The sequence below is a fragment of the [Clostridium] aerotolerans DSM 5434 genome (assembly GCF_000687555.1).
Taxonomy (GTDB): domain Bacteria; phylum Bacillota; class Clostridia; order Lachnospirales; family Lachnospiraceae; genus Lacrimispora; species Lacrimispora aerotolerans.
Genome location: NZ_JHWJ01000020.1, coordinates 1 through 57,671, shown reverse-complemented (window position 1 = coordinate 57,671; position 57,671 = coordinate 1). Strand labels below are relative to the sequence as shown.

General features: G+C 43.9%; 54 protein-coding genes, 1 tRNA gene, 1 pseudogene and 2 other annotated features (1 of these 58 running past the window's edge). Of the genes and pseudogenes, 51 read left to right on the top strand and 5 right to left on the bottom strand.

Annotation, left to right across the window (positions count from 1 at the left end; genetic code table 11):
* Positions 1-1,513, top strand: partial view of a glycoside hydrolase family 38 N-terminal domain-containing protein gene (locus T546_RS0120715; RefSeq protein ID WP_026893266.1) — the 3' portion only. The gene continues 1,199 nt to the left of window position 1, outside the view; the window shows 1,513 of its 2,712 coding nt (coding positions 1,200-2,712); its start codon lies beyond the left edge, outside the window; the stop codon is at positions 1,511-1,513.
* A gap of 285 nt (positions 1,514-1,798) precedes the next feature.
* On the opposite strand, the gene T546_RS0120710 is transcribed toward T546_RS0120715, so the two are convergent.
* Entirely contained in the window at positions 1,799-2,419 is a 621-nt protein-coding gene (locus T546_RS0120710) for a GntR family transcriptional regulator (protein WP_026893265.1), read from the bottom strand.
* Positions 2,420-2,669: 250 nt separating this feature from the next.
* On the opposite strand from T546_RS0120710, the gene T546_RS0120700 reads away from it, so the two are divergent.
* Genes T546_RS0120700 through T546_RS0120685 form a run of 4 tightly spaced genes read left to right on the top strand, consistent with a single transcriptional unit; the run spans position 2,670 to position 6,105 of the window.
* Positions 2,670-3,944: an L-cysteine desulfidase family protein gene (locus tag T546_RS0120700; RefSeq protein ID WP_026893264.1), complete on the top strand. Its 1,275-nt coding sequence runs from the start codon at positions 2,670-2,672 to the stop codon at positions 3,942-3,944.
* A gap of 19 nt (positions 3,945-3,963) precedes the next feature.
* Positions 3,964-4,692 (top strand): gamma-glutamyl-gamma-aminobutyrate hydrolase family protein, encoded by a 729-nt coding sequence (locus T546_RS0120695; RefSeq protein WP_026893263.1) that lies wholly within the window; start codon positions 3,964-3,966, stop codon positions 4,690-4,692.
* Positions 4,693-4,704: 12 nt separating this feature from the next.
* On the top strand, positions 4,705-5,622 hold the full coding sequence (locus T546_RS0120690; protein WP_026893262.1) for an aminoglycoside phosphotransferase family protein: 918 nt from the start codon (positions 4,705-4,707) through the stop codon (positions 5,620-5,622).
* An 18-nt stretch (positions 5,623-5,640) separates the two neighbouring features.
* On the top strand, positions 5,641-6,105 hold the full coding sequence (locus tag T546_RS0120685; RefSeq protein ID WP_026893261.1) for a low molecular weight protein-tyrosine-phosphatase: 465 nt from the start codon (positions 5,641-5,643) through the stop codon (positions 6,103-6,105).
* 85 nt (positions 6,106-6,190) lie between these two features.
* Here T546_RS0120685 and T546_RS0120680 read toward each other — a convergent pair whose 3' ends face one another.
* Positions 6,191-7,273, bottom strand: a complete 1,083-nt coding sequence (locus tag T546_RS0120680) for an HD-GYP domain-containing protein (RefSeq protein ID WP_166429843.1) — start codon at positions 7,271-7,273, stop codon at positions 6,191-6,193.
* A 294-nt stretch (positions 7,274-7,567) separates the two neighbouring features.
* Here T546_RS0120680 and T546_RS0120675 point away from each other — a divergent pair, with 294 nt between their 5' ends.
* The 15 genes from T546_RS0120675 (at position 7,568) to T546_RS0120600 (ending at position 24,831) form a co-directional block, all read left to right on the top strand.
* Positions 7,568-8,446: a helix-turn-helix domain-containing protein gene (locus T546_RS0120675; RefSeq protein WP_026893259.1), complete on the top strand. Its 879-nt coding sequence runs from the start codon at positions 7,568-7,570 to the stop codon at positions 8,444-8,446.
* A 138-nt stretch (positions 8,447-8,584) separates the two neighbouring features.
* Positions 8,585-10,744, top strand: coding sequence for a glycoside hydrolase family 3 C-terminal domain-containing protein (locus T546_RS0120670; RefSeq protein ID WP_026893258.1), 2,160 nt, complete (start codon positions 8,585-8,587; stop codon positions 10,742-10,744).
* Positions 10,745-10,769: 25 nt separating this feature from the next.
* A complete protein-coding gene (locus tag T546_RS0120665; RefSeq protein WP_051630006.1) occupies positions 10,770-12,677 on the top strand; it encodes a sialate O-acetylesterase in 1,908 nt (635 codons plus the stop codon).
* Positions 12,678-12,818: 141 nt separating this feature from the next.
* A complete protein-coding gene (gene spoIIID, locus T546_RS0120660) occupies positions 12,819-13,094 on the top strand; it encodes a sporulation transcriptional regulator SpoIIID (protein WP_024838232.1) in 276 nt (91 codons plus the stop codon).
* A 519-nt stretch (positions 13,095-13,613) separates the two neighbouring features.
* A complete protein-coding gene (locus tag T546_RS0120650; protein ID WP_026893256.1) occupies positions 13,614-15,062 on the top strand; it encodes an aminotransferase class I/II-fold pyridoxal phosphate-dependent enzyme in 1,449 nt (482 codons plus the stop codon).
* A gap of 33 nt (positions 15,063-15,095) precedes the next feature.
* Positions 15,096-15,953: a polyamine aminopropyltransferase gene (gene speE / locus T546_RS0120645; protein ID WP_026893255.1), complete on the top strand. Its 858-nt coding sequence runs from the start codon at positions 15,096-15,098 to the stop codon at positions 15,951-15,953.
* Positions 15,950-17,224: a saccharopine dehydrogenase family protein gene (locus T546_RS0120640; RefSeq protein ID WP_026893254.1), complete on the top strand. Its 1,275-nt coding sequence runs from the start codon at positions 15,950-15,952 to the stop codon at positions 17,222-17,224. Before speE ends, T546_RS0120640 begins: the two co-directional genes overlap by 4 nt.
* Positions 17,225-17,227: 3 nt before the next feature.
* Positions 17,228-18,349, top strand: a complete 1,122-nt coding sequence (gene nspC, locus T546_RS0120635; RefSeq protein ID WP_026893253.1) for a carboxynorspermidine decarboxylase — start codon at positions 17,228-17,230, stop codon at positions 18,347-18,349.
* A gap of 26 nt (positions 18,350-18,375) precedes the next feature.
* Positions 18,376-19,533 (top strand): agmatine deiminase, encoded by a 1,158-nt coding sequence (aguA, locus tag T546_RS24120; RefSeq protein ID WP_051630007.1) that lies wholly within the window; start codon positions 18,376-18,378, stop codon positions 19,531-19,533.
* Positions 19,478-20,356, top strand: coding sequence for an N-carbamoylputrescine amidase (aguB, locus tag T546_RS0120625; RefSeq protein ID WP_026893252.1), 879 nt, complete (start codon positions 19,478-19,480; stop codon positions 20,354-20,356). Before aguA ends, aguB begins: the two co-directional genes overlap by 56 nt.
* 95 nt (positions 20,357-20,451) lie before the next feature.
* A complete protein-coding gene (locus T546_RS0120620) occupies positions 20,452-21,312 on the top strand; it encodes an AraC family transcriptional regulator (RefSeq protein ID WP_026893251.1) in 861 nt (286 codons plus the stop codon).
* A gap of 65 nt (positions 21,313-21,377) precedes the next feature.
* On the top strand, positions 21,378-21,809 hold the full coding sequence (locus tag T546_RS0120615) for a protease complex subunit PrcB family protein (protein WP_026893250.1): 432 nt from the start codon (positions 21,378-21,380) through the stop codon (positions 21,807-21,809).
* 134 nt (positions 21,810-21,943) lie between these two features.
* A complete protein-coding gene (cysE, locus tag T546_RS0120610; protein WP_026893249.1) occupies positions 21,944-22,615 on the top strand; it encodes a serine O-acetyltransferase in 672 nt (223 codons plus the stop codon).
* Positions 22,616-22,708: 93 nt separating this feature from the next.
* Positions 22,709-24,280 carry a DUF3794 and LysM peptidoglycan-binding domain-containing protein gene (locus T546_RS0120605; protein ID WP_034600141.1) on the top strand — a complete coding sequence of 524 codons (1,572 nt, stop codon included), beginning with the start codon at positions 22,709-22,711 and terminating at the stop codon, positions 24,278-24,280.
* 275 nt (positions 24,281-24,555) lie between these two features.
* The gene (locus tag T546_RS0120600) at positions 24,556-24,831 is read left to right on the top strand and encodes a GIY-YIG nuclease family protein (RefSeq protein WP_026893247.1); all 276 of its coding nucleotides are present in this window, start codon (positions 24,556-24,558) and stop codon (positions 24,829-24,831) included.
* Positions 24,832-24,850: 19 nt separating this feature from the next.
* Here T546_RS0120600 and trhA read toward each other — a convergent pair whose 3' ends face one another.
* Complete coding sequence (gene trhA, locus T546_RS0120595; protein WP_026893246.1) at positions 24,851-25,498, bottom strand: PAQR family membrane homeostasis protein TrhA; 648 nt, start codon at positions 25,496-25,498, stop codon at positions 24,851-24,853.
* A 210-nt stretch (positions 25,499-25,708) separates the two neighbouring features.
* Between trhA and T546_RS0120590 the strand changes: the two genes are divergently transcribed.
* The 13 genes from T546_RS0120590 to T546_RS0120530 all read left to right on the top strand — a co-directional run bounded on the left by T546_RS0120590 (position 25,709) and on the right by T546_RS0120530 (position 39,216).
* Positions 25,709-26,446: a nitroreductase family protein gene (locus T546_RS0120590; protein WP_026893245.1), complete on the top strand. Its 738-nt coding sequence runs from the start codon at positions 25,709-25,711 to the stop codon at positions 26,444-26,446.
* A gap of 8 nt (positions 26,447-26,454) precedes the next feature.
* Positions 26,455-27,144 carry an RluA family pseudouridine synthase gene (locus tag T546_RS0120585; RefSeq protein ID WP_034600132.1) on the top strand — a complete coding sequence of 230 codons (690 nt, stop codon included), beginning with the start codon at positions 26,455-26,457 and terminating at the stop codon, positions 27,142-27,144.
* A 113-nt stretch (positions 27,145-27,257) separates the two neighbouring features.
* Complete coding sequence (locus T546_RS0120580; RefSeq protein ID WP_026893243.1) at positions 27,258-28,373, top strand: AI-2E family transporter; 1,116 nt, start codon at positions 27,258-27,260, stop codon at positions 28,371-28,373.
* Positions 28,370-28,942, top strand: coding sequence for an HD domain-containing protein (locus tag T546_RS0120575; protein ID WP_026893242.1), 573 nt, complete (start codon positions 28,370-28,372; stop codon positions 28,940-28,942). Before T546_RS0120580 ends, T546_RS0120575 begins: the two co-directional genes overlap by 4 nt.
* A 53-nt stretch (positions 28,943-28,995) precedes the next feature.
* Positions 28,996-29,206, top strand: a binding site (T-box leader).
* A 52-nt stretch (positions 29,207-29,258) separates the two neighbouring features.
* Positions 29,259-30,692 carry a proline--tRNA ligase gene (gene proS, locus T546_RS0120570; protein WP_026893241.1) on the top strand — a complete coding sequence of 478 codons (1,434 nt, stop codon included), beginning with the start codon at positions 29,259-29,261 and terminating at the stop codon, positions 30,690-30,692.
* Between the two features lie 32 nt (positions 30,693-30,724).
* Positions 30,725-31,927: a CCA tRNA nucleotidyltransferase gene (locus tag T546_RS0120565; RefSeq protein ID WP_026893240.1), complete on the top strand. Its 1,203-nt coding sequence runs from the start codon at positions 30,725-30,727 to the stop codon at positions 31,925-31,927.
* Positions 31,928-32,033: 106 nt separating this feature from the next.
* On the top strand, positions 32,034-33,011 hold the full coding sequence (locus T546_RS0120560) for a protein kinase family protein (protein ID WP_024838251.1): 978 nt from the start codon (positions 32,034-32,036) through the stop codon (positions 33,009-33,011).
* A gap of 76 nt (positions 33,012-33,087) precedes the next feature.
* On the top strand, positions 33,088-34,824 hold the full coding sequence (locus T546_RS0120555; RefSeq protein WP_026893239.1) for a phospho-sugar mutase: 1,737 nt from the start codon (positions 33,088-33,090) through the stop codon (positions 34,822-34,824).
* A gap of 663 nt (positions 34,825-35,487) precedes the next feature.
* Positions 35,488-35,559: transfer RNA gene (locus T546_RS0120550), tRNA-Cys, on the top strand.
* A 70-nt stretch (positions 35,560-35,629) separates the two neighbouring features.
* Entirely contained in the window at positions 35,630-36,517 is an 888-nt protein-coding gene (locus tag T546_RS0120545; RefSeq protein WP_026893238.1) for a transporter substrate-binding domain-containing protein, read from the top strand.
* Positions 36,518-36,537: 20 nt separating this feature from the next.
* Positions 36,538-37,245, top strand: coding sequence for an amino acid ABC transporter permease (locus T546_RS24115; RefSeq protein WP_034600127.1), 708 nt, complete (start codon positions 36,538-36,540; stop codon positions 37,243-37,245).
* 5 nt (positions 37,246-37,250) lie between these two features.
* Complete coding sequence (locus T546_RS0120535; protein WP_026893237.1) at positions 37,251-37,952, top strand: amino acid ABC transporter permease; 702 nt, start codon at positions 37,251-37,253, stop codon at positions 37,950-37,952.
* A gap of 7 nt (positions 37,953-37,959) precedes the next feature.
* Entirely contained in the window at positions 37,960-39,216 is a 1,257-nt protein-coding gene (locus T546_RS0120530) for a metal-dependent hydrolase family protein (RefSeq protein ID WP_026893236.1), read from the top strand.
* A 49-nt stretch (positions 39,217-39,265) separates the two neighbouring features.
* Here the strand turns inward: T546_RS0120530 and T546_RS0120525 are convergent, their stop codons facing one another.
* Positions 39,266-40,120: a putative ABC transporter permease gene (locus T546_RS0120525; protein ID WP_024838253.1), complete on the bottom strand. Its 855-nt coding sequence runs from the start codon at positions 40,118-40,120 to the stop codon at positions 39,266-39,268.
* Between the two features lie 177 nt (positions 40,121-40,297).
* On the opposite strand from T546_RS0120525, the gene T546_RS0120520 reads away from it, so the two are divergent.
* From T546_RS0120520 to T546_RS0120435, 18 genes are all read left to right on the top strand, one after another.
* On the top strand, positions 40,298-41,854 hold the full coding sequence (locus T546_RS0120520; protein WP_026893235.1) for an ABC-F family ATP-binding cassette domain-containing protein: 1,557 nt from the start codon (positions 40,298-40,300) through the stop codon (positions 41,852-41,854).
* A gap of 546 nt (positions 41,855-42,400) precedes the next feature.
* Positions 42,401-43,402: a rod shape-determining protein gene (gene mreB / locus T546_RS0120515; protein WP_330371971.1), complete on the top strand. Its 1,002-nt coding sequence runs from the start codon at positions 42,401-42,403 to the stop codon at positions 43,400-43,402.
* Positions 43,403-43,511: 109 nt separating this feature from the next.
* On the top strand, positions 43,512-45,737 hold the full coding sequence (gene recD2, locus T546_RS0120510) for an SF1B family DNA helicase RecD2 (protein WP_026893234.1): 2,226 nt from the start codon (positions 43,512-43,514) through the stop codon (positions 45,735-45,737).
* 71 nt (positions 45,738-45,808) lie between these two features.
* Entirely contained in the window at positions 45,809-46,519 is a 711-nt protein-coding gene (locus T546_RS0120505) for a ComF family protein (protein ID WP_026893233.1), read from the top strand.
* A gap of 42 nt (positions 46,520-46,561) precedes the next feature.
* A complete protein-coding gene (locus tag T546_RS0120500; protein WP_026893232.1) occupies positions 46,562-47,053 on the top strand; it encodes a GNAT family N-acetyltransferase in 492 nt (163 codons plus the stop codon).
* A gap of 17 nt (positions 47,054-47,070) precedes the next feature.
* A complete protein-coding gene (locus tag T546_RS0120495; protein ID WP_026893231.1) occupies positions 47,071-48,261 on the top strand; it encodes a MerR family transcriptional regulator in 1,191 nt (396 codons plus the stop codon).
* An 87-nt stretch (positions 48,262-48,348) separates the two neighbouring features.
* Entirely contained in the window at positions 48,349-49,233 is an 885-nt protein-coding gene (gene rfbA / locus T546_RS0120490; protein ID WP_026893230.1) for a glucose-1-phosphate thymidylyltransferase RfbA, read from the top strand.
* A gap of 28 nt (positions 49,234-49,261) precedes the next feature.
* Positions 49,262-50,284 (top strand): dTDP-glucose 4,6-dehydratase, encoded by a 1,023-nt coding sequence (rfbB, locus tag T546_RS0120485; protein ID WP_026893229.1) that lies wholly within the window; start codon positions 49,262-49,264, stop codon positions 50,282-50,284.
* Between the two features lie 24 nt (positions 50,285-50,308).
* The gene (rfbD, locus tag T546_RS0120480) at positions 50,309-51,154 is read left to right on the top strand and encodes a dTDP-4-dehydrorhamnose reductase (protein WP_026893228.1); all 846 of its coding nucleotides are present in this window, start codon (positions 50,309-50,311) and stop codon (positions 51,152-51,154) included.
* Positions 51,155-51,386: 232 nt separating this feature from the next.
* The gene (rpmG, locus tag T546_RS0120475; RefSeq protein ID WP_024838263.1) at positions 51,387-51,536 is read left to right on the top strand and encodes a 50S ribosomal protein L33; all 150 of its coding nucleotides are present in this window, start codon (positions 51,387-51,389) and stop codon (positions 51,534-51,536) included.
* A gap of 24 nt (positions 51,537-51,560) precedes the next feature.
* Entirely contained in the window at positions 51,561-51,764 is a 204-nt protein-coding gene (secE, locus tag T546_RS0120470) for a preprotein translocase subunit SecE (protein WP_024838264.1), read from the top strand.
* Between the two features lie 23 nt (positions 51,765-51,787).
* Positions 51,788-52,303, top strand: coding sequence for a transcription termination/antitermination protein NusG (gene nusG, locus T546_RS0120465; protein ID WP_024838265.1), 516 nt, complete (start codon positions 51,788-51,790; stop codon positions 52,301-52,303).
* An 85-nt stretch (positions 52,304-52,388) separates the two neighbouring features.
* Complete coding sequence (gene rplK / locus T546_RS0120460; protein WP_024838266.1) at positions 52,389-52,817, top strand: 50S ribosomal protein L11; 429 nt, start codon at positions 52,389-52,391, stop codon at positions 52,815-52,817.
* 132 nt (positions 52,818-52,949) lie between these two features.
* Positions 52,950-53,645 (top strand): 50S ribosomal protein L1, encoded by a 696-nt coding sequence (gene rplA / locus T546_RS0120455; RefSeq protein WP_024838267.1) that lies wholly within the window; start codon positions 52,950-52,952, stop codon positions 53,643-53,645.
* A 40-nt stretch (positions 53,646-53,685) separates the two neighbouring features.
* Positions 53,686-53,831: a sequence feature (ribosomal protein L10 leader region), on the top strand.
* Positions 53,832-53,891: 60 nt separating this feature from the next.
* Positions 53,892-54,386 carry a 50S ribosomal protein L10 gene (rplJ, locus tag T546_RS0120450; protein WP_024838268.1) on the top strand — a complete coding sequence of 165 codons (495 nt, stop codon included), beginning with the start codon at positions 53,892-53,894 and terminating at the stop codon, positions 54,384-54,386.
* 122 nt (positions 54,387-54,508) lie between these two features.
* The gene (gene rplL, locus T546_RS0120445; protein ID WP_026893227.1) at positions 54,509-54,880 is read left to right on the top strand and encodes a 50S ribosomal protein L7/L12; all 372 of its coding nucleotides are present in this window, start codon (positions 54,509-54,511) and stop codon (positions 54,878-54,880) included.
* A gap of 251 nt (positions 54,881-55,131) precedes the next feature.
* Positions 55,132-55,335 carry a cold-shock protein gene (locus T546_RS0120440; protein ID WP_024838270.1) on the top strand — a complete coding sequence of 68 codons (204 nt, stop codon included), beginning with the start codon at positions 55,132-55,134 and terminating at the stop codon, positions 55,333-55,335.
* A gap of 355 nt (positions 55,336-55,690) precedes the next feature.
* Positions 55,691-56,410, top strand: coding sequence for a polysaccharide deacetylase family protein (locus T546_RS0120435; protein WP_026893226.1), 720 nt, complete (start codon positions 55,691-55,693; stop codon positions 56,408-56,410).
* A gap of 765 nt (positions 56,411-57,175) precedes the next feature.
* Here the strand turns inward: T546_RS0120435 and T546_RS26025 are convergent.
* Positions 57,176-57,671, bottom strand: a pseudogene (locus tag T546_RS26025) (hypothetical protein); the annotation flags it as partial.

The window sequence follows — 57,671 nt, the reverse complement described above, 5'->3', positions numbered from 1 at the left end:
GGCAAAGACATACGTTCCGGGAGGGGATTTTGCCATATTGGATGAAATGGGAAATAAGGTGCCTTATACTCTTGTATCTTCCAGGGATTTAACAGACTATGTTCTTTCTCAGACCATTCGCCTGGATCCGTCCAGAGATTTTTATGTGCCTGAGAAGGTGATGGAGGCAGTGGTGGCTATAAAGACTTCACAGCTTCCGGCACTTGGATATGCGCAGTATACCCTTGACAGGACCAGCTCCAGTGCCATTGCTATGGTGAAAAAAGATGCTCTGGAAAATGAATTTTATTCCATTACCGTAGCGGACAATGGTTCCCTCACTATATTTGATAAAAGGAGTGGAATCCTTTATGAAAATCAGGCGGTATTGGTGGAAAATGGAGATGATGGGGACAGCTTTAATTACTCTCCTCCAAGGCAGGATATGGAGGTATTCTCTACCGACTCTTCTTTTGAGGTAACGATGGAGGGAAGCGGTATTTACGAGAAGGCGGTCATTGTTTATAAAATGAGGGTTCCTGAAAATCTTGAGGCCAGAAGCAAAGGAATTGCTGATACCATTTTGCCGATTACCTTGACTGTAGGCTTAAGACAAGGGGAAAAGGTGATTGATTTTAATGTTCTTGTGGATAACCAGGGACTTTCTCATCGACTTTGTGTAATCTTTGACAGCCAGTTGACCAGCAAATTCAACTATGCGGATCAGCAGTTTGGGCTGATTCAAAGGGAGAATTATCATAAAAAGGAAATGGATCTTTATCTGGAGAGACAAAAGGGTGATACGGGAAAGAAAGCAGGCTTTATAGAGCTTGCCAACTGGGCAAATGATCCGTCTGCCTGGCAGGAGCCTCCTATTTCTATTGAGCCGACCCAATCCTATGTGTCTCTTTCAGATGGAAGCAATGGAATTGGAATCATACCTCAGGGAGTGAGAGAATATGAAGTTCTTGAAGATAGGAAAATACGTCTTACCCTGTTTCGTACTTACGGTTTTATGGGGAAAGAGAACCTGGTTTACCGGCCGGGGAGAGCCAGCGGTGAGCGTATTATAGAAACTCCGGATGCTCAGCTTTTAAAGAAGATGGACTTTTCTTTTGGGTTCACTATTTACCAGGGGAATATAAATGACGCCAATATTGATATTCTGGCGAAAGCTTATAATACGCCGATTCAGGTGTACACCTATGGGGAGTTTTTAAATGGCCGCCTTATTTTCTCTCAGAGGGAAATTGAAGGTACCAGACCTGCTACCAGCTTTTTATTTGAGACAGATGGTAAGCTGGTGGTTTCGGCAGTTAAAAGGGCAGAGAAGGGAAATGGAGTGATAATCCGGCTCTTTAACGGTAAGGATTATAAAGCATTGGATGATGAGTTACGGTTTTTTTATGATATTTCTGAGGCATATTATACGGACCTGAAGGAAGAGAAGAGAGAGGCCATTGAGATTCATAACAATGGGATTAAGGTGAAGGAGCTTTCTCACTGTAAGTTTGTGACTATTTATGTGAGGTAGTTAATAAATATCGGGAACTTGTGACAATATAGATTTTGGTAATCTTACCGCAAGCTGCTGCGAAGTACCGACGCAAATGCGTGCGTATGTCATCGCAGCTTACGGTATCATAGCAGCAGTTTGCATAATATATCAGATAACATGAAAACGCCTTGATACGGAATATTAAAACATTTCCGGTCAAGGCGTTTTTTATTTGGATTTTTATGTAGGATTCTTCCTGAGGGCTGTTTGTTCCAGTCTTCTTTGCTTCGTTAAGAGGGAGTTTTTTCTATAAGTATCCTATCAGGTTCCAAAGTCGTTGAGGTCATTTTCCAGATAAGAGATGGCCTGATCGATGTTCTTTTCTCTTAAGGATTGAATGATTAGATCGTGGTTCTTCATATCATTGAGCATGGAAAAACGATTCCACTTATCCCAATGGAGCTGGGCATAGGCACGACCCAGAACATTCATGCAGTGGCGAAGCTCTTCATATACAAATGGGTTTTTTGCGAAGGAAATAAGGGCAGTGTGAAAGTCTGCATTATTCGTCCAGCGTTCCATCAAATCCTCTGTTTCTTTCCGGCAATGTGCATTCAGTTCTTCCAAAGCTTTTAAGTCCTGGTCTGTGATATTTGGATATCCGAGGCGCAGAAATGAAGTTTCCACCACTTTTCTATAATCCTGTATGTGATAAATATCTTCGGCTGTCAGAGGAACTACCTCATAACCATACCTTGGAATGCTTTTTAAAACTCCTTCGTGGCATAAGGATACCAATGCATCCCGTATAGGAGATTTGCTGTAGCCAAAGCGGTTGATCAGTTCATTTTCTGTTATGATTTTATGAGGATTATATTCTGAGGAATATATACTTTTTAATACTTCGTGGTAAACAATTTCCTTTAAGTTCTGTTTTTCCATGCAGCCTCCTAAGCTTACGTTCATAATCAAATGGATAACAAATCTATTATACGTAATATTAGGAAAATATGTAAGGTCATTTTCATAAATTACCTTATTTTTCTGTTGTTTTCCTGGCTTTATGTTCCAGGGTAAGGAGAAATATAACAGCTTTTATGAAGAAAAGAAAAAAGCAGTGGAAATATGATATTACCAGTGATATTATTAGTAATATAATCAGTAACAATACTAATGAAATGGGAGGAGAACAATGGATCAAAAAATATACGACAGCTTTGTGAGGATTTTAAGGAATGAGCTGATTCCGGCGTTTGGCTGTACGGAGCCCATTGCCCTTGCATATGCTTCTGCAAAAGCCAGGGAGACTCTTGGTGTATTTCCTGAATTTATGGAGGCTCATTGCAGCGGGAATATTATTAAAAACGTAAAGGGAGTGAGAGTACCAAACTCAGGAGGGCTTAAGGGGGTTGAGACCGCAGTGATTTTAGGGGCACTTGCTGGAGATTCTGATAAAAAGCTGGAAATACTGGAATCAATTACAGAGAAAGACAGGCTGGCTGCAAGAGAACTGCTTGACAAGGATTTCTGCCGTTGTATATTAGTAGAAGAGGTTGGTAACTTATTCCTTAAAATAAGGGCGGTTCATAAGGATCAATGGGCGGAAGTGACCGTTGAACACGCCCATACCAATATCACATCCATAAAGAAAAATGGAATGACCTTATATGAACAATCCTATGATGTGAATGATACAAGGATTGATAAATCCCTTCTTAACATAAGGGATATTGTAGCGTTTGCAGATAGGGTCAATATAGATGATGTAAAGGATGTCCTCGATATGCAGATTTCCTATAATTCTGCGATCGCGGAGGAAGGGCTAAAGGGGCAATGGGGAGCTCAGATTGGAAGGATTTTTATGTCAGGCTACCGGCCTGAGGTCCAGTGGCGTGCCATAGCAAAGACTGCGGCCGGATCGGATGCAAGAATGGCAGGATGTCCTTCTCCGGTGGTCATTAATTCTGGTTCTGGTAATCAGGGAATGACCTGTTCCATACCGGTCATTGAGTATGCCAGGGAGCTTGGAAAGACGAAGGAGGAGCTTTACCGTGCTCTTTGCATTTCTAATTTGACGGCTCAGGACCAGAAGCAGTATATCGGGCCTTTATCGGCATACTGCGGAGTGGTATGTGCCGCCGCCAGTGCAGGAGCTGCCATTACCTACCTTTATGGAGGAACCGTGGAGCAGATTGAGTACACCGTGGTCAACACCATTGCCAATGTGGGTGGAATGATCTGTGATGGGGCAAAGGCAAGCTGTGCGGCAAAGGTTTCCTCTGCTCTCCAGGCAGCTATATTGGGGCATCAGATGGCGATGCAGGGCATTACATTTGAACCGGGAGAGGGACTGGTCCAGGACAAGCCGGAGGAGACCATCCGCGCCATCGGCTATATGGGAAAAGAGGGAATGAAGAAGACTGATGTGGAAATATTAAATATCATGATTGGAAACCGGTCTATTTGAGGCAAAAGAAGGAGCTAGGATGAAAAAACCTGTCATAGGAATCGCGGCAAATATATTAATTGTAGAGGGCGGTACAATGCCCGGAATTCACCGTGCATACGTGAACAATGATTATGTGGAGAGCATTGAAATGGGGGGAGGCATCCCGGTTCTGCTTCCTGTTTTAACGAATCAGGAGGAGGGGACCAGGCTTCTGGAGCTGGTGGACGGACTGGTTCTTTCCGGGGGATATGATGTGGCACCAGATTTATATGGAGAGCAGCCTTCCCCTTTACAGGGATTTACCATGCGGGAGGTGGACACCCAGTATATACAGCTGATCAGGGAGGCAGATAGGCGTAAGAAACCGGTTCTTGGAATCTGTAAGGGAGCACAGATGATGAACGTGGCATTTGGGGGAACGCTGTATCAGGATCTTGGCTCCCAACTGCCAGGCTCTTTCCTGCATGTGCAAAAGGCACCGAGAGGTGAGGCGACGCACATGGTAGATACGGAAGAAGAAAGCTTTATAATGAGTATTACTGGTAAGAGGGGCTGGGTCAATTCCTTCCATCATCAGGCCATTAAGGACGTGGCAGAGGGCTTCCTTGTTACAGCCAGAGCCGATGACGGAGTGGTGGAATGCATTGAGCGGCAGGAAGGCAGCTTTATGTGCGGCGTACAATGGCACCCGGAAATGATGGCAAAATTTCAGAATGATACTATGATAAATTTGTTTCGACAGTTTATTCTTAAATGCACGGATTAAGAGGGGGAGATTATGATAAACCATCTATTTCAGTTCGATATTCATGACTGGAACACCTGGGGAGAAGTTTATTGTTCAAAAGAAGAATTTACGCCATTGGTTCAATACATATTTGAACGAGAGGGCTTAGCGTTTCAGCCATTAGAGAATTGTAAACCTGGAACCAACGGAGTTTTCCGGGTGGGAGATTATGTGGCAAAGGTGTTTGTCCCTCTGGAATCGGGGTATGACAGTCTGCCGGATTATAAAGCGGAGCTTTTTGCCATGGAACGAGCGAATGAAATTGGGGTCAGCGTTCCAAAGCTGATCGCAAATGGGCAGGTACAGGATAACTATTTATTCCGATATCTGATTATGGAATGCGTAAAGGGAGATAACTTAGGGGAGATAAAGGATACCTTAGGAAGAGAACAGAAACTTGAAATTGGAAAGAAGCTTCGTGATATCGTAAGGGGCTGGGCGACACCTTGTGAAAACTTTAACGGTATAGATGCCATTGGACGGACTTTAAGAAGTAAACGGTGGGAGGAGGCCCCTGACGAAATAAAGAACGCGCAGAAAAAGTTCCTGGAAGGCTTAAAGAAGGAATCGTTTGTATTTGTTCATGGGGATTTAACAGAAGATAATTTGATGGTGGAACAGAGTGGGAAGCTGACGGTTATTGATTTTGCAGATTCCTTAATTGCACCGGGAATTTATGAAGATATGACACTGATCTGCGACGCATTTACCTTTGACAGAGATTTTTTAGAAGGATATTATGGGAATATCAGTGCGGAAGAGTTAACAGAGAAATGTATCGATGCCATTCTATGTCATGAATATGGTTATCATGTGGTTAAAAGTGTGTTTGGCCCTGTTGCTGATCTAAGGGAATTAAGAGATAAGATAATGGAACAGCTTACTGATTCTGGTATAGAGAGAAGATAAAAAAAGGAGTAAAGATAAATGACTAAAATACTATTCGTCTGTCTGGGCAATATTTGCCGTTCCCCTATGGCGGAATTTGTTATGAAGGATCTTGTGAAAAACAGAAACATGGAAGACTTATTTTCTATCGCTTCTGCGGCCACCAGTAGTGAAGAGATTGGAAACCCGGTGCATCCTGGAACGAGAAAGAAGCTGGGTGAGTTTGGGATTTCCGTAGAGGGAAAGCAGGCAGTGAAACTCACCAGAAATGATTATGACAAGTACGATTATATTGTTGGAATGGAATCACGGAACATAACTAACATGATGAGAATATTCGGCAGTGATCCGGAAGGCAAAGTAAGCCGGCTGCTGGATTACGGGCAAAGGCCAAGAGATATTGCAGATCCGTGGTATACCGGAGATTTTGATACAACCTATGAAGATGTTTTGGAAGGGTGCGAAGCTCTCTTTCTCCATATATGCAATCAGAATGACAGTTAACTTAAAAATGCGTTTTGAAATGGCTTCTTTTTAGCTGGCCATATCAAGACGCATTTTCATTCTCTATAGAGCTATTGATAAACTGCTAATCGTCCTTATCATCAAGAATTGTGAGATTTAATGCTTCTATGGAAAGATCCACCTCTTGTCCGGCTTTTGCAGCAGGAGCGATAAAGCGGATGATAGGCCGCAGAGTAAAGCCTGGGGTATTATCCTTGACGACTGCCGTGCTTCCGTCACTTAGATGGACAACCGTGCCGATCGGGTATGCAGATACACATTGGAGGAAGGCGGTTAAAAGATCCGGGTCAAAATGAGAGCTGCACCGGCTGGTCAAATAATCGAATATTTTTTTGGGAGGCCATGCCTTCCGGTAAGGTCTTGTGGAGCTTAAGGCATCGTAGACATCTGCGATTGCCAGAATCCTGGCATAAAGAGGAATGCTGTCTCCGACTAGGGCAAAGGGATAGCCGGTTCCGTCGTATTTTTCATGATGAGCGCGGATGCCTTGAAGAACCTTCTGAGAAAATAGCTTGCAGCTGCTTAATTTTTCATAGGAAAGATCAGGATGCTTTTTCATGATCTCAAATTCTTCGTCACTTAGCGGGCCGGCCTTGTTGGTGATCTCCAGAGGGATATCGGTTTTCCCTAAGTCATGCATGAGTCCGCACAGCGCCAGGTCGTTAAGCTGGTCCAGGGACAATCCAATAAAACGTCCTAAGAGAACGCTTAATATACCCACATACAGACTGTGAGAGTAGGTATAATTATCGTAATCCCTGATATCAATCATCTGAAACAGGTATTTATCCATATTTAAAATATTCATTACCACTGATTTAGCCACGGAGGTGAGGTCGCGGTAGTTTTGCATACTGGATTGTATGGTCATTTTCTTTAAGCTCTGGTCAAAGGTACTGCGGATGCTGGTCAGCATCTTGGCTTTTAATTCAGGTTCAACAAAATCCACGGGCTCAATTCCTTCTGTCAGTGCCGTATGGATATAGGCACCCTGAACCCCGATATTTTTAAGGCGTATGATGATGCGGTCACTTAGCTGATAACCGGCAACTATAAATGGAAGTATTGAATTTGTCCCAGGGATATTACGGGCTAGTATCATACCTTCGGTCAATTTCTCTATAGGAAGATAAATCAATTCTTTCACCTCAACAGACTAAATGGCAGTCTTTTCTCTATAAATTAAGTAGATTCCTTCTTTTGTCAAATTTGGGAATAATTATGTAACACCACATTAAATTATAGTTGGAATTGACGGATGAGTCAATGGAATTTTGTATGCACCAGTAAGGAATAGAATCGGGAAGAGAGGTCTAAAAGACATGAAAATAGATTGTATTAAAAGAGAAAATCAGATAAAATAAACAATGAGATGAGAAAAAGCATCCTGTTTTGTTCAGAATTTTGCATAAGGACTAAAGGTTAAGACAGAGGGAAAAATATGATCAAAATATTAAATGGAATGCATGAAACCATAAATTATGAGTGTCCCATGGGGCTTCAGCTATACCGGAATGGTAAGCAGGAGGATTATCCAAAACATTGGCATGTGGGGATTGAGATCATTATGCCGTCACAGGGAGACTATGAAGTTACTGTTGGTGAGGAATGTTATTATTTAGAACCTGAGGATATTATTTTGATTCATTCTGGTGTGATCCATTCCTTAAGAGCGCCTTCTAAGGGCGAACGATATATTCTTCAGTTCGATACTACATTGCTTCATAATCTTCGGGAAATGGAAACACTTTTGTTTATGATGCCTCCCGTTATCCTTCTTAAAAAGAAAGTGGGAGATGGACTTCATAGTTTCTTTAAGGAGAAACTGGATAAGATCATTACAGAGTACCGGGATAACAGTACCTTTCGGGAAGCTTCTATATATGCAGCTCTGATTGAGATTTATGTGGAACTGGGAAGAAATGAAGTTTATAAAAACGTTTCTCCCGGAATTCAGGAATCCACCAAGGAGAGGCAGTATCTGGAGGCTGTAATGAGTGCCTGCACTTACATCAACAAGCATTATATGGAAAATCTTAATTTAGAAGAAGTAGCTCAGATCGTAGGATTTTCCAAGTATCATTTTACCAGAATCTTTAAGCAGTATATGAATATGACATTTTATGAATACTTAAATTCCAAACGGGTGAAAAAGGCGGAAGAACTTCTTTATCATACCAAGGAGTTAAGTATTACTGAGGTTGCCATGGGTGCTGGATTTTCATCCATCAGCGCTTTTAACCGCACCTTTAAGATGATTAAGAACTGCTCTCCCAGCGACTATCGTAAGATCCGATATCAGGCCATTGTTAAGAATTAAAAAATAATTAGCAATATGTGCTTAAATCGAAGCAAGAAATGAGATGTCTTGTTTTTTATAGAATGCTATGATGGGATTACAGAAAATGGCTGAATGGCCAGAATCGCATCATTATAAGTAAAGGGAAGGGCATATCTCATGAATAAAGAAAAATTGGAAGAATACCGCAGGAGAGCAAAAGAACTGGTAGCAGAAATGACATTGGAGGAAAAGGTTTCCCAGACAATTCACGGAGCGGCAGCAGTTCCCAGACTGGGGATTAAATCTTATAACTGGTGGAATGAAGGACTTCACGGAGTGGCAAGGGCCGGAGTGGCCACTGTTTTTCCACAGGCCATCGGACTGGCAGCTACCTTTGATGAGGATTTATTAAACCAGGTAGCAGATGTTATTTCCACAGAGGCAAGGGCTAAATTCCATTTGCAGCAAAAATGCGGAGATACGGATATTTACAAAGGACTTACCTTCTGGTCTCCTAACGTTAACATTTTCAGGGATCCGCGCTGGGGAAGGGGACATGAGACCTTTGGGGAGGACCCTTATTTATCCTCCCGTATGGGCGTCCGTTTTATTGAGGGACTTCAGGGAGACGATGATAATTACTTAAAGGTGGCTGCCTGCGGAAAGCATTTTGCGGTTCATTCCGGACCAGAGGAAGAACGCCATTCCTTTGATGCTGTGGTTTCCAAGCAGGATATGTTTGAGACATATCTTCCTGCCTTTGAAGCCTGTGTAAAGGAAGGAAAGGTTGAGGCCATCATGGGCGCCTACAACCGGACCAATGGAGAACCCTGCTGCGGAAGCAAAACTCTGTTAAAAGATATTTTAAGAGATTTCTGGGGCTTTGAGGGCCATGTGGTTTCCGATTGCTGGGCGATTAAGGATTTCCATGAACACCATAAGGTGACTTCATCTGCCGTGGAATCTGTGGCAATGGCTATGGAAAACGGCTGTGATTTAAACTGCGGCAGCTTGTTCCTATACTTAACTGAGGCAGTGAATCGGGGAATGGTTTCAGAGGAGCGGTTAAATGAAGCCGTGGAAAACCTCATGATGACCCGGTTAAAGCTTGGAGTATTTGACGAGCAGGAGAAGATTCCATTTAACAAGATTACATATAAAGATAATGATACCAGAGAGCACAAGGAGCTTAATTTCACTGCATCCAGAAAGTCCTTTGTTCTTCTTAAGAACAAGGATAACCTTCTGCCTCTTGATAAGAACAAGATAAAGACCATTGGCATCATTGGTCCAAACAGCAATAACAGAAAAGCACTGGTGGGTAATTATGAGGGCACTGCTTCCAGATACTATACCATAACAGAAGGCATTCAGGATTATCTGGGTGAGGACGTTCGTGTCATGGTCTCCGAAGGCTGCCATCTTTGCAGGCCCAAGGTCAGCGGTCTTAGCCAGGAAAATGACCGTATTTCCGAAGTAAAGGGAGTCTGTGAAGAGAGCGATGTAATCATTGCCTGCATGGGTCTTGATTCCAGTCTGGAAGGCGAAGAAGGAGATGAGGGCAATGAGTTTGCCAGCGGTGATAAGCCAAATCTTTCACTTCCAGGACTTCAGGAAGAGGTATTAAAGGAAATCTATCAGAGCGGAAAGCCAGTGGTATTAGTGATTTTATCCGGCAGCGCTCTTGCAGTTACCTGGGCAGACGAACATATTCCGGCTATTTTGGAAGGCTGGTATCCGGGAGCACAGGGTGGAAGAGCTTTGGCCTCTGTCTTATTTGGAGAGTATTCACCAGAAGGAAAGCTTCCGGTGACCTTTTATAGGACATCAGAAGAGCTTCCTGATTTCAGGGATTATGATATGAAGGGAAGAACCTACCGTTATATGAAGCAGGATGCCCTCTATCCCTTTGGATACGGCTTATCCTATACTGATATTACAGTAAGCGGCGTGTCACTGAGCCAGAATACGGTAGTGGAAGGAGAAGCCATAACGGTAAAGGCGGTTCTTAAGAACACAGGTACCATGAAAGGGGCTGAGACCTTACAGGTTTACGTAAAGTCCTGTCATCCTGATACTCCAAATGCTCAGCTAAAGGCATTTAAAAAGGTTGAGCTTAATCCTGGGGAAGAAAAAGAGGTGGCACTTACCTTAAGTGACCGTTCCTTTGGACTTAGAGACGAAAAGGGTGATCTGGTTCTTTTCCAGGGAGATTATCTGGTGTATACAGGAACTCAGCAGCCAGATGCACGAAGCATGGAGCTGACAGGTAAGGTTCCGGAATGTATGACAGTGACAGCAGCAGATCAGGTGGTTCTTGAAGCGTGCTGCATTTAACAAAAGAAGGATTTAAGGTGAGAGAATGATAGAAAGAGAAGAATCCTTGAATAGTCAGGCAGAGGGGAGGGGGGCCGTAAGGCCCCTCTGCCTTTCTAAAATATTCAGTGAAGGCTGTGTGCTTCAGCAGGGAAAAAGCACAAGGATATGGGGAAAAACAGCTCCTTTAAAGGGAGTGGCCGTAGAATTCCAGCATAAAACAATCTTTACCAGGGCAGATGATAAGGGGGAGTGGCAGCTTTTATTTTCAGACCTAAACCCGGGAGGCCCCTTTACTCTGACCATCCGGTCTGAAACAGAAGAAATCATACGTCTCAAAGAGGTGTATGTGGGAGAGGTATTTGTTTGCTCTGGTCAGTCCAATATGGAGCTTCCCATGGAACGAGTGAAAGATCAGTATCCGGAGGAATTGAACCGGCCGGAGAGACCTTATATCAGGCTTTATAAGGTAAAGGAGCATTACGACTTTGACGGCCCTTTAGATGACCATAGGGAGGCCTCCTGGTCGGCCTGTTCTCCGGAGACCATCAGAAGCTTTTCGGCGGTTTCCTATTTCTTTGGAAGATATCTTCTGGAGGATAAAAAAGTGCCTGTGGGCCTTATTAACTTAAGTCTGGGCGGAACACCGGCAGAGGCATGGATGGGATTAGAGGCGCTTCAGTCCTATCCTCAGGCCCTTGGTACCTTAAAGAAGTTTCAGGACAAGGAATTTGTGAAAAGCCACATGGCAGAAAATGAAAGACTGCAAAGAGAGTGGCATGAAAACATCGATCAGCATGACAAGGGCTGTGAAGGCAGCTTGGAGCCGTGGAAGGAAATCAATCTCCCAGGCTTTTTAAAGGATGGAGGAATTGAGGATTTCTGTGGAAGCATCTGGCTTCGGAGACGGTTTATGGTTCCTGAGACTATGGCAGGAGAATCAGCCAGACTGTGGCTCGGCACCATGGTGGACAGTGACAGAACCTATATTAACGGAGTCTTAGTAGGTGAAACTGGCTATCAGTATCCTCCAAGAAAATATGAGATTCCAAAGGGCCTTTTAAAAAACGGGGAGAATGAAATCACCATCCGCCTGGTCTGTGACCATGGACAAGGCCGGGTGACTCCGGAAAAAATATACCAGATTTTTACAAAGGATAACAGGATTGATCTGGAAGGGACATGGGAATACCGGATTGGCTTTCGGTGCGGCCCAGCCCCGGAGATGGATTTTATAAACAGAAAGCCTACAGGACTTTTTAATGCCATGGTGGCTCCATGTCTTCCATATACTGTAAAAGGGGTACTCTGGTATCAGGGAGAATCCAATGACAGCAGTCCCGATACCTACGAGGACCTTTTAAGACGCCTGATCTTAAACTGGAGAGAGAATTGGAAGCAGGATAAGCTTCCCTTTGTAGTAGCCCAGCTTCCTGGTTTTTCCATTGATCTTCTGGAGGATTCAGAGGCCTGGCCAAAGCTTAGGCACGCCCAGTCCCAGGCGGCCGGACTGCCCGATGTAGCTGTGACCGTGAATCTTGACCTTGGGGAGTGGAATGACCTTCACCCGTTAAATAAAAAGGAAGTGGCAAGACGACTTTCCCTGGCAGTAAGAGGCATGATCTATGGAGAGCCTGTGGAGTACTTCGGACCAAAAGTACGTTCTTATCAGGTGTCAGAGGGCCGTGTTCTGCTTTCCTTTGAAACTCATGAAGGTAAGGATATGATTGTAAGGAATGGAACTGGTTTAGAAGCATTTTCCCTGGCAGGAGCGGACGGAATCTATTACCCGGCGGAAGGTTACGTAAAAGGAACTTCTGTTACCTTATGGAGCAGGGAAGTGGCAGAGCCTAAAGTCCTTCGTTACGCTTACTCCAATGCTCCCTCGAAAGGACTCTTATTCAGTCAGGGCGGTCTTCCGGCCTCCCCCTTTATTCTTACCCTTAGTATTTAGCTGGAATAAATGGAATTGTATGGAATTTTTTTGAAAGATCTAAAAAGATTTTGATTTGATTTAAGAAATACATCACAACCCATTCATACTTGTTACACAACCTGCATAAGTATGTAAAAACGTCCTAGCAGGGGGATTTTCTTGAAGGAATATATTGAGGAACGCGCGGTTGCGATCGCCAACTACATCATAGACTATCATGCGACCGTGAGGCAGACAGCAAAGAAGTTTGGTATCTCCAAATCAACGGTACATAAAGATGTAACGGACCGCTTAGAACACATCAATCCATCCCTGGCAGCCCGGGCCAGGGTGATCCTGGACATTAACAAGTCCGAGCGCCACATCAGGGGCGGCCTAGCCACCAAGGAAAAGTATCAACATCGTTTGCAGATGTGCAGTAAAAAGAATTCTTGAAAAAATGGGTAGAGGATCAGCCGCTGTCTGAGAAATAGTAGACGTTCTCAGTCAGCGGCTGTTTCCATTCTAAACAAAAATTCATAAAAAATTTGTTGACATGAAACTGCAAAATATGTTATTCTTTTTCCCAGTATGAAGAGACATTATCGTTTTCATGCAAATATCGACCACTTCTTTTGAAGTTAAGCCCAGACGGACAGGCGGGTCGGCTGCCGAGCGTGGGAAACCACATTATTGATTGAGTTAGAAGCTCAAATTTTATAAGTTGATTACTTTATAATCAGTGCAAATGCACATCATCTTGTGAAACGATCAATAATAGCAGGGACAATATATTTGCTATGTAGACTCGAAAACGATAATTGTCATGAAAATATTGGAGGGCTTCATGCCCGTTTCCATAATCATTCATGAGATTTTCAGGCAGGTGATGTACGGTCACCTGCCTTTTTTGTGTGTTAAAACGCCCCAAAAGGCGCTTCCCAAGAATGTGACGAAGGAGAGGTAAATTGCCGTATGAACAAAGAAGATCAAAAAAGAGCGCCGATTTATGAAGCGCTGGAAACATTCAGGAAGAAAAGGGTGGTTCCTTTTGATGTGCCTGGGCATAAAAGGGGAAGGGGAAACCCCGAACTGGCTCAGCTTTTGGGAGAAAAATGTGTAGGGCTTGATGTAAATTCCATGAAGCCCCTTGATAATTTATGTCACCCGGTATCCGTCATCCGTGATGCAGAAGAGCTGGCAGCCGAAGCCTTTGGAGCAGCCGATGCATTTTTAATGGTAGGCGGTACCACTTCAGCGGTTCAGAGCATGATTTTATCTGTCTGTAAGGCAGGAGATAAAATCATACTTCCGAGAAATGTTCACAAAAGTGCCATTAACGCACTTGTTATTTGCGGAGCAATTCCGGTTTATGTAAACCCGGAAGTAAACAGCACCTTAGGCATTTCCCTTGGAATGGAAATCAGCCAGGTGGAGAAGGCTATTATGGAGAATCCGGATGCAGTGGCAGTTCTTGTTAATAATCCCACGTACTACGGAATCTGCTCTGATATGCGTTCCATCGTAACCTTGGCTCATGCCCACGGAATGAAAGTGCTGGCTGATGAGGCCCATGGAACCCATTTATACTTTGGGAAAGGACTTCCTGTATCCGGTATGGCAGCAGGCGCAGATATGGCGGCAGTATCCATGCATAAATCAGGGGGAAGTCTGACACAGAGCTCCATGCTCCTGATCAATGAGGGAGTGAACGGGGATTATGTCCGCCAGATCATTAACTTAACTCAGACCACAAGCGCCTCCTACCTCTTATTATCAAGCCTTGATATCTCAAGAAGGAATTTGGCTCTCCGCGGAGAGGAGTCCTTTCAAAAAGTGGTAGAAATGGCAGAGTATGCCAGGGAAGAGATTAATTCCATCGGCGGATATTATGCGTATGGAAGAGATTTAATCAACGGCACCAGCATCTTTGATTATGATGTGACAAAGCTTTCTGTCTATACCCTTGGCATCGGTCTTGCCGGCATAGAGGTTTATGACCTGCTTCGAGATGAATATGATATTCAGATTGAATTTGGAGATATCTGCAACATTCTGGCTTACATTTCCATCGGGGACAGGATTCAGGATATTGAGCGCCTTGTAGGTGCTCTGGCTGACATTGAACGTCTTTATAAAAAGGACCGGAGCGGAATGCTCTCAGGAGAATACATAGCACCCAAGGTGGAAATTTCTCCTCAGAAGGCATTTTACTCCAGTAAGGTATCGGTGCCTGTAAAAGAAGCCGCAGGGAAAATCAGCGGAGAATTTGTTATGTGCTATCCTCCGGGAATCCCCATCTTAGCACCAGGGGAGAGAATCACAGAGGAAATTGTGGAATATATCATTTACGCAAAAGAAAAGGGATGCTCCATGCAGGGAACGGAAGATCCGGCCGTGGAACATCTGATGGTACTAAAATAATAAAACTTCCATGGAGAGAGGAGAGTGGGAAAGATGGAGATATGGTTTTCTGAACTGCATACTTCAAACGTGAAGCTTTCTGTCCGGATTGACAAGCAGCTTTTTTCCGGAGAAAGTGAATATCAGAGAATCGATGTGTTTGAGTCACAGGAATTTGGAAAATTCGTGGCTTTAGACGGAGACATTGTTTTTTCAGAAAAGGATGAATTTATATACGATGAGATGGTGACCCATGTTCCCATGGCAGTTCACCCATGCGTGAAGCGTGTGCTGATCATCGGTGGAGGAGACGGCGGCGTAGCCAAGGAGCTGTTACAGTATCCTTCCATTGAATCCATAGATGTAGTTGAGACGGATAAGCTGTTTGTAGACGTTTGCAGGGACATCTTTCCTGAGGTGGCATGCGGGCTTGCGGACCCAAGGGTTAAGGTCTATTATGATGATGGTCTGCGATTCTTAAGAAATAAAAAAGAGGAATACGATCTGATTATCAACGATTCCACAGACCCCTTTGGTCATACGGAAGGGCTGTTTACCAAGGAATTTTACGGCAGCTGTTATAAGGCGTTAAAGAGTGATGGAATCATGGTGTATCAGCATGGAAGCCCCTTTTATGATGAAGATGAGGAGGCATGCCGGAGCATGCACCGGAAGGTATACCGTTCCTTCCCCATCAGCCGGGTGTACCAGGCTCATATTCCCACTTGCCCGTCTGGCTACTGGCTCTTTGGTTTTGCATCAAAAAAGTATCACCCAATCAACGATTTTAAACCGGAAAACTGGAAAAAATTAAAAATAGAGACCTGGTATTATACCGCGAATCTTCATATGGGAGCATTCATGCTGCCAAAATATGTGGAAGATTTACTGGAAGAGGAGGAAAAAGAATGAGCAGATTATTAGTTATCGGATGTGGAGGCGTTGCCTCTGTAGCAATTCAGAAATGCTGTCAGAACAGCGAGGTGTTTACAGACATCTGTATCGCAAGCAGAACCAAGGAAAAATGTGATGCCTTAAAGGAAAAGCTGGAAGGAAAGACAAGCACTAAAATAGAGACTGCAAAGGTCGATGCTGACAATGTGGATGAGGTAGTGGAGCTGATCAAATCCTACAATCCGGATGCTGTTTTAAATGTGGCTCTTCCTTATCAGGATTTAACCATCATGGATGCATGCTTAAAGGCAGGAGTCCACTACATCGATACTGCTAACTTTGAGCCGGAAAATACCGATGATCCTCAGTGGCGTGAAATCTATGAGAAACGCTGTAAGGACCTTGGTTTTACCGCTTACTTTGATTATTCCTGGCAGTGGGATTATAAAGAACGCTTTGAACAGGCTGGACTTACCGCTCTTCTTGGAACTGGATTTGACCCAGGCGTTACCAGTGTATATTCCGCTTATGCCTTAAAGCATTATTTTGATGAAATTCATACCATTGATATCTTAGATTGCAACGGCGGCGACCATGGATACCCATTTGCGACCAACTTTAACCCGGAAATCAACTTAAGAGAAGTTTCTGCAAACGGCTCTTACTGGGAGAACGGTCACTGGGTAGAGACGGAGCCCATGGAGTTTAAATCCAAATATAATTTCCCGGAGGTTGGTGAAAAGGATATGTACTTACTCCATCACGAGGAGATCGAATCCCTGGCAAAGAACATCCCTGGAGTAAGGCGGATCCGTTTCTTCATGACCTTTGGACAAAGCTATTTAACACACATGAAATGTCTGGAGAATGTAGGCATGCTTTCTACCTCTCCCATTGAATTTAATGGACAGGAGATCGTTCCCATTCAGTTTTTAAAGGCTCTGTTACCAGATCCAGCGTCTCTGGGACCAAGAACTGTTGGTAAGACAAACATCGGCTGTATTTTCACTGGAGTCAAGGATGGGAAAGAAAAAACCATCTATATCTATAACGTATGTGACCATCAGGAATGTTATAAAGAGGTAGAGTCTCAGGCCATTTCTTATACCACCGGAGTTCCAGCTATGATCGGTTCCATGATGTTAGTGACCGGACAGTGGAGAAAGCCTGGCGTATTCAATGTGGAAGAGTTCGATCCAGATCCATACATGGAGGCATTAAACAAATGGGGCCTCCCATGGGTGGTTTGTGAAGACCCGGAAACGGTTACAGTATGGAAAGCGGAATAAGTGATGAGAATAGAAGATTTAAAGACTCCCTGCTATGTGGTTGATGAAGGGAAACTGGAAGAGAATTTAAAGGTATTAAAGCGGGTGAAGGACAATACCGGCTGTACCATTCTTTTAGCCCAGAAGGCATTTTCCTGCTTTGTGGAATACCCGCTCATTGGGAAATACATCGACGGGACCACGGCCAGTGGACTGTTTGAAGCCAGGCTCGGGAAAGAGGAGATGGGACTGGAAAATCATGTGTTTGCTCCTGCTTATAAGGAAGAGGATTTAAAGGAGCTTGTTAAGATCTGTGACCATATGATATTTAACTCCTTTTCTCAGCTGGAGAAGCACAAGGATTCTTTAGAAGGAGTGAGTGTGGGCATGCGGATCAATCCGGAATGCTCCACTCAGGAAGATCATGCCATCTACGATCCCTGTGCTCCGGGCTCCAGACTTGGAGTTACGGCAGAGAACTTTAAGGAAGAATGGCTGCCTTATCTTTCCGGCCTTCATTTTCATACCTTATGTGAGCAGAACTCTGATGACTTAAAAAAGACATTGGATGCGGTGGAAGAAAAATTTGGGAAATACTTAAAGGGCCTTTCCTGGCTTAACATGGGAGGCGGACACCATATTACCAGAGAGGATTACGATTTAGAGCTTCTGGAATCCTGTATCAGACACATGCAGGAAACGTATGGGGTTAAAGTTTATCTAGAGCCAGGAGAAGCGGTAGCATTGAATGCCGGATATCTGGTAACAGAGGTTATGGATGTGGTAGACAATGGAATAAAGACTTTGATCTTAGATGCTTCTGCCTCCTGCCATATGCCGGATGTGTTGGAAATGCCTTATCGTCCGCCCCTTAAGGACAGCGGACAACCAGGAGAGAAGGCCTACACTTACCGCCTTTCTTCCTGCACCTGTCTGGCTGGAGACGTAATCGGGGATTATTCCTTTGACCAGGAGATGAAACCGGGGGATAAGCTTTATTTTATGGACATGGCCATCTATTCCATGGTGAAAAATAATACCTTTAACGGGATGCCCCTCCCTTCCATTGCTGTTATGGATCAGACTGGGGAATGCCGTGTGGTAAAAGAGTTTGGATACGAAGATTTTAAGAACAGATTGTCTTAAGACCATAAAGTAAGAGGATAAGAATGATGAAACGACTGACAAGTCTTCCGGCAGAGGACGGATTTTATATGCCAGGAGAATTTGAGCCCCATGACGGCTGTATCATGATATGGCCGAAAAGGCCGGGATCCTGGCCCTTTGACGCCAGAGAAGCCAGAAAGGCATTTGTGAAGATTGCAGAGGCCATTGCAGACAGTGAGCATGTGATCATGCTGGCAGAAGAAGAGACAATAGATTCTGCCAGGGAGATGCTCTCTGACCGGATCGAGGTGGTTCTTATGGAGTCTGACGATGCCTGGGCTAGGGATACAGGCCCTACCTTTGTAAAGAATGATGGTGGACAGGTAAGGGGAGTTGACTGGCAGTTTAACGCATGGGGCGGTGAATATGACGGACTTTATGCGGACTGGAAAAAGGATGAGCTTTTAGCAGCCAGATTCCTGGACGTCTATGGCTATGAAACCTACGATGCCAGACATTTTGTTCTGGAGGGAGGCTCCATTCATTCCGATGGGCAGGGAACCATACTGGTTACGGAGCGTTGCCTTTTAAGCCCGGGACGAAATCCTTCCTTAACGAAGCTTGAGATCGAAGAGCAGCTTAAAAATTACCTGGGAGCAGAGAAAATCATCTGGCTTCCATACGGAATTTATCAGGATGAAACCAATGAGCACGTGGACAATGTCTGTGCCTTTGTCCTCCCTGGAGAAGTAATTTTAGCCTGGACCGATGATGAGAGCGATCCTCAGTATGAAATGTCTCTTGCAGATTTAAAGGTATTGAAAGAGGAGACAGACGCGAGAGGAAATCATTTTATCGTCCATAAGCTTCCTATTCCCAAAGAGCCTGTTTGCATCAAACCGGAGGAGCTTTGTGGCTTCACCTTTGAACCGGGAGAGGATACCAGAGAGGCAGGAGAACGTCTGGCCGCCAGCTATGTGAATTTCTACCTTTCAAACGGGGGAGTCATTGTTCCTCAGTTTGGAGATGAGAATGATTCCATGGCTCTTAAGATTTTAGGGGATTGTTTTCCAGAACGAAAGATTTATCCCATATTTGCAAGAGATATTATAGTAGGGGGAGGCAACATTCACTGCATCACCCAGCAGATTCCAAAAGGAGACGTGCATGAGAAAGGTAACAGTCGCAGCGGTTCAGATGAAATGCTGCCAGGACATCAATAAGAATATAGCCAGGGCAGAAGAACTGGTCAGGCAGGCAGCAGGAGAGGGTGCCAATGTAATTCTTCTTCCTGAACTGTTTGAGCGCCTTTATTTCTGTCAGGAACGGCGGTATGAATATTATGATTATGCAACCACCGTGGAAGAAAATCCTGCCATCGCTCATTTTGCATCCATTGCAAAAGAGCTTTCTGTGGTGCTTCCCATCAGCTTTTATGAGCGCTCCGGCAATACCATGTATAACTCCGTGGCAGTCCTTGATGGGGACGGAAAAAATCTGGGGATTTACAGAAAGACCCACATTCCCGATGACCATTATTATCAGGAGAAATTTTACTTTACACCGGGAGATACCGGCTTTAAAGTCTTTGATACCTTATATGGCACCATTGGAATCGGCATTTGCTGGGATCAATGGTTCCCGGAGACAGCCAGATGTCTGGCTCTTTTAGGGGCTGAGATCATCTTATATCCGACTGCTATTGGAAGTGAGCCGATTCTGGAATGCGACAGCATGGAGCATTGGAGAAGATGTATGCAGGGCCACTCGGCTTCAAATATCGTGCCTGTCGTTGCGGCTAACCGGATCGGAGAGGAAATAGTCACTCCTTGTGAAGAAAATGGAAACCAAAGTTCTTCTCTAAAATTCTATGGTTCCTCCTTTCTAACGGACAGCACCGGTGCGTTATTAAAGTCACTGGGCAGGGATGAAGAGGGAGTTTTATTGGAAACCTATGATTTTGATCAGATCAAACAGGACAGAAGAAACTGGGGCTTATTCCGGGATCGGAGACCGGAGCAGTATAAGGCCATTGCAGGTAAATAAAAATATAAGGGCACTTTTTTGTGCATAAAAAGTCGGGAGCATTCTCCCGGCTTCTGCTATTCTTAGGTCATATCAGATGAGGGGGAAGGGATTTGATGAACTGGCTTGGTAAGATGAATGAAGCGCTTCAATATATTGAAGACAATCTAACAGGAGAGATCAAGGTGGAAGAAGCGGCGAAAATAGCCTTGTGCTCCAGCTTTAACTTTCAGCGAATGTTTTCCTATATGGCAGACGTGTCACTTGGGGATTACATTCGCAGACGGCGGATGACCATGGCTGCTATCGAGCTTCTAACAGAAGATACCAGGGTAATAGACGTGGCAGTTAAGTATGGATATGAATCTCCGGTTTCCTTTGCCAGGGCGTTTCATGCCATGCATGGAATGAATCCCAGTGAAGTGAAAAAGCCCGGGGCAAAGATAAAATCCTATTCCCGCATTTCATTTGAAATAACCATTAAAGGAGTAGAGGCTATGAATTATTATGTGAAGGAACTGGAAGGATTTCGTGTCATCGGTTATAAGGAGCGGGTCCCTCTTACGGGTGGAGAAAATTTCAAACGAGTACTGGATATGTGGGACCGGTTATCGGAAGATGGACGGTACGACGAAGTGTTGGGACTCAATGACAAGGAAGACTTTGCCTGCCTTGGTGTGTGTGCAAACTGCAGTGATGATGAATTTGATTACTATATTGCCACGGGTTCTGACCAGCCTCTGAAAGAAGGTATGGAAGAACTTATGATTCCCCCAGCCACCTACGTGATTTTTGAGTGCGTGGGTAAATTACCGGAGAGTCAGCAAAAGGTATGGAAACGGATATTTACTGAGTTCTTTCCGGCATCCGGATATGAGATCATGGACGGACCTCAGATAGAATGGTATTCCATGGGAGATCCTTCCAAAGAGGATTATGTCAGCCAGATCTGGATTCCGGTAGGAAAAAAGGCGTAAAGTTTTCATAAAAAAGGCACATTCCCCATATAGATTGTAATAATCAATAAATCGGGGAATGTGTCATGAAAAAATTGTCAATCAGAAAACGGCTGATTTGCCTGGGATTTATTCTGGTAGGATTGGTTGCGTTTACACTAAGTGGGTGCCTTGGAAAAGGAGGCAGCAGTAACAAAGTAAAGGATATGGAGTTTTCCGTAACACCAGATACCGATATCCCTCAGGAATTAAAGGATATTATTGCACAGAAGCAGCAATCACCTTTTAAGCTGACCTACAGCGATGACCAGAATCTTTACATAGTAGTTGGTTATGGACAGCAGCCAAGCGGAGGCTTCAGCATTTCCGTCAATGATCTGTATCTCACCGACAATTCCATTGTTTTAAGAACAGAACTCATCGGTCCGGGAAAGGGAGAAGTCACAGCGACAGACGCCTCTTATCCGTTTATCGTCATTAAAACTGAGATGTCGGAGCTCCCAGTCGTGTTTCAATAAGGAATAAAAAAGATTAGCCGCTCTGCTTTTTGATCTTGCAGAGCGGCTATTTTAAAATTTTTCTTTTTTCTTGTGCCGTCCTGTGATATACTACCTAAAACAGAAGTCAACAGTAGGAGAAGAGGAAGGGTTATATGATATTAAAAGACATATGGCTTGATGTTAAGGCGGTGAAAGAACGGGACCCCGCAGCAAGAAATTCACTGGAAGTACTGTTTTTATATCAGGGAGTCCATGCACTAATCTGGCATCGGTTTGCACACTGGTTTTATCGTCATAAATTATTTTTCATTGCCAGGTTTATTTCTCAGATGGCAAGATTTTTTACTTTAATAGAAATTCACCCCGGAGCCCAGCTGGGCCATGGGATTTTGATTGACCATGGTTGCGGCGTGGTAATCGGAGAGACTGCTGTGGTGGGCGATAACTGTACCATTTATCAGGGCGTCACCTTAGGAGGCGTGGGACTAAATAAAGGTAAGCGCCACCCAACCCTTGGAAGCAATGTGACTGTGGGAGCAGGTGCTAAGATTTTAGGTTCCTTTGATGTGGGAGATAACTGTACCATTGCAGCCAATGCGGTATTATTAAAACCTCTGGAAAAGAATATGACCGCAGTGGGCATACCAGCACGGCCCATCAAGATTCTTGGTGTTCCGATTCCTAAGGAAGAGAAGGAAGAAGTCACCATGGAATCCTATTGCCGCATGGAAGAGCGGCTCAAAGTCATGGAACAAACCATTACGGAGCTTCAAAAAGAGCTTTCTCAGCATAAAAATAATGACGGCGATGAGTCAAATCATTAGAAGTCATTCATTAGGTATAAAAAAAGTATATTGAAACATGCACCTGCATAAACTTTCTTAAAGGAATAAAGAAGGTAAGGCAGGTGCTGTTTTATGTTGGAGCTTTTGAAGAAAAACATACATATGAATCGTTGGAAAGGAAATGCCACATCCCAGGTAACTCTGGATGATGATTTTATTGTTCCAGATACCATGGATGATGTGGACCAGATTATTTTAAGTGCCGGCGAAATTACAATCGAATCCGTGAAAACCCAGACTGAGAGAGTCACCGTAAGGGGCAAACTGGATTTCACAATCCTCTACCGGGGAGCAGAAGGCGGACTTCAGACCCTTTCCGGAAGCATCAGCTTTGAGGAGCCGATTAATGTACCTGGTCTGGAAGAACAGGATGTGGTTTCGCTTTCCTGGGACTTAGAAGACTTAAATGCCGGAATTATTAACTCCAGAAAAATCAGTGTGAAGGCTATCGTAACACTACAGGTCAAGGTGGAGACTGCCTATGACGTTGACGCTGCCGTAGAAGTGGACACGGGAAGCGGATATTCTGACTGTCCTCAGGTTGAGGCGCTCCGCCGCAATGTAGATGTGGCGGCTACCGCTCTTCGTCATAAGGACACATTCCGCATTAAGGAAAATATTACGCTGTCAGGAAACAAGCCAAACATCGATCACATTTTATGGAGTGAGATGAGGCTGAGAGGCGTCAGCACAAGACCAATGAATGGCAAAATGATGCTTGACGGTGAACTGATGGTCTTTTTGATTTATCAGGGAGAAGGAGAAGGTGCTCCCATTCAGTGGCTGGAGGAGAGCATTCCATTTTCCGGTGAGCTTGATATGGCAGATGTAACCGATGATATGGTTCCAAGTGTGACCGTACATCTCATTCATAAAGATATGGAAGCAAAACCAGATGCCGACGGAGAAATGCGGGAGATGGATCTCGACGCTGTTCTGGAGCTTGATATGAAGCTTTACAGGGAAGAGAGTATGGAGCTGTTAAGCGATTTATATTCCACCAACCGTGAGCTGACGTTGCAGACAGGAGAGGCATGCTTTGATAAGATTCTCACCAAGAACATGAGCAAATGTAAGATTGTAGAGAAGGTGGTACTTGACAATGCAGACAGGATTCTCCAGATCTGTCACAGCGATGGAACCGTAAAGATTGATGATACGGAAGTCAAGGAAGACGGACTTCATGTAGAAGGTGTATTAGAGGTAAGACTTCTTTTCTTGACCTCTGATGATTCCCAGCCCATTCAGTCAGCCGTAGAAGATGTTCCGTTCCATTACTTAATTGAAGCTCCTGGAATCAATGCTGATACCATTAACCAGTTGAACTCCGGTTTAGAGCAGTTAAGTGCAGTTATGATGGGCGGAGGCACGGTAGAGATCAAATCTACCATTTCCCTTGACTTACTGGCCCTTCAGCCAATCTGTGAGCAGATCATCACCAGTGCTACGGATGCGCCTATGGATTTAAATAATTTACAAAAACTTCCTGGAATCGTTGGCTATATCGTTCAGCCTGGAGATTCCCTTTGGAAAATTGCCAAAAAGTTCCATACCACCATTGATACCATTATGACAGCCAATGGTTTAACGGAAAAAGCAGTAAAACCGGGAGATCGTTTGATTTTAGTAAAAGAATTGTCTTAAAATGGGATGCCAGGCAGAATCTATATAATCTGCCTGGCATCGCTGCGTAAAAAAAGAATGAATCTAAAAAAACAGGGTACTATAAAGAATGTTATTCACATAACGGTTTGTCCTGTTATATAATATACTATAGCTCAGCTATGGTATCAACCAATCGATGGCGCCAAAACGCATCCAGCTGGTGCTTTAGATAGATGACAGGTTAGCCTGGGCGGTAGTGACGTGATTGCAAGGCGTTATTACCGTTTACATAATATATCTTTTACGGAGTAAGCATGAATTATACTTATATTTTACAGTGTGCGGATAATACGCTCTACTGCGGATGGACAAACCATCTGGAAAAAAGATTAAAGGCCCACAACGAGGGCAAAGGTGCAAAGTATACCAAAGCCCGAAGACCGGTGCTTCTTGCCTATTACGAGGAGTTTGAATCAAAGGCAGAGGCCATGAAGCGGGAAGCCGCCATAAAGAAGATGTCCAGAAAGGACAAGCTTAAGCTGGTTATGGAAGCACAAAAAGAGGACCGCCAGATTCCAGGAGAGACTTGAGAATCTGACGGTCCTATTATTAAGCAACAAACCGATACATCAGCATGTAATGGCAGAAGCTTCCGCCCATGACAAAGAGATGGAATATTTCATGGGAGCCAAAGCCTTTGTGCCTGGAGTTAAAGATAGGAAGCTTTAAGGCGTAAATCACTCCTCCAACGGTATAAATAATGCCCCCCGCAAGGAGCCAGCCAAATCCAGCAGGAGAAAGTGCCTGAGTAATCTTACTGAACGCCAGGACACAAGCCCAGCCCATGGCAATGTAGATGCAGGAGGAAAACCACTTGGGGCACATGATGAACCAGGACTTAATAATAATTCCGGTAATTGCAATTCCCCAGACAAGTGCCAAAAGACCATATCCAGTCTTGTCGCCCAGAACAATCAGGCAAACAGGAGTGTAGGTTCCAGCTATCAGGATAAAGATCATAAAATGATCGATTTTCTTTAAGAGTTTATTGACTTTTGGAGAGATATCCAAAGTGTGGTAGGTCGTGCTTGCGGCATACAGTAAAATCATACTCGTGATAAAGACTGTAAGAGCAGTAATATGAAGAGCTCCGGCCGAAGATGCTTTATAAAGTAATGGGACTGCAGCCAAAATTGCCAGTATCATAGCAATGAAATGGGTCAGTGCGCTCATTGGATCCTTGATTTTTATGTTCATGATATCTCCTCCTTGTTAGTTAATGAAAATATATAATGTAGTTATTAATACTATGTAATCTATATTTATATACTATACACTTCCTGTTTGAAATTTGCAAGAGTTTTTTTGAATGTCAAAGTATTTATTTTGAAATCTATTTGCGAGTATCTTAGATATTTAATATAATAAAAAGATGACAAATGTTTCGGTATAGAAAGGAAGGCTATAATGAATGAGACAATCAGGGAATTAACTGAACGAAAATCAGTGCGGGTATACGAAGATAGAGCAATTGAACTTGAGAAAGAAGATTTGATCCTGGAAGCAGCCTTACGGGCTCCAACAGCCGGTAAGATGACCTTATACTCCATCATAAATGTAACAGATCAAGAGATAAAAGACCGCTTGGCTGAGACCTGCGATCACCAGCCATTTATTGCAAAGGCGCCCCTTGTCCTTGTGTTTGTAGCAGATTATCAGAAATGGTATGATCTGTTTTGCCGCCATGTGGAAAAAGTGAGACATCCTGGCCTTGGTGATCTTATGCTTTCTGTAGACGATGCCTTAATCGCAGCCCAGAATGCTGTAGTAGCCGCTCAGTCCATGGGAATCGGATCCTGTTATATTGGGGATATTATAGAAAATTATGAAATTCATAAAGAGCTGTTGGGTCTGCCCAAATATGCGGTCCCTGCGGCAATGGTCGTATTCGGATATCCAACGGAACAGCAAAAGGAGAGAATAAAGCCTGCCCGACAGCGCAAGGAATGTGTGGTATTTGAAAATACATACCGCCGCCAAAGTCCGGAAGAATTTGAAAAAGAGCTTATCTACAGTGAGGGAGAAAAACCGGATTTTAAGGCCTGGGTCAACGCATTTTGTAAAAGAAAATGGAATAGTGATTTCAGTGTGGAAATGAGCCGCTCTGTAAAGGCCATGATGGAAGCCTGGGAAAAAGAGGAATAGAAAAAAATATGAATTTAAATGTACTATATGAAGACAAAGAAATCCTGATCGTGGAAAAACCGGTGGGAATAGAATCCCAGTCAGCCAGATCCTTTGAACCGGATATGGTCAGTGAAGTAAAGAGACATATCCACACCTTATCCCCAAAATCAGGGGAGCCCTATGTGGGTGTTATCCACAGGCTGGATAAACCGGTCGGCGGCGTCATGGTTTATGCAAAAACAAAAAATGCCGCAGAGTCTTTAAGCAGGCAGGTTTCCGGCCACGAAACAGAGAAAATGTATTATGCTGTCGTATGTGGAAAACCTGTGGAAAACTTTGGCACCTACGTGGATTATTTGTGGAAAGACGGAAAAAACAATTGTTCCAAGATTGTGGAAAAGGGGATAAAAGGTGCAAAAGCAGCTGAACTTGATTTTAAGATTGTGGATAACAAAGACCTTCAAGGTGAGGAAATAAGCCTTCTTGAAATCATACTGAAAACAGGACGCCATCACCAGATCCGGGTACAGATGGCAGGACACGGAACACCTTTATGGGGCGACCAAAAGTACAACCCTCGTTTTCAGCAAAAAGGCATTCGGACCAATGTAGCTTTGTTTGCATCCAGCCTTACCATAACCCATCCTGTAACAGGCAAAAAGATGACATTTACTGTGAAACCAAAAGGAGAAATGTTTGACCTTTTCTCCTTATAAAAATTCTTTTTCATGAGGAATTTTTTACTAATTTCAAATCTGAATAATTTAAAGTCCTGACGCTCATACTAGTCAATGTACAAAAGAAGTACAAAACAGAAACAGGTGAGTCCATGGAGAAACCGAGCAGGAAACTGAAGAAAACATTATTAATATTGGGAGTTACGGGGGCAGTGTATTTGAGTTTTCGCTATTTGCTGCCCCTCGTGATTCCCTTTTTGATTGCCTATGTATTTGCATTGTCCTTACGTCCTTCCGCCCTCTGGATCGAACGAAAGACCCGGTTTACCATAAAGAAAAAAGTGATTTCCATTCCCCTTGCAGTCATTGGCGGAATCGAAATCATTCTTTTCATGATCGTATTCGGGATTATTCTATATGCCGGAGGAAGAAAGCTTACAATGGAGGCCAAGCTTCTATTCCAGAATCTTCCCCAGATTATGAGGAGCATCGATGCCTGGCTGACAGAAAACTGCACCTTTGCGGAGCAGTTTTTAAAGCTGCCTGACGGATATCTCCTTAAGGTGGTGCGGGATATTATATCAGGCGGAGAAGCCGCAATAAAAAGCAGAGCCATGTCATTTGTCATGTTAAATTCGATGAGCATTATTAAATGGCTGGTACAGGTAACTATTCTGACTGTCATTTTATTTATTGCCACCATCTTAACACTTCAGGAAATGGATGATATAAGAACCAGAAGAGACAATTCCATGTTCTGCTATGAATATGCCATGCTTGGAAACCGGCTAATGTCGGTCGGCAGCGCATGGTTAAAGACTCAGGCCACCATTATGATTTTCACCATGATCATTTGCTCTATAGGTCTGTTTCTCATGGGAAATCCGTATTTTATCCTCCTTGGAATTGGAATCGGCTTTTTAGATGCCCTTCCTATCTTTGGTACGGGAACTGTCTTAATTCCCTGGGCGATTGCCGCTATGGTGGGGAAAAACTGGGTATATGGTATCGGCCTGATTGTCATTTATATCATATGTTATTTCATAAGAGAAGTGATGGAAGCAAAGATCATGGGAGGAAAGGTAGGGCTAACGCCTCTGGAAACCCTGGCGTCTATGTTTGTTGGACTTCAGCTTTTTGGTCTGTTTGGCTTTATTATGGGTCCGATCGGATTGTTAATTATTGAAGATATTGTGGAGCTGTATGGTGGATCGTGCTATAATTGTAGAGAACAAACGAATCGGGAAGGAAATGAAAAGGCACGATGAATCCAAAGGAATTGATTGAGTTTTTAGGATTGATAGAAACGTTAAAATGCAATACCAGGCACAACTGGACAACCTCCGGACGCCAGGAAAGTGTAGCAGAGCACACCTGGCGGCTGGCGGTTCTTGCTATGTTAATGGAGCCGGACTTTAAAGACCTGGATATGAATAAGGTGATTCGCATGTGCCTCATCCATGACTGGGGCGAGGCAGTGACCGGAGATATTCCAGCCTTTGTAAAAACCGACAATGATGAGGCAGTAGAGGAAGAAGCCATTCATTCCTTATTAGCCAGATTGCCAAAGGCGGCTTCTGATCGTTTTACCTCTCTTTTTGAAGAATTGTTAGAATGCCAGACAAAAGAAGCAAAGCTGGTAAAAGCCCTTGATAAGATTGAAACTGTGATACAGCACAATGAGGGAGGTACCAGCTACTGGCTTCCCCTAGAATATGATCTAAACTTAACCTATGGAAATGAAATCTGTGACAGCTTTCCCCAGACAAAGGATTTAAGGAACCAGGTAAGGGAGGACAGCATAAGGTTAATGGAGGAAGAGAAGGGAAGGAAATAAACAAAAGCCAGGCCTTCCTCTTGACAAACATATGCAAATAACGTAAAATCAACCAAAAGACGTTGAAGAGGATTACTAAGTGATGATGTATTCCAGAGAGAAGGCCATTTGGTGAAAGGCCTTTATACCCCTCATGGCCCAACCTACCTCGGAGTCCCGTAGCAAACTGCGGCGCAATTTCCGGCGTTATCGGATCTAAAAGTGAGCCATTGAATGTATCTTTGGCTAAATTGGGTGGCACCGCCGAGTTGTTCGGTCCCTTTTATGTAGGGAACGGATGGCTCTTTTTTAATTCAAAGAATAAAGGAGAATTGTCATGGCAAAGGACAAGAAATTAGTAGAAGCAATCACATCCATGGATGTGGACTTCGCCCAGTGGTACACGGATGTAGTAAAAAAAGCAGAATTGATTGATTATTCCAGCGTAAAGGGCTGTATGGTCATTAAGCCTGCAGGCTACGCCATTTGGGAAAACATTCAGAGCGAGCTGGACCGCAGATTTAAGGAAACAGGCGTTGAAAATGTCTACATGCCCATGTTTATTCCAGAAAGTCTTCTGGAGAAGGAAAAAGACCACGTGGAAGGCTTTGCACCAGAGGTTGCCTGGGTAACTCATGGCGGACTGGAGCCCCTTCAGGAGCGCCTTTGTGTCAGACCTACTTCAGAGACCTTATTCTGTGATTTCTATTCCAGAGAGATCCAGTCCTATCGTGACCTTCCTAAATTATATAATCAGTGGTGCTCCGTAGTCCGCTGGGAAAAGACGACCAGACCATTTTTACGCTCCAGAGAGTTCTTATGGCAGGAAGGCCATACCGCACATGCCACAGCAGAAGAAGCTGAGGCAAGAACCGAGCAGATGCTTAACTTATACGCAGATTTCTGCGAAGAGGTTCTTGCAATGCCCGTAATCAGAGGCCAGAAAACCGAGAAAGAGAAATTCGCAGGAGCAGAAGCAACTTACACCATTGAAGCCCTCATGCATGACGGAAAGGCACTCCAGTCCGGAACCAGCCATAACTTTGGAGACGGATTTGCCAAAGCCTTTGAGATTCAGTATTCCGATAAAGAAAATAAGTTGAGCTACGTACATCAGACCTCCTGGGGACTTAGTACAAGATTAATCGGCGGTATCATCATGGTACACGGCGATGATAACGGTCTTGTCCTCCCTCCAAGAATTGCTCCGGTTCAGGTGATCATCGTTCCGGTTCAGCAGCAAAAGGAAGGCGTTCTTGATAAGGCATTAGAATTAAAAGGCATGCTTTCTAATTACAGAGTTAAAGTAGATGACAGCGACAAGAGCCCGGGCTGGAAGTTCAGCGAGTCTGAGATGAGGGGTATCCCCATTCGTGTGGAAATCGGACCGAGAGATATGGAACAGAACCAGGCGGTATTAGTACGCCGTGATACCCATGAAAAGATGACCGTATCCATTGATGAACTGGATGAAGAGGTAGGAAAGCTCCTTTCCACTATCCAGAAGGATATGTTTGAGCGGGCAAAACGCCACAGAGATGAGCATACCAGTGAAGCCGTTACTATGGACACTTTTACAAAAACCGTAGAAGAGAAGCCTGGCTTTGTTAAGGCTATGTGGTGCGGCAATCAGGAATGTGAAGATAAAATCAAGGAATTAACAGGAGCAACTTCCCGTTGTATGCCATTTAACCAGGAAAAACTCAGCGATACCTGTATCTGCTGCGGAAAGCCGGCCGTTAAGATGGTTTACTGGGGAAGAGCGTATTAATCTTAGATAGGAACAAGGAAAAGGAGAGCGTGATGAAGATTTTAGTGCCCCAGGCTGCAGGGAACATCATAGAACAACTGAATGCCCATGGATTTGAAGCGTATGTGGTAGGCGGGTGTGTCAGAGACAGTCTGCTGAGTCGGACTCCTGAAGACTGGGACATCACAACCTCCGCAAAGCCGGAGCAGGTAAAGGATATTTTTCCAAGGACCGTTGACACTGGAATCCAGCACGGAACGGTTACAGTTCTTTGTGACAAGACAGGTTATGAAGTGACCACCTACCGCATTGATGGAGAATATGAGGATGGGCGCCATCCAAAATCCGTGGAGTTTACGAGAAATCTGGAAGAGGATTTAAAACGACGCGATTTCACGATCAATGCCATGGCGTACAGTGACCGGGACGGTCTGGTGGATATCTTTGACGGGCAAAAGGATTTAGAGCAGGGGATCATCCGGTGTGTAGGCAATGCCAGGGACCGGTTCACAGAGGATGCCCTGCGGATTTTAAGGGCCATCCGGTTTTCTGCACAGCTTGGCTTTTCAATTGAAGAGGAGACGAGAAAAGCAATCACTGTAATTGCTCCCAATATGGCAAAGGTCAGCAAGGAGCGGATTCAGGTGGAGCTTTCCAAGCTGCTGGTTTCAAAGCATCCGGAAACAATTGTTAAAGTAAATGAATGGGGAATTTCTCCCTATATATCAGGAGTATTTCACCAGGCTTTAAAAACGCTTTCTGATGAGGAAAACCTGGTACGGCTCCCGGATAAGAAGCATATGCGGTGGGCTGGGATTTTGAGGCATCAGAAACCGGAAATAGCAGTAGAGATATTAAGGGATTTAAAGCTGGATAATGACACCATTAGCCAGGTAAAGACCTTAGTTGCCCTTTGGGATAAAGAGATACCGGCTAATAAGCCTGCCATCCGTAAGGTGATGAGCGGACTGACTCCGGAGCTCTTTCATGATCTCCTGTATTTTCAAAATATATTCGGAAGAAAACCCTATTTAGAAACTCTTAAAAAGGTGGAAGAATTCGCTGATGAAATCATAAGGGACAAGGACTGCATCCGATTAAAGGACATGGCAGTGACCGGTAGGGAGCTGATAGCAGCAGGCAGAAAGCCGGGACCTGAGATTGGAGAAGTTTTAGACGCTCTATTTGAAGAAGTCTTAAAGAATCCAGAACACAATAAAAAAGATACCCTCATGAATCTGGCTGAAATGTTATGAAAAACGGGCCCCTGGCCCGCATAACTTTCAGCCAGATTTTGCATATTTTTTCCTGCCCATTCATACCCTAGAAGTAGCTGATGAGCTAAGAGTTGGAGGGGTGGTTGTGAACGAGAAATACACAGAGGTGCTTTCGCAGTATGAGCTTGAAGTTCTTGATGTAAAGCGCGGCCGGGGCGCCTGGTTGTGTGAAACGAATCAGGGTCTGAAACTGCTTCGGGAATATAAAGGAACTTTAAAGCGCCTGGAATTTGAAGATCAGGTATTTTCACAGATGGAAGAAGCCGGCCATTTGAACGTGGATCGTTACGTCAGGAATAAGGAAGGGGAGCTCCTCTCCGTCGCTGAGGACGGTACAAGGTGGATTGTAAAGGACTGGTATGCGGACCGGGAATGCAACTTAAAGGACAGCAAGGAAGTACTGTGTGCCATTGAGCAGATTGCCTGCCTACATAAAATTCTAAGAGGAATTGAATTTAAGGAGGAATGGAACTTAGGTTCCATTTTAGTGCAGCAGCCGGCAGAGGAAATGGAGCGACACAACAAAGAACTGGTAAGGGCCCGTTCTTTTATCCGGAATAAGAGAAAAAAATCGGAATTCGAACTTTGCGTCATGGGAAATTATGATACATTTTATGAACAGGCTATGGAGGCCTGTATCGGAATGGCAGGCTTTTTGGAGAACCGGGAGATAAGAGAGGAGTACTTATGTCACGGGGATTTAAACCAGCATCACATTTTAATGTGTGCCCATAACGTCGCAATTGTAGAATTTAACCGTATGCATAAAGGGATGCAGATGGAAGATCTGTATCATTTTATGCGCAAAGCCATGGAAAAACATGACTGGAATTTAAAGCTTGGAATGGCAATGCTTGATGCTTATTCTGATATTCTTCCTCTTTCGGATGCAGACAGGACCTGCCTTTACTATTTATTCTTATACCCGGAAAAATACTGGAAGCAGATTAACTTCTATTATAATGCCAACAAGGCCTGGATACCGGCAAGAAACATCGAAAAACTGAAGGATCTTGAGATTCAGCAGTCGGTGAGGAACTCATTTCTGTCAAGAATAAAATAGCACAATCCGCTTTTCTTTTGTTATGTTATGTTTTATAATAGCCATAACAGGAATGGAGAGAAGGGAGTAATTTGCTATGAAAGATTACAGGAGCATTTTTGAAGAATGGCTTTTGAATCCATATTTTGATGAGGCTACCAAAAAGGAACTTCGGGAAATCCAGGAAGATGACAATGAGATCAAGGAACGCTTTTATCAGGACCTTGAATTTGGGACTGCCGGTTTAAGAGGAATCATCGGAGCAGGCATCAACCGAATGAACATATACGTTGTAAGAAGAGCCACACAGGGGCTTGCAAATTATATTATAAAGCAGGGCGGCGCCCACAAAGGCGTAGCCATCGCATATGACTCCAGGCATATGTCTCCGGAGTTCGCAGAGGAAGCTGCACTAACATTAGCTGCCAATGGAATCAAGGCATACAAATTTGAATCTCTGCGACCGACACCGGAGCTTTCTTTTGCCGTAAGGGAGTTAGGCTGTATCGCTGGTATTAATGTAACGGCCAGCCATAACCCGCCGGATTATAATGGATACAAGGTTTATTGGGAAGATGGCGCCCAGTTCACGCCCCCGCATGACAAAGGGGTAACAGAGGAGGTCTTAGGCATTACAGACCTTTCCACTGTGAAGACTACCACCAGAGAAGCTGCTGTGGCAGCGGGAAACTATGAGATCATAGGAGCTTCTGTGGATGACAAATACATAGCTCATGTAAAGGCCCAGGTCGTGAACCAGGACGCCATTGACCGTATGCAGGATGAGATATCCGTTGTCTATACCCCTCTTCATGGGACTGGCAATCTTCCTGTAAGAAGAGCGTTAAAAGAAATTGGCTTTACTCATGTCTATGTGGTTCCGGAGCAGGAGCTGCCAGATGGGGATTTCCCTACGGTCAGCTATCCAAACCCGGAGGCAGAGGAAGCCTTTGCCTTAGGACTGGCTCTTGCAAAGGAGAAGAATGCAGACCTGATTCTGGCAACAGACCCTGACGCAGACCGCCTTGGAGTGTATGTAAAGGATAGTAAATCAGGGGAATATATCCCTCTTACCGGCAATATGTCAGGCTCTCTCCTATGTGAATACGTGCTCAGCCAGAAAAAGGAACGGGGAGAGATTCCAGGGGATGGACAGGTCGTAAAATCCATCGTTACTACCAATCTGGTGGACGCCGTTGCCAAATCCTATGGCTGTGAGCTCATTGAAGTGCTGACCGGCTTTAAATACATCGGACAGCAGATCTTAAAGAATGAGTCCTCCGGGCACGGAACGTATCTCTTCGGTCTGGAAGAAAGCTATGGCTGTCTGATCGGAACGTATGCCAGAGATAAGGATGCCATTTCTGCTTCCGTGGCTTTATGCGAGGCAGCCGCTTATTATAAGACAAAGAACATGACTTTATGGGATGCCATGACAGCCATGTATGAAAAATATGGATACTACAAGGATGCAGTGAAAGCCATTGCCTTAGAAGGAATGGAAGGCCAGGCAAAGATCAGGGCGATCATGGAGACGATGAGGCGTGAAGTGCCTCAGAGCGTAGGCGGATACCAGGTTCTTTCTGCCAGAGATTATAAGCTTGACACGGTAAAGGATATGGTTACCGGAGAAAGTAAGCCTACGGGATTGCCTCAGTCTGATGTGCTTTATTATGAATTGGAAGAGGATAGCTGGCTGTGTGTAAGACCATCAGGAACAGAGCCTAAAATTAAATTTTATTATGGAATCAAAGGCTCTTCTCTGGAAGATGCAGAGAAGCTGTCTGCTAAGCTGGGAGAAGCCGTAACGATTATGGTGGACCAGATGTTATAGAATTATTTTGAATCAGGATGATTGTCAAGGGTATTTTTTCATACCATGTAATAGCCTTTTTCGCATTTTAAAGAGTTATTAAGATGCGGAAAAGGCTATTTTTTTATTCAGCGAGTGAGTTTGCCGGGGACGTAGATAAATGAAAAGCAATATTGGCGGATGGATCGATCCGTTCTATTGGTAAATGCAGCTTTCGCAGAAAGGTATGAAGCAATGAGGAAAGAATCAGACGAACGGTACCTGTATTCCATATTTATGACGATTCGGATAATTCCTGAATTATATAAAAAAGTTATTGACATCAGAAGACGTAACGATTATAATGTGTTACATATAAACATATAGATGTAATAGGTAATAAATAGCGAAAGGAAGGTACATATGAAAGGCACTGCACGTTCTTATGAAGGTTTTATCGGATCTGTTAACGGAACTTGTTGCTGTAAGACTGTATACATGAAAATGAATGCAGCTTGTTTTTGTATGTATTAGATACCTAATCCTCGATATCAGAGTTTTTGCAGGTACTAATATAGTACCTGCTTTTTTAATAGAAAAATCATGATAAATACTAGAAAAGAACTGACTGGACAACCAGAGGTTCTGATAAGCAGAAGTGCATATCAGAATGAGGTTGTTTTTTTGTTTTTAAGAGATAAATCAGGTGCCGTGGCCAGAGGGAAAAGGCGGGGGTCTGCAAAACTCAGATTGTTGGTTCAAATCCAACCGGTACCATTGGTAAACAGAAAGCGGTCTGTTTATTAAAAGGAGAATTGAGAAGGACGAATAAAAAGGAGAATGAAAGATGAAAAAATGTGTAAAAGGATTCCGGAGAGCAATGGCAATGATATTCGTGGCTGCGGCGGCTGCGGCCGCCGTAGGATGCAGTTCGAAAGCAAGTGACACTGCCGCCGCCAAGCCGGCAGAAAGTACAGCAAAGGAAGCCGCAGCAGACGTAAAAACCATTAAAATCGGGATCGGCAACAGCTTTAATCCCATGTGTTATGTGGATGAGAATGGAAACTTAAAGGGGTATGATTATGAGACATTAAAAAAGATTGATGAAGAGCTTCCTCAATATAAGTTTGAATATGAGCCTACGGAATTCAAGAATGTTTTAGTGGGTCTTGATACAGACAATTACGATATTGCAGTTCACCATTTCGGCTGGAATGAACAGCGGGCCAAGAAATACTTATATGGAACCCAGGGAAACTTTTTCGAAGTGGGATACAATTTGAGGGTTGCAAAAGGTTCCAAAATCGCAGTTAAAAGTGAAGATGACCTGGGAGGTCTTAAAATTGCGGTACAGACATCTTCTAATGTAGCTTATCTGCTGGAAGAATACAATAAAACCCATCCCGATAAGCCGGTCAACCTCGTTTACGATGACGGAACAACGGAACAGCATCTGGCAGGCTTAGGAAGCGGCATTTACGATGGAATTTTAAGCATACCATTTATGGACGCTTTGGATAAAGCCGCTTATGGAGATGTTTTCGATGTGGCTGGCTCTAAACTTTTCTATAACCCGGAAAAGAAAAACGGCTGCTACTTTATCTATAATTATGGGGATGAAAAGCTTAAGGAAGATATTGATGGGGTACAGAAGAAGCTGCTGGATTCCGGCTGGCAGAGAGAGCTTTCTGAAAAGCTTCTGGGAACCGACTACACCGTAGAAAAGCTAAAATAAACAGAAAGGAGCATTTGATTATGGCGGGTGGTTTTTTTTTCTTTCGGAGGGTGATTGAATATTTTCCTAAAGTGCTTTCCAAGCTTCCGGTTACCCTTAACATCGTATTGGTTTCTATTGGGATTGCGGTGATACTTGCCACTGCAATCGCAGCCATCCGCATAAAAAAGCTGCCTGTATTAAGCCAACTGGCAGCTACCTATGTATCTTTCGTAAGAGGGACGCCTATCTTGGTCCAGTTGTTTCTGGTATATTATGGAATGCCGCTGCTCATCACGTTTTTCGCAGGCAAGAACATTACCTCTGAATGGAATAAGCTGATTTTCGTATACATAGCTTACGGGTTAAATGAAGCTGGTTTTTTGTCGGAGCATATACGGGCGGCCATTCTCTCCGTCCCATCAGGCCAGTCTGAGGCAGGGTATTCCGTAGGCCTGACCGGGGTCCAGACTTTTTTCAGGATTGTTCTTCCTCAAGCCTCCCGTGTGCTGATTCCTGGCTTTAGCACCATGCTGGTGGGGCTTCTTCCTGCCACCTCCCTGGCTTATATGCTGGGGGTCACGGATATGATGGGAAAGGTGAAAGCGATCGGAACCGTCACTTTCCATACGCTGGAAGGATATTTTTGCGCAGCAGTCATTTTTGTATTGGCAAGCTTTGTCCTGGAACGCATCTTCATCCGCCTGTCAGAGCAGCTTAATTATGAAAGAAAGATAAAAGGGGCTTAAGGAATATGAATCTAAAATTTAATTATTTCGTGGAATGCTTCTGGAATGCGGCCAGATATATTCCTGTCACCCTGTATATGGCAGTTCTGGTCCTGATCATTGGGTTTGTATTCGGCACGCTGATTGCCCTTTTAAGAACGTACCGGATCAAAGGAGTTTCTCTTCTCATGGACCTTTATATTATTATATTTAAGGCCCTGCCTATCAATCTGACCCTGGTGGCGGTAGGACTTATCTTTGCCACCAAATTTAATGCTTTCGCAGAAGCACTGGGACTGGGAGTCCGGGTAAATGACATCAATATGCTATACATAGGCGTTTTCGCCATGTCTTTTACCTGTACCGCCCAGCTCTCTGAAAATATAAGAGGAGCACTTATCTCAATTCCCATTGCCCAGTATGAGGCAGGATACTCCGTCGGACTGACTTATTGCCAGACGTTCCAGAGGATTATCTTCCCCCAGCTTCTGCTGGTTTTGGTCCCGTCCCTGACCGGAAGTATTATTTCAATCATGAAAGCGACTTCTCTGGTGATATTAATCGGAGTCATGGATATCTTAAATGGCGCCTTAAAGTATGCCAATGCGGCTTACTGCTTCTTTGAAGCGTACCTGGCAGCCGCACTCATCTATTGGATATTCAGCCTCTTGATCCAATGGAGCGGAGGCACTCTGGAACGACATCTTGGAAGATACAGAAAGGAATAAACAGCATATGAAAACCTTAATAAAAAATGCAAGTGTATTTGATGGAAAGCACGCAAAGCGGAAAGAAAACGCCTATGTGGTGATCGAAAATAATCTGGTAAATGAGATTGAGAAAGGGAAAATTTCAGAAGAAGGCTTTGACACAATCATTGATGCAGAGCACAGAACCGTGATTCCAGGACTTACGGATGCCCACGTCCATTTATTCTTCAATGGAAATGGAATTTCCGATGGTATGAGAGCAGATGAAAATGCCGTCCGTTCCGTCCGGGTTGCCCGGGATATGCTCCTTCGTGGCTTTACTACGGTTCGGGATGCAGGAGGCGTCACTTACGGATTAAAAAAGAATATTGACAGCGGATTTTTGGAAGGGCCGAGAATTCTGCCATCAAATGCTTTTATTTCCCAGACCAGCGGTCATGGTGACACAAGAGCCAACAGAGCGGAATACCGGCTGACCGACGGTATTTATGCTTCTGCTTCTTTACAGAATAAAGGGACTGTATTAGCGGATGGGGTGGCAGAAGTTCTAAGGGCTGTGCGGGAGCAGCTTTTTCTGGGTGCTTCTCAGATAAAGATCATGGCAGGAGGCGGAATCTCCTCTGCGTATGACCCTATCCAGACCGTACAATTTACCTTAAAGGAAATGAAGGCGGCAGTTTCTGCGGCGGCGGACTTCGGAACTTACGTCATGGCCCATCTTTATACCCCTCAGTCCATGCAAAGAGCAGCAAAAGCCGGAGTAAAAAGCTTTGAGCACGCGACTATGATGGATGAAGAGACGGCTAAAATCATAGCGGCCAACGGGATCTGGGTAACTGCCGGTCCCCAGTGCGGCAGAAATTGGAGCACCCCATTAACACCAGAAGAGGTAAAGAAAAAATCAGCCATGGTGAGAGAAGGAGAAGCGCTCACCACAGAACTGATTCTTAAATACAACCTTCCTCTTTTATTCGGTACGGATTCCTTTGGAGACCCTGACCGGATCGAAAAATTTCAGTTAGAGGATTTTTCCTTTTTTAAAAAACGATTCGGAAGCTTTCAGGGACTCGTGGCAGCGACCGGTAATGTCTATGAACTGACCAAATTAATGACGTATCAGAATCCTTATCCGGAAGGAAAGATAGGAGTACTGGAAAAAGGTTCCTTTGCGGATTTATGCATTGTGGAGGGAAATCCGGTGGAGGACCTGGATATACTGGCGGACCGGAACAATATGAAGCTGATCATGAAGGATGGGAAGATTTATAAGAACATTTTATAGTAGATAAATGGAATAAGCCCGGCAGCAGCCGGGCTTATTTGACGAATATTTATGATTTTTTATATTTCTTAGAATATTCTTTTAATTCCTTTAATGCTTCCCCAAACAGCTTAGAGGAAGCCGTAGGATTCCGGCGAAGGATTCCTTTTCGGTAAAAGTTTAAGTATCCACTTAGCTTTTCTTTCGTCTCTGTCAAGGACTGGAGCCGTTCCACCAGAGCGGATTCTTTGATTACACTGGCTGTCTCTGATTTTAAGTTGGTGATCTTCACCAGAGTTTCAGTCTTAAATTCCGATACCTTTTGAGTGGTCTCTGCTTTTAAAAGAGCCATCTGAACCTGTACCTCTTCTAACTCTGCCTTTAGCTTTGTCATAGATTCCAGGATCCGTCCAAGATCCAGGGCTTCCTTCACAGAATGAACGGTATCAATGGTAAATACAATGGAAATCCCTATGACCAGATAGATGGTTACGCTGCTATCTAATTTTAGGACAAGCCATTCCAAAGGTCTGTGAACCACCTCGGTCAAAAGAAGAGTCAAAAATCCCCATGCGATGGAGGTACCGAGACAGACGTAACCATTAATATTAAAAGGATTGTTGCTGTAATCCCAGTATTTCATCTTAAACAAACGTTCCATCACGTATCCGGTCACGTATTCTAAAAGGGATGCCCCTGCCATACCGAACAAAAAGACAAGGATTAAATTTCCCTTTACAGGAAGAGACAGCCAAAGCATAATAATGGCTCCGCTTCCATATAAAGGAAGCATCGGAAGGCGCAAAAATCCGCGGTTTACAAAATGAAGACTTCTTACGGAAACATAGGTAGATTCAATGATCCAGCCAATAAAACAATAGATAAAAAAGAACAGCAGCCATTGAGACCAAGAATATACGTACATAAGCGTGACTCCTTTCGATCAATCACTGTATTGGAACTATCATATACGGTTTTGTCCTTTTTTGCAACTGGAAAAAAGTCTTAGAAGAATCAGGGTATTTTACTTGCCTTAATTGCTTCTGTCATGTAGAATTATGATGTTTCGTATTGTATACCCATGAATAAAGGAGTTATATCAATGAGCATATTAAATGTTGAGCATCTCACCCACGGATTTGGAGACAGGGCTATATTTCAGGACGTTTCCTTTCGGCTGTTAAAGGGAGAGCACATTGGACTAATCGGAGCCAATGGTGAGGGTAAATCCACATTTATGAATATCATAACCGGAAAATTACAGCCGGATGAAGGAAAAGTGGAATGGTCAAAGAGAGTCCGGGTCGGATATTTAGATCAGCATACGGTTCTTGAAAAGGGAATGACCATTCGTGAAGTATTAAAAGGCGCCTTTGCATTCCTGTTCCAGATGGAAGAGCAGATGAATGATATCTGTGACCGCATGGGAGAGGCAGACGAAGAGACCATGAACTCCATGATGGAGGAGCTTGGAACCATTCAGGATCTGCTTATGGCTCATGACTTTTACATCATTGATTCCAAGGTGGAAGAGGTGGCAAGGGCCCTGGGATTAACGGATATGGGTCTTGATAAAGATGTGACCGAGTTAAGTGGTGGACAGAGAACCAAAGTCCTTCTTGGTAAGCTTCTTTTGGAAAAGCCGGATATTCTTCTTCTTGACGAGCCGACCAACTATCTGGATACGGTTCATATCGAATGGCTGAAACGCTATTTACTGGAATATGAGAATGCATTTATTCTGATTTCTCATGATATTCCTTTCTTAAACAGCGTAATCAATATCATTTACCACATGGAGAATCAGAATCTTGACCGATATGTAGGCGATTATGATAAATTCCAGGAAGTATATGCGGTAAAACGTTCTCAGCTGGAGTCTGCTTATAAGCGTCAGCAGCAGGAAATCGCAGAGCTTGAAGATTTCGTAGCCCGGAATAAGGCCAGGGTATCCACTAGAAATATGGCTATGTCCCGGCAGAAAAAGCTGGATAAGATGGATGTCATTGAGCTTGCAAGAGAGAAACCAAAGCCGGAATTTCACTTTATGGAAGCAAGGACAGCGGGAAAAGTTATCTTTGAAACAAGTGATATGGTAATCGGATATGACGAACCATTGTCAAGATCTTTAAATCTCTCTATGGAGCGTGGCGAAAAGGTGGTTTTAGTGGGTGCCAACGGAATTGGAAAGACCACTCTTTTAAAGAGCATTCTTGGTCTTGTACCGGCTTTAAGCGGAAGCGTAGAGCTTGGAGACTATTTATCCATCGGTTATTTTGAGCAGGAGATGACACCAGGAAATAACACCACCTGCATCGAAGAAATCTGGAAGGAGTTCCCTTCCTATACTCAGTATCAGGTCCGTTCCGCTCTTGCAAAATGCGGACTGACTACAAAGCACATTGAGAGCCAGGTTCGTGTATTAAGCGGTGGAGAGCAGGCTAAGGTGCGTCTATGCAAGCTGTTAAACCGGGAATCTAACGTTCTTCTTTTGGACGAGCCGACCAATCATCTTGATGTAGATGCAAAGGATGAGTTAAAGCGGGCATTAAAAGAATATAAGGGAAGCATACTTTTAATCTGTCATGAGCCAGAGTTTTATGAGGGTCTTGCGACAAGAGTCATCGACTGTCGGGAATGGGCATTAAGGCTTTCTTAAGGGAGAAGCATCCTATTATAAAGGGGGTCTGGTTTTACCAGACTCCAGCCTTTTTTCGCTGTTTCGTTCATGGATAACTATTTTCAGGGCGAAAATTACATTACCAGGCTGAGCTTCTTAGATAAGAATATACATTTTTCAATAAAAAAACAGGACCTGGTTCACAAGGAAAGCCAGATCCTGTTATCACGTTCTATCAGAAATGATTCAAAAATGTAATCAAATTGTTATTTAGGGGGGCCGGACGGTTTGCACCGTCCGGTATGAGTATGAAAAAGCTTTGTGATTTCAAGTAAGTTACTTGAAACAAAAGGCCCGTTATCCTTTCGGATAACGTACCATAAGTATACAATGAAAATGTGTCGAAAATGTGTACGATACATTAAAAATTAATAAAGATAATAAAAATAAAAAAACCCCTTTAAAAACCTGGGGTTATTGTATATAATAGGGTAGAAAGTGCGACCTAATTTGCGAATTACACATAAATTTGAAGATAAAGGAAACTTTGGGAACAGGATACAGGAATCAGGAGGAAGAATGTTTATGATGTCCAATGATATTGGAATTGACTTAGGAACCGCCAGTATACTGGTATATATTAAAGGCAAGGGCGTTGTTTTAAAAGAGCCCTCAGTTGTTGCCATAGACCGTGATACCAATAAAATAAAGGCCATTGGAGAAGAAGCCAGACTGATGATCGGTAGAACTCCTGGTAATATCGTTGCTGTCAGACCCCTTCGTCAGGGAGTCATTTCTGATTATACGGTAACTGAAAAGATGCTTAAATATTTTATCAATAAAGCAGTAGGCAAAAAGACGTTAAGAAAGCCAAGAATCAGCGTCTGTATCCCAAGCGGTGCTACGGAAGTAGAAAAAAAGGCAGTGGAAGATGCGACTTATCAGGCAGGCGCAAGAGAAGTGTCTATTATTGAAGAACCGGTAGCAGCAGCTATTGGCGCAGGAATCGACATTTCAAAAGCATGCGGTAACATGATTGTCGATATTGGTGGCGGTACTTCTGACATTGCAGTTATTTCTCTTGGCGGAACGGTAGTAAGCACCTCCATTAAAGTTGCCGGTGATGATTTTGATGAAGCATTGGTACGCTATATGCGTAAGAAACATAACCTTTTAATCGGTGAGAGAACTGCGGAGGAAATCAAGATCAACATTGGTGCCGCATACCGCAGACCAGAAGTATTGACCATGGAAGTAAGAGGACGTAACTTAGTTACCGGCCTTCCAAAGACCATTGTCGTAACTTCTGATGAGACCCTTGATGCATTAAAAGAGCCAGCAATGCAGATCGTTGATGCGGTTCATAATGTACTGGAGCGCACACCACCAGAGCTTGCAGCAGATATTTTCGACCGCGGAATCGTCCTTACAGGCGGCGGCTCTCTCTTAAGCGGCCTTGATGCCCTCATTGAAGAGAAGACAGGCATCACTACCATGATTGCAGAAGATCCGCTGACAGCAGTAGCCATCGGAACCGGTAAATTTATTGAATTTACTCACGGCGGAGATAATAAAAGAGAATTTTAAACTGAGTGAAAACAAGTTAATTTGACTGCTTTAAAACAGCCCTGGCGGTATCTTATGATTCCGACAGGGATTGTTTTGGGGCAGTCTGTCTGTGTTTACGGGAGGGATTATGGCAACTGTCTGCGGATTTGTAGAGAGAATTAAATACAGGAACGAAGATAACGGCTATACAGTCTTAAGTCTCGTAAATGAAGGCGAAGAATATACCCTTGTAGGTAATTTTCATTACATAAGCGAGGGGGAGATGGTGGAAGCGGTGGGAGCCATGACCGAGCATCCGGTCTACGGCGAACAGATGACCGTGGAAACCTATGAGATCAAGACACCAGAGGATACAGCGGCTATGGAACGGTATCTGGGCTCCGGGGCCATTAAAGGTGTGGGAGCAGCTCTGGCTGCAAGAATTGTCAAACGCTTTAAAGCGGACACCTTCCGTATTATGGAGGAGGAGCCGGAGCGGCTTTCTGAGGTCAAGGGCGTCAGCGAAAAGATGGCAATGGCTATTTCCCAGCAGGTGGAACAGAAAAAGGAGATGCGTCAGGCTATGATGTTTCTCCAGGAGTATGGAATTTCCATGAATCTGGCTGCAAAAATCTATCAGGAATACGGTCCCAGACTCTATGGCATCATTAAGGAAAATCCTTACCAGATGGCAGATGATATTCCAGGCGTGGGATTTAAGATGGCAGATGAGATCGCCAGGAAGGTGGGCATTTTCACGGATTCCGATTTCCGGATCAAGTGCGGAGTGCTCTACAGTCTTTTACAGGCCACATCAAATGGTCACACCTATCTTCCGGAAGAGGAGCTTCTCTGCCAGGCTTCAGAGCTTCTTAAGGTGGATCGTCAGCTGATTGAAAAGCATCTTATGGACATGCAGCTTGATAAACGCCTGGTCATCAGAGAGACCGATGGCAGGCGGGTGGTCTATGCTTCCCAGTATTACTATATGGAACTGAATTCCGCAAAGATGCTTCACGACCTTAACATACGTGGACAGATGCCAGAGGGGGAGATACGGACCAAGCTGTTAAAAATCCAGAAGGAAGAGCAGATCGAGCTTGACGAAAAGCAGGTAAAGGCTGTGGTGGAAGCCGTAAACAGCGGTCTTTTAATCATCACCGGAGGACCTGGAACCGGTAAGACCACAACCATTAATACCATAATCCGCTTCTTTGAAAGCGAAGAGATGGAAATCCTGCTGGCAGCGCCCACAGGACGTGCAGCCAAACGAATGACAGAGGCGACCGGCTATGAAGCCAGGACCATTCACAGACTTTTAGAGCTGTCCGGTGCACCGGGAGATGATCGATCTGCCTCCATGCATTTTGAACGGAATGAGGAAAATCCCCTGGATGCGGATGCAGTTATCATAGACGAAACCTCCATGGTGGATATCCATTTGATGCAGTCCCTCTTAAAGGCAATAAACCCTGGTACGAGACTGATCCTGGTGGGAGACGTAAACCAGCTCCCAAGCGTGGGACCGGGTAATGTGCTTCGGGATATGATAGACTCGGAGTGCTTTAATGTGGTCATGCTGACAAAGATCTTCCGTCAGGCCACCCAAAGCGATATCGTGGTCAATGCCCATAAAATCAATGGGGGAGAGGTCATTCCCTTGGGAAAGAAAAGCAATGACTTTCTTTTCATCAAACGGGAAGACCCCAATACCATTATTAATGCTATGATTACTCTGGTGCAGCAAAAGCTGCCGGATTATGTTCATGCAGACACCTTTGATATCCAGATCATGACCCCTATGAGAAAAGGGGCCATGGGAGTAGAACGGCTTAACACCATTTTACAGGAATTTTTAAATCCTCCGTCAGAGGACAAGCCCCAGAAGGAGACTCAAGGAATCATCTACCGGGTGGGCGATAAGGTCATGCAGATTAAAAATAACTACAACATTGAATGGGAAGTACGAAACAAGTACGGAATTCCTGTGGATAAAGGCACCGGAATCTATAACGGAGATATGGGGATTATCCGGGAGATTAACAGCTTTGCAGAGCTGATCACCGTGGAATTCGACGAGGGAAGGCTGGTGGAATACAGCTACAAGCAGCTGGAAGAGCTGGAGCTGGCCTATGCCATCACCATTCACAAATCCCAGGGAAGTGAGTATCCAGCCGTGGTGATTCCTGTATTTTCAGGCCCTCGGATGCTGATGACCCGAAATTTAATCTATACCGCAGTCACCCGGGCAAAATCCTGTGTGTGTCTTGTGGGAATTCCTGAGGTCTTTCAGGAAATGGTAAATAACGAAACAGAACAGCGCAGATATTCCGGCCTCAAGGACCGGATCTGTGAAATCAATCACCTTTCATGATACTCTTAAGGCAGGAAGGGATCCCTTCCTGCCTGTCTCGCCATTCTTATTTGCAAGGAGAACATTCTGCTATGAATCCTTCTTTTTTTGTCGATCTTCTTTTTCCCAGGCGATGCCCTGTCTGTGATGATATTGTTATGCCAAAAGGCCGGCTCATTTGCCCAGCATGTTTTAAAAAGCTATCCTTTGTCAAAGGTCCTGTATGTAAAAAATGCGGCAAGGAAGTCATGAGTGAAAACATAGAATACTGTTTTGACTGCGTCAGGCACAAACATTCCTTTGAGTATGGTCTGGCCCTTCTTAATTATGATGAAACAGCCAAAGCTTCCATGATAAAGATAAAATATAAAAACAGACGGGAGTACCTGGATTTTTATGGAGAAGCCATTGCTGCGCGTTATGAAAAGCAGATACGCCGGATGAATGCCGGTGTACTAGTCCCCATTCCTGTTCACCCCAAAAGAGAAAGAGAACGGGGATTTAATCAGGCCGAAGTGCTGGCAAATAAGGTGGGGAAAGCCTTGGACCTTCCGGTAGCTTCCGAAATGCTTCTTAGAAATAAAAACACCATGCCGCAAAAGGGCCTGGATCCTAACGAGCGTCTTAAGAATCTGGAGGCGGCCTTTGTACCTGGAGAAAGAAAACCAGGAATAGAGGGAGTCATATTAATGGATGATATTTATACCACAGGAAGTACCATGGAGGCCTGTACCAGAGCGTTAAAAAAAGCAGGAATTAAGAGGATATATTTCCTCGCAATTTGTATTGGACGAGGGTATTAGAATGATGTATGATAAGATAAATTATAATTTGGAGGAATGCGTATGATAATTAGAACTGCCGAAGAAAAGGATATGCCAGAGTTACTGGCCATCTATAATTACGAAGTGGAGCATGGATTTGCTACCTTTGATTTGACCCCTAAGACCATGGAAGAGAGAATGGTATGGTTTCGCGAACATAATATAGGAAACCATCCTTTAATTATAGCAGAAGAAGACGGAAAAGCGGTAGGCTATGCAAGCCTTTCCTCCTACCGCCCCAAGGAAGCTTATAAAACAACCGTTGAGCTGTCCATTTATATAAGCAGAGACTACAGACGGAAAGGAATCGCAGGAAGGCTGGCTTCTTCTATTATAGAGATTGCAAGGGAAAGAGATGATGTGCACACAGTTATTTCCGTTATTACCGGTGGAAATGAGGCCAGCATCCTTCTTCATGAGCATCTGGGCTTTGAATACTGCGGTACCATGAAAGAAATGGGAATGAAATTCGGCAAAATGCTTGATATTATAAATTACCAGCTCATGGTATAGAAAGGAAGGATTTTAGAATGAGTCAAATAGATGGATTTTATACCTCCGGCCAGTTCGCCAAAAAAGCAAATGTAACCATACGTACCATCCGCTATTATGACAAGCAGGGGCTTTTAAAGCCGGCAGGGGTCAGTGAGGGCGGATACCGCCTTTATACGGACTCTGATTTTGCCAAGCTGCAGAAAATTCTATCCTTAAAATACCTTGGCTTTTCCCTGGACGAAATTCGCTCCATTACCATCAATGACGATGACAACGATTATGTGGACGAGTCTTTACGGCTTCAGCTTAATCTGGTGCGCAAGCGGATCGAGCATTTAAAGCTTGTGGAGCAGACACTTTCGGAGACCTCCAGGCTGGTGACGGATAACCAGGCCGTGGACTGGAACAAGATTCTTCATCTGATACATATTACTAATATGGAAAAAACACTGGTGGAACAATATAAAGATGCCGCTAATATTAATATACGGATCGGACTACACAAAAAATATGCCAAAAGCCCAATCAGCTGGTTCCAGTGGCTGTTCGGACTGATGGAGCCCCTTGCCGGAAAAAACATTCTGGAGCTGGGCTGCGGAAATGGAGAACTGTGGCTCACCAACAGGGACCGGATTCCAGAAGGTGCAGCCATCTGCCTTTCTGATGTATCAAAAGGAATGATCCGGGACGTAGAAGAAAACTTAAAACACGTATCCGGGAATTTCTCCTTTGAAGTATTCGACTGTAGGCAGATTCCAAAGCCATCAGAAAGCTTTGATCTGGTGGCAGCAAACCATGTGTTGTTCTACCTTTCCAATTTAGATGGTGCGTTCCGCCAGGTACAGCGGGTGCTAAAGCCGGGAGGGACCTTCTGCTGCAGTACCTACGGAGCCGGCCACATGAAAGAAATCAGCCAGCTGGTAAAGGAATTCGATTCCAGAATCACACTTTCTGAAGTAAATCTCTATGATGTGTTCGGACTTGAAAATGGAGAAGAACAGCTGGCCCCCTATTTTCATTCGGTTGAAAAAAGGGAATTCAATGATCATCTTGAAGTCAGGGATGCCGGAGCCTTGATGGAATACATTCTCTCCTGTCACGGAAACCAGCAGGAGTATCTAAGCGACCGTTTCGGTGAGTTCCGGGAATTTCTGGAGCGAAAGATGGAAAAAAAGGGGTATATTCACATCACAAAACAGGCCGGAGCCTTCCTTTGCATCAAATAAAACAGTAAAATGGCAGAAAGTCCTTGACAGTGACCTTACGTCACCCTGTATGATAGAGATATGAAATAATATGGAGGATTTGTAAAAATGAAGGGAATTATTCTTGCCGGGGGTTCCGGCACCAGACTTTACCCGCTGACCATGGTAACATCAAAGCAGCTTCTGCCTATCTATGACAAGCCAATGATCTATTATCCCTTATCCGTGCTTATGAATGCAGGGATTCGTGATATCCTGATCATCTCTACTCCAGATGACACTCCAAGGTTTGAAGCACTTTTAGGAGACGGAGCTCAGTTTGGCATCCAGTTATCCTACGCGGTACAGCCATCTCCAGACGGCCTTGCTCAGGCATTTGTCATCGGAGAGGAATTTATCGGAGATGACAGCGTTGCCATGATTTTAGGCGACAACATCTTTGCAGGCCATGGCCTCACCAAGCGCTTATTAAACGCTGCCAATAAAAAAGACGGAGCGACCGTATTCGGCTATTATGTAGATGATCCGGAACGTTTTGGTATCGTGGAATTCAATTCAGACGGAAAAGCTATTTCTATTGAAGAGAAGCCAGAGAAGCCAAAGAGCAATTACTGTGTTACAGGACTTTATTTCTATGATAATAAAGTCGTGGAATATGCAAAGAACTTAAAGCCATCTGCAAGAGGTGAGCTTGAGATCACAGATTTGAACCGCATTTATCTGGAAGACGGCCAGCTTGATGTGGAGCTGTTAGGTCAGGGCTTTACCTGGCTGGATACCGGAACTCATGAATCCCTGGTAGATGCCACCAACTTCGTGCGCACCATGGAAACCCATCAGCACAGAAAGATTGCCTGCCTGGAAGAAATCGCATACTTAAACCACTGGATCACAAAGGATCAGCTTATGACAAGCATCGAGCCCTTAAAGAAGAACCAGTACGGACAGTATTTAATGGATGTCCTTGCCGGAAAATATATTGATAAACTGTAGAGTGAAAGAAAGTAAGGAGGAACGATCAATGAAAATCATCGTTACAGGCGGAGCCGGATTCATCGGCGGAAATTTCGTACATCATATGGTAAATAAATACCCGGATTACCAGATCATCAATTTAGATCTTTTAACATACGCAGGAAACTTAGAAACCTTAAAGCCAGTGGAAGATAAGCCAAATTATAAGTTTATCAAAGGTGACATTGCAGACAGAGATTTTGTATTTGAACTTTTTAAGAATGAAAAGCCAGATATCATCGTAAACTTTGCAGCAGAGAGCCATGTAGACCGCTCTATTACCGATCCGGAAGCATTTGTAAGAACCAATGTAATGGGAACCACAACCTTACTTGATGCCTGCCGTACCTTTGGCATTAAGCGCTACCATCAGGTTTCTACCGATGAAGTATACGGGGACCTTCCATTAGACCGCCCTGACTTATTCTTCACCGAGGAAACTCCGCTTCACACCTCAAGCCCTTATTCATCCTCTAAGGCAAGTGCAGATTTATTTGTTTTGGCATACCAGAGAACCTTTGGACTTCCGGTGACTATCTCCAGATGCTCCAATAACTACGGCCCTTATCATTTCCCAGAGAAGCTGATTCCGCTGATCATCAGCCGCGCTCTTGCAGATGAAGAGCTTCCGGTATACGGAACAGGTGAAAATGTAAGAGACTGGCTTCATGTATCTGATCACTGCGAGGCTATTGATTTAATCATCCACAAGGGAAAAGAAGGAGAAGTCTACAACGTAGGCGGACACAACGAGCGCACCAATCTGGAAGTGGTAAAAACAATTCTGGAAGCTCTTGATAAACCAGAGAGCCTGATTAAATATGTAAAAGACCGTCCAGGTCATGACAGACGTTATGCCATTGATCCTAAGAAGCTTGAAACAGAGCTTGGCTGGAAGCCAAAATATAACTTTGACACCGGAATCCGTCAGACCATTCAGTGGTATCTGGATAACGAAGACTGGTGGAAACATATTATAAATGGAGAGTATCAGGGTTATTTCGACACAATGTACGGAAACCGTTTATAAATCCATCTGTAAAGTGAGGCAGCTATGAAAGTATTAGTAACTGGCGTAAAAGGCCAGCTTGGATTTGACGTTGTAAACGAACTTTTAAAGCGGGGACATGAAGCCATTGGTGTTGACATTGAAGAAATGGATATCACCGATGAGGAGAGTGTGAACCGTGTTATAAAAGCAGCAGCTCCAGAAGCAGTGATCCACTGTGCCGCCTATACTGCCGTTGATGCAGCAGAGGATAATGTGGATATCTGCCGGAAGGTAAATGCTACCGGTACCGGATACATCGCCAAAGTATGTAAGGATTTAGATATTAAGATGATGTACATCAGTACAGATTATGTATTTAACGGACAGGGAACCCGCCCATGGGAGCCAGATGATGTAAGAGAGCCGCTGAATATCTATGGTCAGACAAAGTACGAGGGAGAGCTTTTAGTAGAGGAAACTCTTGATAAGTTCTTCACAGTACGCATTGCCTGGGTGTTCGGTGTGAATGGAAAGAACTTTATTAAGACCATGCTGAACCTTGGAAAGACCAGAGATAAGCTTACGGTGGTAGCCGACCAGATCGGATCCCCTACCTATACGTATGACCTTGCCCGTCTATTGGTGGATATGATCGAAACTGACAAATACGGCCGCTATCATGCCACCAACGAAGGACTTTGCAGCTGGTATGACTTTGCCTGTGAGATTTTTAAGCAGGCAGGCATGAATGTTTCCGTAGAGCCGGTAGGCTCAGACCAGTTCCCAGTCAAGGCAAAACGGCCCGCGAACAGCCGTATGAACAAGGATAAGCTGACAGAAAACGGCTTTGTTCCCCTTCCTTCCTGGCAGGATGCTCTTGCCCGGTATCTGACTGAAATCGAGTATTAAATAAAAACACGGGAAACTTTTTACTTGCTTTTTATAGTTTCCCGTGTTATAATGTCAAGACATTGCAATTTCATAGGTTTTTGTAAAAAAAGATTGACGAATCCTGCCCCTGTGTGTTATAGTAATTGGGCGAATGGAAGAGCTTAGGTCTTTTTTTTATGCTCAAAAATGTTTACAGCGGATAAAAAGAGACTGAAACACAACAACGAAAATTTAAGTGGAGGTGGAAGTCGTGCGCACAAAAATCACACTGGCATGTACAGAATGCAAACAGCGTAATTACAATATGACCAAGGATAAGAAGACTCATCCGGACAGAATGGAAACTAAGAAGTACTGTAAGTTCTGTAAGAGCCATACAATGCACAAGGAAACAAAGTAATCAGTTTGTAAAGGATGTGAAATTATGGGAGATACAGTGAACAACGAGGGCGCTCAGAAGAGAAGCTTTTTTAAAGGTTTAAAAGCTGAGTTTCATAAAATCGTTTGGCCTGACAAAGATACCGTAACGAAACAGACAATTGCTGTTGTATCAGCATCGATTGCTTTAGGACTGGTTATTGCGATTATTGATCTGATCATCAAGTTCGGTCTCAGTTTTATCTTATAATTCGTAAGGGTTAAGGTGATTTTATGTCAGAAGCAAATTGGTATGTAGTCCATACCTATTCAGGTTATGAGAACAAAGTAAAAGTCGATATTGAAAAAACAATCGAGAACAGAAACCTGCAGGATCAGATTCTGGAAGTATCGGTACCTCTTGAGTCCGTCATTGAGCTTAAAAATGGCGTGGAGAAAAAGGCCGATAAAAAGATGTTTCCCGGCTATGTACTGATTCACATGGTCATGAATGATGACACATGGTATGTGGTACGTAATACCCGAGGAGTGACAGGCTTTGTAGGTCCTGGATCAAAACCAGTTCCTCTGACAGAAGAAGAGATGGAGAAACTTGGATTCAGAAACGAAGAGGTCATTGTTGGCTTTGAAGTGGGAGATACCGTAGTGGTAACTTCCGGTGCATGGAAGGATACTGTTGGTGCCATCAAGTCCATCAACGAAGGTAAGAAAACCATCACCATCAATGTTGAGATGTTTGGCCGGGAGACTCCGGTGGAACTGAATTTCAGCGAGATAAAGAAGATGTAACAAGTAAAAGCGGCTTATACAGGTGTATAGGCTCGTGGGAGGGAAATCCCCGACAATACCACATTTATTTAGGAGGTGCCTAATTATGGCAAAGAAAGTAACAGGATATATCAAATTGCAGATTCCAGCAGGAAAGGCTACACCAGCTCCTCCTGTAGGTCCAGCTCTTGGACAGCATGGTGTAAACATCGTTCAGTTTACAAAGGAATTTAACGCAAGAACAGCTGATCAGGGTGATTTAATCATTCCAGTCGTTATCACTGTTTATGCTGACAGAAGCTTCAGCTTCATCACAAAGACTCCACCAGCTGCTGTATTGTTAAAGAAAGCTTGCAAGCTTAAATCCGGATCCGCAGTTCCGAATAAGACAAAAGTAGCTACGATTTCCAAAGCTGAATTACAGAAGATTGCTGAACTTAAGATGCCTGACTTAAATGCTGCATCTGTAGAAGCAGCTATGAGCATGATCGCTGGTACCGCAAGAAGTATGGGTATCACCGTTGAAGAGGCTTAATTTTCAGACCTAGTCGAAAATGAGCCGTTCGGCAAGGCGTTTGGCCAGCCGAACTTCCTTTGTTGCAATCATCGAAGTTTTGAGAACGTGGGAGGGAAAATCCCCGACAATACCACTAGGAGGTTATTTAGAATGAAAAAAGGAAAAAGATACGTAGAAGCAGCTAAGACAGTAGATCGTACTGTCCTCTACGATGCACCAGTAGCAATCTCTTTAGTTAAGAAGAATGCAAGTGCTAAATTTGATGAAACCATTGAAGCTCATATCAGAACCGGTTGTGACGGACGTCACGCAGACCAGCAGATCCGTGGTGCCGTTGTACTTCCACACGGTACAGGAAAAACTGTTCGTATCTTAGTTTTCGCTAAGGGACCTAAGGCTGACGAAGCTTTAGCTGCAGGCGCAGACTATGTTGGAGCTGAGGAATTAATTCCGAAGATCCAGAACGAAGGCTGGTTGGAGTTTGATGTAGTTGTTGCTACACCAGACATGATGGGTGTTGTTGGTCGTTTAGGACGTGTCCTTGGACCAAAAGGCTTAATGCCAAACCCAAAAGCTGGTACCGTTACTATGGACGTAACCAAGGCAATCAACGATATCAAAGCTGGTAAGGTTGAGTATAGACTTGATAAAACAAATATTATCCACGTGCCAGTTGGAAAAGCTTCTTTCACAGAAGATCAGTTAGCGGACAACTTCCAGACGCTTGTTGATGCAATCGTCAAAGCAAAACCAAGTACAGTTAAAGGTGCTTACTTAAAGAGTGTAACTCTGGCTTCCACCATGGGACCTGGCGTTAAGCTTAACGTAGCAAAGTTAATGAACTAATTTTGTTTTGTGGTTGACATTGATTATAAATAATGTTATACTAACTTAGTATTGACTGCCGAAGACAGCAGGTGCCGTAAGGCATAAGGTGTAAACGCCTGCCGAGGAACATACAAGGATCATTTTTTGTAAATGAATTGTAGACCTCTCTGTCCATTTTTGGCGGAGAGGTTTTTTCTTTGCGGTTTATACGAGCGGGTTTTGTGGACAACCATGAAACTCAGACTAAACAGGAGGTAAACCATAATGGCAAAAGTTGAATTAAAGCAGCCGATCGTAAGCGAGATCAAAGAATTACTGGACGGCGCTGAGACAGCAGTAGTTGTTGACTACCGCGGTATCACCGTTGCACAGGATACAGAGCTTCGTAAGAAATTAAGAGAGGCTGGTGTTGCTTATAAAGTATATAAGAACACTATGATCCGTTTTGCAGCAGAGGGTACAGCTTTTGAAGCACTGGCCCCAAGTCTGGAAGGACCTACAGCTATCGCTGTATCCAAGACAGACGCAACAGCTCCAGCAAGAATTCTTGCAGAGTTTGCTAAGACAGCTCCGAAATTAGAGATTAAGGGCGGTGTTGTTGAAGGCGTATATTATGACGCAAAAGCTATGGAGAAGATTTCCAGCATTCCTTCCAGAGAGATCCTTCTTGGAAAGTTACTTGGAAGCATCCAGTCTCCTATCACAAACTTTGCTCGCGTCCTCAAGCAGATTGCAGACGGACAGAGCGCAGAGGCATAATTTTCTTAATAAAAGCAAGCCAAGCGCAGCTTGAATTTAGAACATTAGCCGTTCGATGAGCCAAAGGCGAATCGAACTTCCATTAAAAAAAACACTCATATTAAATACGGAGGTATATTATCATGGCAAAGTTAACAACAGCTGAATTTATCGAAGCGATCAAAGAATTATCTGTATTAGAATTAAACGAATTAGTAAAGGCATGTGAGGAAGAATTCGGTGTATCTGCAGCAGCAGGCGTAGTAGTTGCAGCAGCAGGCGGCGCAGCAGAAGCTGAAGAGAAGACAGAATTCGACGTAGAATTAACTGAGGTTGGTCCTAACAAGGTTAAAGTTATCAAAGTTGTTCGTGAAGCTACTGGCTTAGGCTTAAAAGAAGCTAAAGACGTAGTTGACGGAGCTCCTAAGGTATTAAAGGCTGGCGCTTCTAAGGAAGAGGCTGAGCAGATCAAGACTTCATTAGAAGCAGAAGGCGCTAAAGTTACTTTAAAGTAATTATAGACCTATTTTCAGGGCCCCATCTTTTTCGAAGGATGAGGGCTCTGTTTTTTCCTATTTTAATGTCTAAACAGTCTTGACATTTTGCCAAAAACGGGTTAGAATGTACGTGTATTATCGAATGGAGTTATGATTTCACATATTTTTGTAAGTCATTATTTTCGGATGATGATTTACAAAAATATGTGATTTTTTGTTTCAGGCGATAAATCAAAAATTATTTTTTTATTTTATAGGAGGTACACGTAATGAACAACGGTACAGTAAAATGGTTTAATGGTGCTAAGGGTTATGGTTTCATTGTTAATGATGCTACAGGAGAAGAAGTATTCGTACATTTCTCTGGTATCATGTCTGATGGTTACAAGACTTTAGAAGAAGGCCAGAAAGTAACTTACGAAACAACAGAAGGAAACCGCGGTCTTCAGGCAGTTAACGTTTGCATGGCTTAATTAAAGCTTCTGTATAAAGTGAGCTTTAAGGGTTGTTCCCCATTTCGATGGAGGAACAGCCCTTTTTTTGCTGAAAGGACAGGACATAAAATGGCCTTTTTTATATGATGGAAAATTGTGCCTTGTGACATGAAAGACACTGCCGTGTGAGAGCCGCATGACATGGTCGAAATGGACAATTACTGACGTAGAAGTACCTATGTGGGAGAGTTTGGCAAGTCAGGTTCTTTAGATATTCTAGCTCAGGTATGCCTGTCTTCTACTTTGAACAAGAGTATGGGGAAGGTTTCAGTATTATTTTCCGGCTAATGCCCATAGATTTAATAATAATGGCAGAAAGCTGGGCTTGTGAATTATGAAAATGAGATGGAAAGTTGCCGTTTTTTTGGCTGTTTTTATACTGGACGTTCTATGTGTCAAAGCAATGTATAAATCCTACATAAATACAAAAGACACTCTGTTTCTTCCAGCAGATGCGGGGGCAGATGCAAAAGATGAGGTGAAGGAGCAGTTTTCCGGCAGCAAGCAGATTGCGTTGACCTTTGATGACGGACCCCACTCTGTTTATACCCCAAGACTGCTTGATGGACTTAGAGAACGAGGGGTTCACGCCACATTTTTTCTCCTGGGAGAAAATGTGGAAGGAAAAGAGGCCATTGTAAAACAGATGCAGGAGGATGGCCACTTAATTGGAAACCATGGTTATAGCCACGTTCAAATGAGCAAGGAATCTGTGAATACAGCCTGTGAACAGATCGAGGAAAATAACAAGCAGATTGAGGCGATTACAGGAGTGCGGCCTCAGTATCTGCGTCCCCCATATGGTGCGTGGACAGATGAGCTTAGCTGTACCACAAATATGACGGTAGTTCTTTGGAATAAAGACCCCTTAGACTGGAAAACTCAAAGTACCAAAAAGATTGTACGAAGTATAACAAAGCATATTGAACCAGGGGATGTAATTTTGCTGCACGATGTTTATCCCACTTCGGTGGAAGCGGCACTTGAAGTAATAGATACTTTAACCAAACAGGGCTATTCTTTTGTCACGGTTGATGAGCTGTTGATTGATTAAATCTTAATTAGTAATTGGGGAGGTAGCAAAACAAACATTAAATTGGTTGAGTAGCAGCTTGTTTTTATGTATTGATACCTTTTTTGCGGATTCCGAATGATTTGTAAAAGTGGTATCATTCGCTATATGGATAACACAATGAATCAAGAAAAAAACGTATGGCCTTATTAGAGTCAAGCGTAATTCCAGAACAAAACTTAGAAAAGAACATTCTAATTGATATGTATTATTTTTTCTAAAAATGAAGAGCGTGCCACAAAACCATTTGTAGAGGTTTTGTGGCACGCCTTTTTTGTTGATTTCTGTATCATTTGTCTGATTAATTACCTGCTTATCATTAAGCATTATGCGGATAGTATTTTTCTTTTCATTTCAGCGAAATCGATTCAAGTATTTAAGTCATTCTATGAATTGCCCATACGATTCCGCTTGTATTGTTGCCACCCAAGTTCAAGTTTAGTGATAGACCATCGGCATTGTAAAATAATCCGATAACATCTCCTGCCGCCAGTTCAGCTTCCCCGCTTAAAGTTACGGATCCATTTCCTAATATTGCTCTTAAAGAGAAAAGAGTTAAATTTACGTTTAATACTGGCACCAATCCCGAAACTAAATCCTGGGTGGATGGAGATGTTCTTCTAATGATAAAGGTAGGATTCTGACTACCAATTGAAGTGGTCAGTGCCGCGGAGGTTGAATAGTTAATGGTCGCGCTGAGGGAATATCTTCCCGATGCAGGAACCGTAAAGTTCCCTGCTGTAGCATTTAGTGCCGTATTCCCAAAGTAAGGTGACGTGACAGTCCATGCTGTAATCTGAGTGCTGCTTGAGACCGCAAGTGAGGACTTAAAGGCTGAGAAACCTGTTGTAGCAATGTTTGGGCCAGTAGGTCCGGTATCACCCGTCGGTCCAGTAGCGCCGGTAGGCCCAGTATCGCCAGTAGGTCCGGTAGGTCCGGTAGCGCCAGTAGGTCCGGTAGCACCAGTAGGTCCGGTGTTGCCAGTCGGTCCAGTAGCACCAGTAGGCCCAGTGTCACCCGTAGGTCCGGTATCCCCGGTAGGTCCAGTGTCACCGGTAGGCCCGGTATCGCCAGTAGGCCCAGTGTCACCCGTAGGTCCGGTATCGCCAGTCGGTCCAGTAGCCCCCGTAGGTCCGGTATCCCCGGTAGGCCCAGTATCGCCAGTAGGTCCGGTAGAACCTGTGGGTCCGGTAGCACCAGTAGGCCCGGTGTTGCCAGTAGGTCCAGTAGCACCAGTAGGCCC

What these genes read in the sequence shown, in the direction of transcription:
- T546_RS0120710 (WP_026893265.1), bottom strand. Translation starts at nt 2,419, where the DNA reads ATGGAAAAACAGAACTTAAAGGAAATTGTTTACCACGAAGTATTAAAA.
- T546_RS0120700 (WP_026893264.1), top strand. Translation starts at nt 2,670, where the DNA reads ATGGATCAAAAAATATACGACAGCTTTGTGAGGATTTTAAGGAATGAG.
- T546_RS0120695 (WP_026893263.1), top strand. Translation starts at nt 3,964, where the DNA reads ATGAAAAAACCTGTCATAGGAATCGCGGCAAATATATTAATTGTAGAG.
- T546_RS0120690 (WP_026893262.1), top strand. Translation starts at nt 4,705, where the DNA reads ATGATAAACCATCTATTTCAGTTCGATATTCATGACTGGAACACCTGG.
- T546_RS0120685 (WP_026893261.1), top strand. Translation starts at nt 5,641, where the DNA reads ATGACTAAAATACTATTCGTCTGTCTGGGCAATATTTGCCGTTCCCCT.
- T546_RS0120675 (WP_026893259.1), top strand. Translation starts at nt 7,568, where the DNA reads ATGATCAAAATATTAAATGGAATGCATGAAACCATAAATTATGAGTGT.
- T546_RS0120670 (WP_026893258.1), top strand. Translation starts at nt 8,585, where the DNA reads ATGAATAAAGAAAAATTGGAAGAATACCGCAGGAGAGCAAAAGAACTG.
- T546_RS0120665 (WP_051630006.1), top strand. Translation starts at nt 10,770, where the DNA reads ATGATAGAAAGAGAAGAATCCTTGAATAGTCAGGCAGAGGGGAGGGGG.
- T546_RS0120650 (WP_026893256.1), top strand. Translation starts at nt 13,614, where the DNA reads ATGAACAAAGAAGATCAAAAAAGAGCGCCGATTTATGAAGCGCTGGAA.
- speE (WP_026893255.1), top strand. Translation starts at nt 15,096, where the DNA reads ATGGAGATATGGTTTTCTGAACTGCATACTTCAAACGTGAAGCTTTCT.
- T546_RS0120640 (WP_026893254.1), top strand. Translation starts at nt 15,950, where the DNA reads ATGAGCAGATTATTAGTTATCGGATGTGGAGGCGTTGCCTCTGTAGCA.
- nspC (WP_026893253.1), top strand. Translation starts at nt 17,228, where the DNA reads ATGAGAATAGAAGATTTAAAGACTCCCTGCTATGTGGTTGATGAAGGG.
- aguA (WP_051630007.1), top strand. Translation starts at nt 18,376, where the DNA reads ATGAAACGACTGACAAGTCTTCCGGCAGAGGACGGATTTTATATGCCA.
- aguB (WP_026893252.1), top strand. Translation starts at nt 19,478, where the DNA reads ATGAGAAAGGTAACAGTCGCAGCGGTTCAGATGAAATGCTGCCAGGAC.
- T546_RS0120620 (WP_026893251.1), top strand. Translation starts at nt 20,452, where the DNA reads ATGAACTGGCTTGGTAAGATGAATGAAGCGCTTCAATATATTGAAGAC.
- T546_RS0120615 (WP_026893250.1), top strand. Translation starts at nt 21,378, where the DNA reads ATGAAAAAATTGTCAATCAGAAAACGGCTGATTTGCCTGGGATTTATT.
- cysE (WP_026893249.1), top strand. Translation starts at nt 21,944, where the DNA reads ATGATATTAAAAGACATATGGCTTGATGTTAAGGCGGTGAAAGAACGG.
- T546_RS0120605 (WP_034600141.1), top strand. Translation starts at nt 22,709, where the DNA reads ATGTTGGAGCTTTTGAAGAAAAACATACATATGAATCGTTGGAAAGGA.
- T546_RS0120600 (WP_026893247.1), top strand. Translation starts at nt 24,556, where the DNA reads ATGAATTATACTTATATTTTACAGTGTGCGGATAATACGCTCTACTGC.
- trhA (WP_026893246.1), bottom strand. Translation starts at nt 25,498, where the DNA reads ATGAACATAAAAATCAAGGATCCAATGAGCGCACTGACCCATTTCATT.
- T546_RS0120590 (WP_026893245.1), top strand. Translation starts at nt 25,709, where the DNA reads ATGAATGAGACAATCAGGGAATTAACTGAACGAAAATCAGTGCGGGTA.
- T546_RS0120585 (WP_034600132.1), top strand. Translation starts at nt 26,455, where the DNA reads ATGAATTTAAATGTACTATATGAAGACAAAGAAATCCTGATCGTGGAA.
- T546_RS0120580 (WP_026893243.1), top strand. Translation starts at nt 27,258, where the DNA reads ATGGAGAAACCGAGCAGGAAACTGAAGAAAACATTATTAATATTGGGA.
- T546_RS0120575 (WP_026893242.1), top strand. Translation starts at nt 28,370, where the DNA reads ATGAATCCAAAGGAATTGATTGAGTTTTTAGGATTGATAGAAACGTTA.
- proS (WP_026893241.1), top strand. Translation starts at nt 29,259, where the DNA reads ATGGCAAAGGACAAGAAATTAGTAGAAGCAATCACATCCATGGATGTG.
- T546_RS0120565 (WP_026893240.1), top strand. Translation starts at nt 30,725, where the DNA reads ATGAAGATTTTAGTGCCCCAGGCTGCAGGGAACATCATAGAACAACTG.
- T546_RS0120555 (WP_026893239.1), top strand. Translation starts at nt 33,088, where the DNA reads ATGAAAGATTACAGGAGCATTTTTGAAGAATGGCTTTTGAATCCATAT.
- T546_RS0120545 (WP_026893238.1), top strand. Translation starts at nt 35,630, where the DNA reads ATGAAAAAATGTGTAAAAGGATTCCGGAGAGCAATGGCAATGATATTC.
- T546_RS24115 (WP_034600127.1), top strand. Translation starts at nt 36,538, where the DNA reads ATGGCGGGTGGTTTTTTTTTCTTTCGGAGGGTGATTGAATATTTTCCT.
- T546_RS0120535 (WP_026893237.1), top strand. Translation starts at nt 37,251, where the DNA reads ATGAATCTAAAATTTAATTATTTCGTGGAATGCTTCTGGAATGCGGCC.
- T546_RS0120530 (WP_026893236.1), top strand. Translation starts at nt 37,960, where the DNA reads ATGAAAACCTTAATAAAAAATGCAAGTGTATTTGATGGAAAGCACGCA.
- T546_RS0120525 (WP_024838253.1), bottom strand. Translation starts at nt 40,120, where the DNA reads ATGTACGTATATTCTTGGTCTCAATGGCTGCTGTTCTTTTTTATCTAT.
- T546_RS0120520 (WP_026893235.1), top strand. Translation starts at nt 40,298, where the DNA reads ATGAGCATATTAAATGTTGAGCATCTCACCCACGGATTTGGAGACAGG.
- mreB (WP_330371971.1), top strand. Translation starts at nt 42,401, where the DNA reads ATGATGTCCAATGATATTGGAATTGACTTAGGAACCGCCAGTATACTG.
- recD2 (WP_026893234.1), top strand. Translation starts at nt 43,512, where the DNA reads ATGGCAACTGTCTGCGGATTTGTAGAGAGAATTAAATACAGGAACGAA.
- T546_RS0120505 (WP_026893233.1), top strand. Translation starts at nt 45,809, where the DNA reads ATGAATCCTTCTTTTTTTGTCGATCTTCTTTTTCCCAGGCGATGCCCT.
- T546_RS0120500 (WP_026893232.1), top strand. Translation starts at nt 46,562, where the DNA reads ATGATAATTAGAACTGCCGAAGAAAAGGATATGCCAGAGTTACTGGCC.
- T546_RS0120495 (WP_026893231.1), top strand. Translation starts at nt 47,071, where the DNA reads ATGAGTCAAATAGATGGATTTTATACCTCCGGCCAGTTCGCCAAAAAA.
- rfbA (WP_026893230.1), top strand. Translation starts at nt 48,349, where the DNA reads ATGAAGGGAATTATTCTTGCCGGGGGTTCCGGCACCAGACTTTACCCG.
- rfbB (WP_026893229.1), top strand. Translation starts at nt 49,262, where the DNA reads ATGAAAATCATCGTTACAGGCGGAGCCGGATTCATCGGCGGAAATTTC.
- rfbD (WP_026893228.1), top strand. Translation starts at nt 50,309, where the DNA reads ATGAAAGTATTAGTAACTGGCGTAAAAGGCCAGCTTGGATTTGACGTT.
- secE (WP_024838264.1), top strand. Translation starts at nt 51,561, where the DNA reads ATGGGAGATACAGTGAACAACGAGGGCGCTCAGAAGAGAAGCTTTTTT.
- nusG (WP_024838265.1), top strand. Translation starts at nt 51,788, where the DNA reads ATGTCAGAAGCAAATTGGTATGTAGTCCATACCTATTCAGGTTATGAG.
- rplK (WP_024838266.1), top strand. Translation starts at nt 52,389, where the DNA reads ATGGCAAAGAAAGTAACAGGATATATCAAATTGCAGATTCCAGCAGGA.
- rplA (WP_024838267.1), top strand. Translation starts at nt 52,950, where the DNA reads ATGAAAAAAGGAAAAAGATACGTAGAAGCAGCTAAGACAGTAGATCGT.
- rplJ (WP_024838268.1), top strand. Translation starts at nt 53,892, where the DNA reads ATGGCAAAAGTTGAATTAAAGCAGCCGATCGTAAGCGAGATCAAAGAA.
- rplL (WP_026893227.1), top strand. Translation starts at nt 54,509, where the DNA reads ATGGCAAAGTTAACAACAGCTGAATTTATCGAAGCGATCAAAGAATTA.
- T546_RS0120440 (WP_024838270.1), top strand. Translation starts at nt 55,132, where the DNA reads ATGAACAACGGTACAGTAAAATGGTTTAATGGTGCTAAGGGTTATGGT.
- T546_RS0120435 (WP_026893226.1), top strand. Translation starts at nt 55,691, where the DNA reads ATGAAAATGAGATGGAAAGTTGCCGTTTTTTTGGCTGTTTTTATACTG.